The organism is Stenotrophomonas sp. 278, from assembly GCF_003935715.1.
Classification (GTDB): Bacteria; Pseudomonadota; Gammaproteobacteria; order Xanthomonadales; family Xanthomonadaceae; genus Stenotrophomonas; species Stenotrophomonas maltophilia_AH.
The window spans coordinates 1-41523 of record NZ_RHPP01000020.1 but is presented as its reverse complement, the minus strand read 5'-3'; the positions used below and the strand labels follow the sequence as shown (position 1 = coordinate 41523).

General features: G+C 62.7%; 37 protein-coding genes and 1 tRNA gene. 20 read left to right on the top strand and 18 right to left on the bottom strand.

Annotated elements, in window-relative coordinates; all coding sequences use genetic code 11:
- The 3 genes from EGJ34_RS05520 to EGJ34_RS05510 all read left to right on the top strand — a co-directional run.
- Positions 1-178, top strand: a 178-nt coding sequence (locus tag EGJ34_RS05520) for a TrmH family RNA methyltransferase (protein WP_312023018.1), incomplete at its 5' end; no start/stop codon positions are given.
- A 410-nt stretch (positions 179-588) separates the two neighbouring features.
- On the top strand, positions 589-1560 hold the full coding sequence (locus EGJ34_RS05515; RefSeq protein WP_125359500.1) for a hypothetical protein: 972 nt from the start codon (positions 589-591) through the stop codon (positions 1558-1560).
- A 16-nt stretch (positions 1561-1576) separates the two neighbouring features.
- Entirely contained in the window at positions 1577-3028 is a 1452-nt protein-coding gene (locus tag EGJ34_RS05510) for an alanine/glycine:cation symporter family protein (RefSeq protein WP_125359499.1), read from the top strand.
- A gap of 4 nt (positions 3029-3032) precedes the next feature.
- Here EGJ34_RS05510 and EGJ34_RS05505 read toward each other — a convergent pair whose 3' ends face one another.
- From EGJ34_RS05505 to EGJ34_RS05490, 4 genes are all read right to left on the bottom strand, one after another.
- Positions 3033-4454, bottom strand: a complete 1422-nt coding sequence (locus EGJ34_RS05505; protein WP_125359498.1) for a M28 family peptidase — start codon at positions 4452-4454, stop codon at positions 3033-3035.
- A gap of 168 nt (positions 4455-4622) precedes the next feature.
- Entirely contained in the window at positions 4623-5027 is a 405-nt protein-coding gene (gene mscL / locus EGJ34_RS05500; RefSeq protein ID WP_125359497.1) for a large-conductance mechanosensitive channel protein MscL, read from the bottom strand.
- A 55-nt stretch (positions 5028-5082) separates the two neighbouring features.
- Complete coding sequence (locus EGJ34_RS05495; protein WP_125359496.1) at positions 5083-5790, bottom strand: fumarylacetoacetate hydrolase family protein; 708 nt, start codon at positions 5788-5790, stop codon at positions 5083-5085.
- An 80-nt stretch (positions 5791-5870) separates the two neighbouring features.
- Positions 5871-6143, bottom strand: a complete 273-nt coding sequence (locus EGJ34_RS05490) for a hypothetical protein (protein ID WP_125359495.1) — start codon at positions 6141-6143, stop codon at positions 5871-5873.
- Positions 6144-6322: 179 nt separating this feature from the next.
- On the opposite strand from EGJ34_RS05490, the gene EGJ34_RS05485 reads away from it, so the two are divergent.
- Positions 6323-6667 carry a Rieske 2Fe-2S domain-containing protein gene (locus EGJ34_RS05485; RefSeq protein WP_125359494.1) on the top strand — a complete coding sequence of 115 codons (345 nt, stop codon included), beginning with the start codon at positions 6323-6325 and terminating at the stop codon, positions 6665-6667.
- Between the two features lie 83 nt (positions 6668-6750).
- Here the strand turns inward: EGJ34_RS05485 and EGJ34_RS05480 are convergent, their stop codons facing one another.
- The 4 genes from EGJ34_RS05480 to thiS form a co-directional block, all read right to left on the bottom strand.
- Positions 6751-8598 (bottom strand): SLC13 family permease, encoded by a 1848-nt coding sequence (locus tag EGJ34_RS05480; RefSeq protein WP_125359493.1) that lies wholly within the window; start codon positions 8596-8598, stop codon positions 6751-6753.
- A gap of 27 nt (positions 8599-8625) precedes the next feature.
- A complete protein-coding gene (gene trmB, locus EGJ34_RS05475; protein WP_125359492.1) occupies positions 8626-9360 on the bottom strand; it encodes a tRNA (guanosine(46)-N7)-methyltransferase TrmB in 735 nt (244 codons plus the stop codon).
- Positions 9360-10154: a thiazole synthase gene (locus tag EGJ34_RS05470; protein ID WP_125359491.1), complete on the bottom strand. Its 795-nt coding sequence runs from the start codon at positions 10152-10154 to the stop codon at positions 9360-9362. Before EGJ34_RS05470 ends, trmB begins: the two co-directional genes overlap by 1 nt.
- 178 nt (positions 10155-10332) lie before the next feature.
- Entirely contained in the window at positions 10333-10533 is a 201-nt protein-coding gene (gene thiS / locus EGJ34_RS05465; protein WP_125359490.1) for a sulfur carrier protein ThiS, read from the bottom strand.
- 203 nt (positions 10534-10736) lie between these two features.
- On the opposite strand from thiS, the gene EGJ34_RS05460 reads away from it, so the two are divergent.
- The 9 genes from EGJ34_RS05460 (at position 10737) to EGJ34_RS05420 (ending at position 19525) form a co-directional block, all read left to right on the top strand.
- Positions 10737-12566 (top strand): autotransporter domain-containing protein, encoded by a 1830-nt coding sequence (locus EGJ34_RS05460; protein ID WP_125359489.1) that lies wholly within the window; start codon positions 10737-10739, stop codon positions 12564-12566.
- 74 nt (positions 12567-12640) lie between these two features.
- Positions 12641-12714: transfer RNA gene (locus EGJ34_RS05455), tRNA-Gly, on the top strand.
- 646 nt (positions 12715-13360) lie between these two features.
- Positions 13361-13723, top strand: coding sequence for a nuclear transport factor 2 family protein (locus EGJ34_RS05450; RefSeq protein ID WP_125359488.1), 363 nt, complete (start codon positions 13361-13363; stop codon positions 13721-13723).
- A 373-nt stretch (positions 13724-14096) separates the two neighbouring features.
- Positions 14097-14984, top strand: coding sequence for a hypothetical protein (locus EGJ34_RS05445; RefSeq protein ID WP_125359487.1), 888 nt, complete (start codon positions 14097-14099; stop codon positions 14982-14984).
- A 69-nt stretch (positions 14985-15053) separates the two neighbouring features.
- On the top strand, positions 15054-15410 hold the full coding sequence (locus EGJ34_RS05440; RefSeq protein WP_125359486.1) for a hypothetical protein: 357 nt from the start codon (positions 15054-15056) through the stop codon (positions 15408-15410).
- A gap of 357 nt (positions 15411-15767) precedes the next feature.
- Positions 15768-16670 carry a 30S ribosomal protein S6--L-glutamate ligase gene (rimK, locus tag EGJ34_RS05435; protein ID WP_125359485.1) on the top strand — a complete coding sequence of 301 codons (903 nt, stop codon included), beginning with the start codon at positions 15768-15770 and terminating at the stop codon, positions 16668-16670.
- 233 nt (positions 16671-16903) lie between these two features.
- Complete coding sequence (locus EGJ34_RS05430; protein WP_125359484.1) at positions 16904-17386, top strand: hypothetical protein; 483 nt, start codon at positions 16904-16906, stop codon at positions 17384-17386.
- Between the two features lie 131 nt (positions 17387-17517).
- The gene (locus EGJ34_RS05425) at positions 17518-18195 is read left to right on the top strand and encodes a response regulator transcription factor (protein ID WP_017356179.1); all 678 of its coding nucleotides are present in this window, start codon (positions 17518-17520) and stop codon (positions 18193-18195) included.
- The gene (locus EGJ34_RS05420) at positions 18158-19525 is read left to right on the top strand and encodes a HAMP domain-containing sensor histidine kinase (protein ID WP_125359483.1); all 1368 of its coding nucleotides are present in this window, start codon (positions 18158-18160) and stop codon (positions 19523-19525) included. Before EGJ34_RS05425 ends, EGJ34_RS05420 begins: the two co-directional genes overlap by 38 nt.
- A 45-nt stretch (positions 19526-19570) precedes the next feature.
- Here EGJ34_RS05420 and coaE read toward each other — a convergent pair whose 3' ends face one another.
- From coaE to EGJ34_RS05405, 3 genes are read right to left on the bottom strand one after another with little or no spacing between them, the layout of a single operon-like run.
- A complete protein-coding gene (gene coaE / locus EGJ34_RS05415; RefSeq protein ID WP_125359482.1) occupies positions 19571-20188 on the bottom strand; it encodes a dephospho-CoA kinase in 618 nt (205 codons plus the stop codon).
- 10 nt (positions 20189-20198) lie between these two features.
- Positions 20199-21062: an A24 family peptidase gene (locus EGJ34_RS05410; protein WP_125359481.1), complete on the bottom strand. Its 864-nt coding sequence runs from the start codon at positions 21060-21062 to the stop codon at positions 20199-20201.
- A 7-nt stretch (positions 21063-21069) separates the two neighbouring features.
- Positions 21070-22329 carry a type II secretion system F family protein gene (locus EGJ34_RS05405; RefSeq protein ID WP_125359480.1) on the bottom strand — a complete coding sequence of 420 codons (1260 nt, stop codon included), beginning with the start codon at positions 22327-22329 and terminating at the stop codon, positions 21070-21072.
- Positions 22330-22689: 360 nt separating this feature from the next.
- On the opposite strand from EGJ34_RS05405, the gene EGJ34_RS05400 reads away from it, so the two are divergent.
- From EGJ34_RS05400 to EGJ34_RS05370, 7 genes are all read left to right on the top strand, one after another.
- Positions 22690-23100, top strand: coding sequence for a pilin (locus tag EGJ34_RS05400; protein WP_125359479.1), 411 nt, complete (start codon positions 22690-22692; stop codon positions 23098-23100).
- A 35-nt stretch (positions 23101-23135) separates the two neighbouring features.
- Positions 23136-23654: a pilin gene (locus EGJ34_RS05395; protein WP_312023017.1), complete on the top strand. Its 519-nt coding sequence runs from the start codon at positions 23136-23138 to the stop codon at positions 23652-23654.
- A gap of 53 nt (positions 23655-23707) precedes the next feature.
- The gene (gene pilB, locus EGJ34_RS05390) at positions 23708-25438 is read left to right on the top strand and encodes a type IV-A pilus assembly ATPase PilB (protein ID WP_125359478.1); all 1731 of its coding nucleotides are present in this window, start codon (positions 23708-23710) and stop codon (positions 25436-25438) included.
- 242 nt (positions 25439-25680) lie between these two features.
- Positions 25681-28725, top strand: coding sequence for a spermidine synthase (locus tag EGJ34_RS05385; protein WP_125359477.1), 3045 nt, complete (start codon positions 25681-25683; stop codon positions 28723-28725).
- Positions 28726-29017: 292 nt separating this feature from the next.
- Positions 29018-33802 (top strand): RHS repeat-associated core domain-containing protein, encoded by a 4785-nt coding sequence (locus tag EGJ34_RS05380; RefSeq protein ID WP_260476915.1) that lies wholly within the window; start codon positions 29018-29020, stop codon positions 33800-33802.
- A gap of 8 nt (positions 33803-33810) precedes the next feature.
- Positions 33811-34041: a hypothetical protein gene (locus EGJ34_RS22120; RefSeq protein WP_125359476.1), complete on the top strand. Its 231-nt coding sequence runs from the start codon at positions 33811-33813 to the stop codon at positions 34039-34041.
- 181 nt (positions 34042-34222) lie between these two features.
- On the top strand, positions 34223-34933 hold the full coding sequence (locus tag EGJ34_RS05370; RefSeq protein ID WP_125359475.1) for a hypothetical protein: 711 nt from the start codon (positions 34223-34225) through the stop codon (positions 34931-34933).
- Positions 34934-35035: 102 nt separating this feature from the next.
- Here the strand turns inward: EGJ34_RS05370 and EGJ34_RS05365 are convergent, their stop codons facing one another.
- From EGJ34_RS05365 to EGJ34_RS05335, 7 genes are all read right to left on the bottom strand, one after another.
- Positions 35036-35332, bottom strand: coding sequence for a helix-turn-helix domain-containing protein (locus EGJ34_RS05365; RefSeq protein ID WP_125359474.1), 297 nt, complete (start codon positions 35330-35332; stop codon positions 35036-35038).
- A gap of 5 nt (positions 35333-35337) precedes the next feature.
- Positions 35338-35652: a type II toxin-antitoxin system RelE/ParE family toxin gene (locus EGJ34_RS05360; RefSeq protein ID WP_125359473.1), complete on the bottom strand. Its 315-nt coding sequence runs from the start codon at positions 35650-35652 to the stop codon at positions 35338-35340.
- Positions 35653-35840: 188 nt separating this feature from the next.
- Complete coding sequence (locus tag EGJ34_RS05355) at positions 35841-36149, bottom strand: hypothetical protein (RefSeq protein WP_125359472.1); 309 nt, start codon at positions 36147-36149, stop codon at positions 35841-35843.
- An 898-nt stretch (positions 36150-37047) separates the two neighbouring features.
- Complete coding sequence (locus EGJ34_RS05350; RefSeq protein WP_125359471.1) at positions 37048-37740, bottom strand: hypothetical protein; 693 nt, start codon at positions 37738-37740, stop codon at positions 37048-37050.
- Positions 37737-37976, bottom strand: coding sequence for a hypothetical protein (locus tag EGJ34_RS05345; protein ID WP_125359470.1), 240 nt, complete (start codon positions 37974-37976; stop codon positions 37737-37739). The genes EGJ34_RS05350 and EGJ34_RS05345 overlap by 4 nt, the downstream gene beginning before the upstream one ends.
- A 258-nt stretch (positions 37977-38234) precedes the next feature.
- Positions 38235-39626 (bottom strand): sigma-54 dependent transcriptional regulator, encoded by a 1392-nt coding sequence (locus EGJ34_RS05340; protein WP_125359469.1) that lies wholly within the window; start codon positions 39624-39626, stop codon positions 38235-38237.
- An 86-nt stretch (positions 39627-39712) separates the two neighbouring features.
- Positions 39713-41326 (bottom strand): HAMP domain-containing sensor histidine kinase, encoded by a 1614-nt coding sequence (locus tag EGJ34_RS05335; RefSeq protein WP_125359468.1) that lies wholly within the window; start codon positions 41324-41326, stop codon positions 39713-39715.
- Between the last annotated feature and the right edge of the window lie 197 nt (positions 41327-41523).

Below are 41523 nucleotides of genomic sequence, written 5' to 3'. Positions count from 1 at the left end.
AGATGTGTATAAGAGACAGTACGTCATGGGCGCTGAAGGCGAGGGCATGGATCGCGCGCTGGCCCAGGACTGCGACCTGCAGGTATCCATTCCCGGCAGTGGCGCGGTCGAAAGCCTCAACGTGGCCTCGGCCACGGCTGTACTGCTGTCGCATTGGTACGGTCGCAACGCGATGTAAGGTTTGATCGGGGCGCGCACCTGCGCTGCCCCGCGCGGCGGATCGCAGTACCGTATTGCGTTGGTGAGGAGAGACACCCACGCAGTGCGGCACCGTGGCCCGGTTCACGGATCGTCCGTGTCATTCACCGCGCGGGGTGTCATAAGTCCCGGTAGCCCGGCCGCACTGCGACCGGGCTTTTTTTATGCAAGGCGACAATTGCGACACCGGTAGCGCCGGCCGTTGGCCGGCCTGCGCAATACCCAACGCAGTCGATCACCGTGAAATCTGGCCAATTGCGACACACCATGTCGCGTCCGGAACCAACTTGGGTGCACCGGGCACGCCGCCGGCAACTTTGAACATTTAACGATTTTTTGCTCGGAGCGCGCTGGGCAGATTGCAGCTTCCAACACCACAGGAAGCTCCCGATGTCGCGTTTGATTCCCCTGGCCCTGGCCACCCTGTTCTTCGTTCCCGGCGTGGCTTCGGCCAGCGGCCGCACCCTGGACGGCGTCAACTTCACCGGTCCGCTGATCACCCCCAATCCTGCCGGCATGCCCAAGGGCAACGCCTATGTCGAGCCGTACCTGATCCGTACCGACAGTGACCGCTTCTACGACGGTGAAGGCCGTCGCCATGACAGTCCGGACAGCAGCGCCTGGCTGATGGTGTTGCCGATCGCCTACGGCCTGGGTGAGCGCGTGACCGCGCAGGTCAATCTGAGTGCCGCCCGGGTGGAAGCGGAAGGAGCCCGCAGCCGCGGCTTCCGTGCAGGTGACACCACCGCCATGGTGCAGTACGCACTGCAGAAGTCGAACGAAGATGGCACCCGCCCGGCCATTTCCGTCTCGGTCACCCAGCGCTATGCCACCGGCAGCTACGACCGCATCGGTGGCAATCCGCTCAACGCCCAGGGCGATGGCGTGCAGCGCACCAGCTTCGGCCTGGGCATGCAGCAGGTCATCTGGATGCCCAACGAGCGCCCGCTGCGCTGGCGCGCGCAGCTCACCGCCAGCCCGTCGCCGGCGCGGGTCGCGCTCAACGACAACAGCGTATACGGCACGCCTGACGGCTTCCGTGGCAACTATGCACCCGGCTCGCTGCTGGGCGTCTCCGCCGCCGCCGAGTACAGCTTCAGCTCGCGCTGGGTGGGCGTGTTCGAAGTCGCCGCCAGCCGCCAGTCCGACCGCCGCCTGAGCGGTTATGCGCCGGGTGCTGACGGCAGCGCGGAGCGGGTGGAGCTGCGCCTGCCCGCCACGCGCGTGGTCAGTCTGGCTCCGGCCGTGGAATACCACTTCTCGCCCAACGTCGGTCTGATCGCCGGCGTGGAGTTCTCCGTGGCCGGCCGCAACACCGGGCACTACATCAGCCCGCAGATCGCGCTGGGCATGTTCTTCTGAACCATCGGGGGTTCCCATGAATATTGAAGCCATCGTCACCTCCGTGGCCGGTGTCGTCTGGAGTCCGTTGCTGGTTGGCCTGTGCCTGCTGGTGGGTCTTTACTTCAGCCTGCGCACGCGCTTCATCCAGTTAAGGGCACTGCCGGACATGCTGCGCCTCATGGTGCAGGGGCGCAGTTCCGGTTCGGGGGTGTCCTCGTTCCAGGCCCTGAGCATGTCGCTGTCCAGCCGTGTGGGCGTGGGTAACATCGCCGGTGTAGCGATGGCCATTGCCTACGGTGGTCCCGGCGCGATCTTCTGGATGTGGCTGGTGGCGTTCCTGGGAGCCTCCAGTGCGTTCATCGAGTCCACCCTGGCGCAGATCTACAAGGAGCGTGACAGCAGCGGCATGTTCCGCGGCGGGCCGGCGTATTACATCGAGCGTGGCCTGGGCAAACGCTGGTATGCGGTGCTGTTTGCACTCAGCACGGTCGTGGCGTGTGGCCTGTTCCTGCCGGGTACGCAGTCCAACGCCATTGTCAGCGCGGTGGATGAAGCCTGGGCGATTCCCGGCTGGGTCACGGCCGCGGTTATCGGAACCGGTGTGGCCCTGGTGGTGTTCGGGGGCGTGCGTCGCATCGCCCAGGTCGCGCAGGTGGTGGTGCCGGTCATGGCCGTGGGCTATCTGCTGGTGGCGGGCATCGTGATGGTGCTCAACGTGGACGCGGTCCCGGAAATGTTCATGTTGATCCTCCGCAGCGCCTTCGGTACCGACGCGGCGTTTGGCGCGATGATCGGCACGGCCATCCAGTGGGGCGTGCGCCGTGGCGTGCTGTCCAACGAGGCCGGCATGGGCAGCGGTGCCCATCCCGCCGCTGCGGCCGATGTCTCACACCCGGTCAAGCAGGGGCTGGTGCAGGCGTTCTCGGTCTACATCGACACCATGGTGGTATGCAGCGCCACCGCGTTCCTGATCCTCTCCACCGGCGCGTACAACGTCTACGATCCACTGTCGCAGACGGGGCAGTTCATCGTTTCGCATGTGGGAGCGCTGGAGGCCGGGCCGCGGTATGTGCAGCAGGCGGTCGAATCGGCCATGCCAGGGTTTGGTCGTTCGTTCATTGCCCTGGCGATCCTGCCGTTCGCATTCACCACCATTCTGGCGCTGTACTACACCGCGGAAACGAACCTGGTGTACCTCAGCCGCAACCGTCCTTCACCCCTGGCGGTGGTGGCCTTCAGGGTCGCGTTTGTAGCGGCGATGCTGTATTCGGCGCTCAACACCGCCACGGTTGCCTGGACGCTGGGCGACATCGGCGTGGGCATGATGTGCTGGCTCAACATCATTGCGTTGCTGCTGCTGCAGAAGCCGGCACTGGCGGCCCTGCGTGATTACGATGCCAGCCGCGGCAAGGGTGCCGACCCGGTATATCACCCGAAGGCGGTGACCCGGGCGGCCCCGGATGTATGGGGAACCGCCCGGTCGTGACCGGTCATTCGTTCGGCGGCGTGGTCGGCTTGGCCTCGCTGCCGAACGAACCCTCGGCTTCGGCCGCCAGATAGGCGAACACCGTGTAAGCAGCCACGTTCTGCGCCAGCGCAGCCGGGTCGATCTTGTCGAGCGTGTCGTCCGCGGTGTGGTGCAGATGGAAGTAGTCGCTGCCGTCCTGCGCCAGCCAGGCCCAGGCACCGCCCTTCGCCGCCAACGGACCGATATCCGGACCCGGGCCGCCCTTGTCGGCCATGTACTCGATGCCCAGCGGCTTCATCACTTCAGCGATCTGCCTGGTCGCTTCACGCGAGCCTTCCGGATTCGGCGAACCGGTATTGAAGGCATAGATGCGGCCCGCGCCGAAGTCGCTCTCGGCAGCCAGCTGGTGCAGGGCGATGTCCTTGGCGTGGGCTTCAGCGTAGGCCTTGCCACCGTACAGCCCCTGTTCCTCATTGGCGAACGCGACCACGCGGATGGTGCGCTTGGGGGCCTGCTTGAGCGTGCCGATCAGGTGTCCGGCGGCCATGGTGATGGCCACGCCAGCACCGTCATCCACTGCGCCGGTACCCAGGTCCCACGAATCCAGGTGGCCGCCGATCACCACCACTTCCTTGGGCAGGCTGCGGCCGGTGATCTCACCAATGACATTGTAGGAGGTGGCCTTGCCATCCCAGCCGCAATCCAGGCTGAGCCGGATGCGGGTGTCGCCCAGCGCGACCAGGCGTGCCAGCTGGTTGGCATCGGGCACAGAGAGTGCCGCCGACGGCACCGGCGTCAGGCCTTCGTCAAAGCGGGTGATGCCGGTGTGTGGCACGCGGTGCGAGTCGGTGCCCGCCGAGCGCATCACAAAGCCGATCGCGCCCTTGCGGATCGCTTCAGAAGGCCCCTTGCTGCGCACCGCGCCGCTCTTGCCGTAGTCGCGTCCATCACGGTACGCGGTCATCTGGTAGTCGACGAAGGCGATCTTGCCCTTCAACGAGCCTTCCGGCGCGGCCTGCAGTGCGGCCAGGTCGGCAAAGCGCACCACCTCGGCCTCCACTGTGCCGCCCGGGCTGCCACCCAGTGCGGTGATCGCCAGCGGCTGTGCGTGCTTGCCGATGACCTGTGCGCTTTCACTGCGACGTTCCCACTTCGGGAACTCCACCGGTTCGGTCCAGACCTTGTCAAAACCCAGCGACTTGAACTTGGCCACCGCCCACGCCACCGCACGGGCGTCCGCCTCGCTGCCGGCAATACGCGGACCGATTTCGGTGGTCAGCGATTCCACCACTTTCCAGCCGGTGTCGTCCTTCAGCGCCTGCTCGCGCAGCTGTGCGGCGGTTCCCAGTGAAGCCGGGGGCAGGGTGGTGGTGGACGGCGCGGCGAAGGCCGGCGAGGCCAGCAGCGCGAGAGTGGATGCGATGGCAAGGACGCGGCGACGCATGGACGAACTCCGGAAAACGGGGCGGAAGCGTCCGAGAGTAGCAGTATCGTCCCGCCGCACATGGGCGGGAGGTCATGGTTCTGGAAAATGCTGTTTTCCATTTCCGGGGTGGCGACCCTCTGGTCGCCACCCACCGGTAGGTACGCACCGTTGGTGCGTACACTCCCGTTATTTCTGAAGGCTGTCGCGGATCTCGCGCAGGAGGACCACCTCTTCCTTCGGTCCGGCCGGCGCGGCTTCCTTCTTCTTGGCAATGCGGTTGATGACCTTCACCACCATGAAGATCGCGAACGCCACGATGATGAACTGCACCAGCGTGTTGAGGAAATCGCCGTAGCCGATCACCACGGCGGGAATCTCGGTGCCGTCAGCCGCCACCCGGGCCGGTGACAACGTCCATGCCAGTTCCGAGAAATCCACACGGCCGATCAGGTAACCCAGCGGCGGCATGATGATCTTGTCGACCAGCGCGGTGACGATCTTGCCGAATGCCGCACCGATGACAACGCCGACCGCCAGGTCGATGACGTTGCCACGCATGGCAAATTCCTTGAACTCAGTCAGCATTCCCATCGGGTTCTCCTGTGCGGTGCATTTCAAAAGGCAAGGCAGGGTATCGCAGCCGATGTCATCCGCCGATGATGCCGTGGCGTTCGGCCACATTTTCCAGCCGTGCACTGAAGCGGTCGCCCGGCTTGAGCGCTGCCACGCCACTGGGCGTGCCCATGAACACCAGATCGCCGGCGCGCAGGGCCCACAGCTTGGACAGTTCGTGCAGGATTTCAGGCACGTTCCAGATCATCTGGTCCAGCAGCGACTGCTGGCGCACTTCGCCGTTGATCTCCAGCGAAAGGTTCAGCGCGGCAAGGTCGCCTACTTCCCCGGCCGGCACCAGCTCGCTGACCGGTGCCGAATAGTCAAAACCCTTCGCCGTATCCCAGGGATGGCCCTTGGCCTTGGCGGCCGCCTGCAGGTCGCGGCGGGTCAGGTCCAGACCAACGCCGTAGCCGAATACCAGCGCTTCGGCCTGGTCGACCGGCAGTTCCCCCGCAGGGGCGTCGCGGCCGATCGCCACCACCAGTTCCACTTCGTGGTGCAGGTCGGAGGTCGCCGGCGGGTAGGGAATCACATCGTCGTGGCCGACCACGATCGCATCAGCGGGCTTGCTGAAGAACATCGGCCGGCCGCGGTCATCTGCCGCAGGCACTGCCGCCCCCATTTCACGCGCGTGATCGGCAAAGTTGCGACCCACACAATAGATCCGGCGCACCGGGAAAGTGCCGCCGCCCGCGACCGGGATGCGGGGCGTTTCAGGAGTGGGAATTACATCGGTCATGCGCGCGTGTCCTGTTGCAGGGGTTCACGCGATGGTAGGGCCGACCGCTGGTCGGCAACAACCTCAAACCGCGAATGACCTCAACGCGACAACGGCAATGCCTGCTTGCGCACCACGCGGTACTCGCCTTCGACAACCTTGGGGTCACCCTGGCGCGCGGCCTGCTTGCGGTTGGCCAGCAGCTTCCACGCCACGCCGGCAATGATCATTGCCGCGCCCACGAACACGCCCACGAACACCAGGGCGGCCAGCACGGCCAAGCCCAGCAGGCCGACCGCAACGCGCACCAGCGGGTGGCGCGGCTTGCGCGGCGCGAACAGGGTGCGGAACTGGTTGAACTGGAATCGAAGCATGGCGGTCATTCGGCTGAAGTCAGCAGGTTGTCAGTATCCGAGGTCACTTGACCCCATGAGTGAAAAATACATTAACTGCGACATTCTGTCATTTCAAATCAATGGCTTGCGTTCATTTTCCAGCCAGCCGGCGGTCAGGCGTGCGACAATCCGGGCTCCGCTTGCCGTCGTGGAATGCCATGTCCGTTGCCGAATCGCCGTCGTCCCTGATCGCCGTGGAAGCCATTGCTGACGGTGCGTTCGCCGAGGTCGAGGTGTGCCTGGACGGCGACTTCGAGTCGGCCGTGCTGTTCCGCGACGGCGGCAGCGTGCGCGGCTGGCTCAACATCTGCCCGCATGCGGGGCGTCGGCTGGACTGGGCACCGGGGCAGTTCCTCAAGAGCCGCGAGGGGCATCTGGTGTGCGCCGCCCACGGCGCGTCGTTCTCGCTGGAAAACGGTGAATGTGTGGCGGGCCCGTGCAAAGGAGATGCGCTGCGTGCGGTGGCGCTGCAGATGCGCGACGGCAACGTCTACCTGGCCTGACGCAATGCCGCCCAACGGTCGGCATCTACCGGCAACCGACAGGTCATGACGTCCGGTAGGTACCGACCGTTGGTCGGTACGCTTCAAAACATCAAATTGATCATCAACACGATCACGATCGTGTAAATCAACGACAACGGCGCGCCCACCCGCCACAGCTCGCGCGGGGTGTAATTGGCCGGGCCGGTGATCATCGAGATCACCGGATTGGACGCGGTCATCAGGTTGTTCGAGGCCGACAGCGCAACGATCAGCGCAAACGCGGTCGGGTTGCCGCCTGCCGCCAACGCCAGATTGACCGCAATGGGCACCATCACGATGGTCGCCCCCACATGGCTGATCACCAGGGAAAACACCGTGGTCAGCAGCGCCAGCGCGATCTCCAGTGTCCATACCGGTATGCCGGTGGGCAGACGGTCGATGGTGTGGCCGGCCACCCAGGCCGCCGCGCCACTGCTGTCCATCGCCCAACCCAGCGGAATCAGCCCGGCCATCATGAAGATGGTCTTCCAGTTGATCGAGGCATAGGCCTCGTCCATGCGCAGCACGCCGGTCAGCAGCATGCCGGCCACCCCGGTCATCAGCGTCAGCGCGACCGGCAGCTTGGAGGTCAGGGCGATCAGGATGGTGATGGCGAAGATCGTCATCGCGATCTTGAACTTGTGCGGCCGCTGCTCGCCCTTGGGGTAGTCGGTCACCACCACGAAGTCGCGGCTCTTGGCGGCCTGTGCCAGATCGGTCCAGATGCTGTGGAACACCAGCATGTCGCCGGCGCGCAGCGGCACGTTGCGCACGTCTTCGCGGATGACCTGCTTGTCGCGGTTGATCGCCAGCAGGCTGATGCCACGCTGCTTGCGCAGGCGCAGGTCCGATGCGCTTTTGCCGATCACCTCGGACGTGGGCGGCACCACCGCTTCGGAAATGCCGGCGCGGCTGGGATTGAACAGGTCGCCCAGGTGCTTCAGGCGCGAGGACATGCGCAGGAACTGGTTCTGCGCGAAATCGCTGACCTGCTGGCGACTGCCCATCACGCCGAGCACGCTGCCGACCCAGATGCGCATTTCCGCCGGTGGAGCCAGGCGGGTGTCGTTGCCGGTTTTCAGCGCCAGCATCAACGGTGCGTCATGCACGGTTTCCGCTTCGCCCAGGGTCATGCCTACCAGCGGACTTTCGGCACTGACCACCAGCTCGAACACGTCGCCTTCGATGCCGTAGGTCTTGGCGAAGTAGCTTTCCGTGCGGGCGGGCGTGACCCCGTCATTGGCCAGCGTTTCTTCTTCCACCAGCTTGCGGTCGCCAAAGAAGCGGAAGTACAGCAGCGAGGCCACCAGCAGCGCCAGGCCGATCGGCAGCGGCGCGAACATGCGCAGCGGCTCGATGGTGGCCAGGCCGGAGGGCAGGTTGTTGTTGGCCGAGGCCAGCAGGTCGTTCAGCAGGATCAGCGGCGAATTGCCGACCATGGTCAGCGCGCCGCCCATCACGATGGCAGCGGCAATCGGCAGCAGCAGACGCTGCAGGGTCAGCCCGGTGCGTGCCGCCAGCCGCGACGCCACCGGCAGGTACAGCGCCATCACCGACGGATTCTGCATGAAGGACGAGTTCAGGCCGGCGATGGCGGTGGTCATCATCAGCAGCCGCTGTTCGACGCCGTGGCCGCGTCGCAGCAGCCACGCCGCCAGCCGGTTCAGCGCCCCGGTGCGGTCCAGGCCCGCGCCGAGAATGGTGGTGGCGATGATGCTCATCACCGCGTTACCAGAGAAGCCGCCGAAGATCTCTTCAGGCGCGATCAGCCCGGTGACGCCCAGCACCACCAGCACCACCAGTGCCACCACGTCGGCGCGGATGCGCTCGAACAGGAACATCGCCATCGTGAAACCAACCAGCCCGAGGACGAGCTTCATGTCGTTGGTCAGCGTCAGCGCGGTTTCCATGGGGTGGCGCGGGTCCTTGGCCTTGGGTCAGGTGCGGTCGTACAGCAGGTCCCACACGCCGTGGCCGAGTTTCTGGCCGCGGGTCTCGAAGTGGGTCTGCGGTCGCCATTCCGGCCGCTCCACCTGGCCACGCGGTCCGGCCCGGTTGACCAGCCCTTCGGTGGCTTCCAGCACGTCCCACATCTGCTCGGCGTAGTCTTCCCAGTCGGTGGCGCAGTGCAGGCGGCCACCCGGGCGAAGCTTGCGCACCAGCAGCGCGGCAAACGCCGGCTGCAGCAGGCGACGCTTGTTGTGGCGCTTCTTGTGCCACGGGTCGGGGAAGTAGATGCGCACTTCGTCCAGTGCGCCGTCGGCGATTTCGTTTTCCAGCACTTCCACTGCGTCGTGGTGGTACAGGCGCACGTGGTCGGCGCTGTCGTCGGCCAGCGCGTTCAGCAGCCGGCCCACGCCGGGCGCGTGCACCTCGATGCCAATGTAGTCGCGGCTGGGGTCCTGCTGGGCGGCGAAGCGCAGCGCGGCACCATTCCCAAAGCCGATTTCCAGCACCTTGTGCGCGTCGCGGCCAAAGGTCGCGTTGAGGTCGCGCGGTTCGCCGGTGTAGTCCAAGCCGAAGCGCGGCCAGCGCTCGTCGAACGCGCGCTGCTGGGCCGGGGTGAAGCGCCCCTGGCGCAGCACGAAGCTGCGCACTTCGCGGCGGCCTTCGGTGACGGTGAACGGCTTGGGCGGGGCCTTGGCACCGCTGCTCGAGAACGGGTCGGTCATCAGCCGATCACTCCTTCCACCGGAGAAGACGCACTGGCATAGCGCTTGCGCGCGATGCGCCCGGCCAGGAAGGCTTCGCGACCGGCTTCCACCGCCTTGCGCATGGCGCTGGCCATCAGCACCGGGTTGCGCGCACCGGCAATGGCGGTGTTCATCAGCACGCCGTCGCAACCCAGTTCCATCGCAATGGCTGCATCGGAGGCGGTGCCCACGCCGGCGTCGACAATGATCGGCACCTTGGCGTTTTCGATGATTTCCAGCAGGTTGTACTTGTTCTGGATGCCCAGGCCCGAGCCGATCGGCGCAGCCAGCGGCATCACCGCCACGCAGCCGATCTCTTCCAGGCGCTTGGCCAGGATAGGGTCGTCGGAGGTGTAGACCATCACCTCGAAACCGTCCTTGACCAGCTGTTCAGCGGCTTTGAGGGTCTGCACCACGTCCGGGTACAGGGTCTTCTGGTCGCCCAGCACTTCCAGTTTGGTCAGGTTGTGGCCGTCGAGCAGCTCACGGGCCAGCCGGCAGGTGCGCACCGCGTCTTCGGCGGTGTAGCAGCCGGCGGTGTTGGGCAGGATGGTGTAGCGGTCAGGCGGCAGCACATCCAGCAGATTCGGTTCGCCCGGATTCTGGCCGATGTTGGTACGGCGGATGGCCACGGTGACGATCTGGGCCGCAGCGGCCTCGGTGGCGATGCGCGTTTCTTCCAGGTCCTTGAACTTGCCGGTTCCGGTCAGCAGCCGGGACGTGTAGGTCTTGCCGGCGATCACCAGCGAATCGGGGGAGGCATGAGCAGTCATGTGCGCAATTATCGCCCAAGCCGATGCATTCTGCCCGTCTGCATCGCCGGGCTATCCGTCCGGCAATGCATCCTGCTTCGCCGGGCTACCCGTCCACGCGATGCCGCTCGTAGAGCCGGGCTTGCCCGGCTGCTCTACGCGTGACGCCAACCGCAGCCGGGCAAGCCCGGCTCTACGATCAGCCCCCACCTAATGCGTGCACGATCTCCACCACATCCCCATCAGCCAGCGCATGACTCCCATGCAGGCTACGGGTCACAATTTCGCCATTGACCTCCACCGCCACCCGGCGCTGGGTGAGCTGTTCCAGATCCAGCAACTGCTGGACGGTGATGCTGTGCGGAAACTGGCGGGGTGCGCCATTGAGCTGGATGTTCATGACGTCATTGTCCCCTAAAGCATGCACTTCCGCGTACCCTTGCCGGCCCCGTCGGTGGCCGTCCGCGCCTGTGCGGGCGTGGTTTCGCGCCCGATCCGCGCGCGCGCCATGCCGCAATGCAGCGTGAAACAGCCGGGGTGCAGTAGGACCATGGCACCGTGCGCCGGCGTACGTCGGCCGCTTTTACCCTCAAGGAGTTTTTCATGCTGCTCAGCAAGCGTCCCCTGCGTTCCCTGATGGCCGTGGCCATTGCCCTGGCCGCAGTGCCGGCCATGGCGCAGTCCCCGTATTCCCGGACCGTGTTCATCGGCGACAGCCTCACCGACCAGGGCTACTTCCGCCCGCTGCTGCCGGCTGAAGTGCGGCCGGTGACCGGTCAGTTCACCACCAACCCGGGTTGGGTGTGGGCGCAGCACGTCGCCAACTATTACGGTACCAACGCCACCGCCAACGGCAACGGCCAGGGCGGCGACAACTACGCCATCGGCGGTGCCCGCGTCGGCGTGCACACCGAGCAGATCCTGGCCCCGAACGCTCCGGCCGTGCCGGTCTACTCGCTCAAGGAGCAGACCCAGCAGTACCTGGCGGCCAACGGCGGCAAGGCCGATGCCAATGCCCTGTACACCGTGTGGGGCGGTGCCAACGACCTGTTCGCCATCCAGGCCGGCGCGCCGCTGCAGGCCACCCTCGGCGCTGCGGTCACCGACCAGGTCGGCATCGTCGCCACCCTCAAGGGTGCCGGCGCGCAGTACGTCGTGGTTCCGACCCTGCCTGACATCGGCCTGACCCCGGCCGCCCGCGCCGGTGGCGCGGTGGCGATGGGGCAGGGCACCGCCCTGGCCAAGGCCTACAACGACGCCCTGTTCGCCGGCCTGAAGAGCGCCGGCCTGCAGGTGATTCCGGTGGACACCTTCCACATCCTTCAGGAAATCGTCGCCAGCCCGGGCACCTACGGCTTCGTCAACGTGACCAGCCCGGCCTGCAGCACCGCTTCGTCGCTGACCTGCAACCCGACCGCCTACGCCAACCCGAACGCGGCCAACAACTATGTGTTCGCCGACGGCGTGCACCCGACCACGGCCACGCATGAAATGCTGGGCCAGTACACCCTGTCCATCCTGGAAGCACCGCGCAACCAGCAGATCCTGACCCATTCGGCGCAGACCGTCGGCCGCTCGCGCGCCGACCAGGTGAGCCTGCACGTGGGCGGTCGCCCGGCGGACGGCATGAGCTGGTGGGGTGGCGTGCGTGGCGACATGCAGCGCTACGACCACGCTGACCTGTACGACGGTCTGGCCCCGGCCGGCCTGTTCGGCATGGACTGGGCGAAGGACGGCATGGTGCTCGGCGGTTTCGCCGGCTACGGCCGCATGGACGCCGACTTCGGCCACAACAAGGGTGACTTCACCCAGTCTGACACCACCCTGGGCCTGTTCGCTGGCTGGTATGGCGACAAGGTGTGGGTGAACGGCCAGGTCAGCTACAGCTGGCTCGATTACGACGTCACCCGCAAGGTTCAGCTGGGTCCGGCCACCCGCACCCACACGGGCAAGCCGGAAGGCAGCAACCTGACCGCTGCGCTGAATGCCGGTTACGAGTTCGGCACCGAGGGAAGTCTGCGCCACGGTCCGATCGCCTCGGTGATCTGGCAGAAGGTCAAGCTGGACGCCTACAACGAGTCCAACCTGAGCGCGACCGCGCTGGGCTACGGCAACCAGGACGTGGACTCCACCGTGGGTCGCCTGGGCTGGCAGGTGCGCTTCGACGGCGGCAGCATCAAGCCGTACGCCCAGGTCACCTGGGACCACGAGTTCGAAGACGGCCAGCAGGCCAGCGCATGGCTGCAGACCATGCCGGAAGTCGGCATGTACAAGGTGCCGGGCCTGGAGTTCGATGAGGACTACGTGACCGCCATCATGGGCGTGCGCATGGAAATGTTCGGCCTGAACAGCAACATCGGTATCAGCACCACGGCCGCGCAGAACAGCGCCCGCGACGCGACCATCTTCGCGCAGGTCAGCGGCAGCTTCTGATGCAACGGCACGGGCGGCGCAACGCCGCCCGTTGCCTTTTGGCAGCCCGGGCGCATAGAATTCCCCGGCACCAAGCGGGTGTAGCTCAATGGTAGAGCTGTAGCTTCCCAAGCTACTGACGAGGGTTCGATTCCCTTCACCCGCTCCACGGTTTGCGCAGCAAACCATGGAGCGTGGCGGCATGCCACCAGAACCCCGCGCCTCTACCTCCGCCGTCCTGGCGGGTGCCTTCCGCGCCGTTGCTTCGTTCCCGCCACTTCACTCGCCTGAATAATCAGGCGACGATGTCGCGTTTCCCTCTGGCTTACCGTAGCGACTGCCACGATTCTTCGCGTTGACGGCATGATCGATGATGACCGATCGCCAACTACGGGTTTGACCAGGGAGGATGGAGAACGTGTACAGCATGATTGGACTGCTACGTGCTGCAGTTGCCGGTTTTGGAGGCGCATTCGGGTGGTCTGGAACCGGACGCATACAGCCGTTCATTAGGCGTCACACGGTAGATAGTCGCATTCACGAGAATTTCGCCCGAGTCGGGGCGCGCATGGAGGCGGCAATGGCAAGGGTCAGGGATGAAAAGCAGAAAGAAGCAGCGGCGAAGTAAGTCGCCTCGCTCCGTCTCCCGTTCCAAGCGCATTGCAGCGTCGGCGGTTGGCCGGGTGGGAACTCGTGCGACCTTGCCCACCTCGCGGATCTAGTGGTTCGCCTCGCGTTGACCTTGTGAGCATTCCGCACTCACGGCATCGTGTGCACGATTCAAGCGCCGATCTCACAGTTACTTGGAGCGCGTGATGACTGCAACTGCGACTGCAACGATCCACAAGAAGGTCCTCGAACAAGCCAACGAAGCTGTTCGCGCTGGCGACAACGAAGGTTTCCTTGCCCATTGCACGGATGATATTCGCTGGACGACCGTGGGGGAGGGCACCTTGCAGGGCAAGCAGGCGGTGCGCGAGTGGATGAAAGAGGGATACGCCGTGCCGCCGCAGTTCGAGGTGCGGCACATGGTCGCGGAGGGTGACCACGTGATTGCGATCGGCAGGATCATGGGGGATGGCTCCGAAGGCAAGCGCGCAGAATTTGCCTATAGCGACGTCTGGCGTTTCCGGGATGGAAAAATGTGTGAGCTTGATGCGTTCGTGATCGAAGCCTGAGGATCGGTTGGAAGACGCTATCTGACGCACATGTCTCATGAGAAATGGTCGGAATCGACGTCGGAACTGAACGGTGGCTCGGTTCTGGTAGGAGTAAGAGACCCTGGTCGACGACCCGCAATTTGATCTTCACCATCGTTCATTTATTCGATTGAGGACGAGCGATGCCCCGTGAAGCGTTGCTGGAAGACGGATATGCCCACTATGCCATTCGACCCTGGAGGGCCAGCTTGTATAAGGAGATCTGACTGCTCAGGAGCAAGTTCGCAGACGTCAGGTATGCTGGCCTTGGTGACGCTGAGCTGAATCTGTGCTATCCATGTTCAGTAAGGCACATCCGCGTAAGTGCGGTCCACAAGAAGGAACTTGGGTGATGGCGAAGAAATTGATTGCTGCTGCAGTGCTTCTCGGCGCAGCGGCCACCGCGGGCTACTTTAGCTGGAATAACACTCGGGTGATCGAATCGCTGCCCTCTGGTAGCCAAGAATCCTCTCCCTCTTCCCTCGGTAACGCTCGTCCAGTGGAGAGGTTGCTGACAAGCAAAGCGGATGATCGCTTCTCCGGCGCTAGTACCACATTCGCCTTCGAGGACCTCAAATCTCGTGCCAAAGCTGGTGACCCAGTTGCGCAGCGACAGCTTGCGCAGACCTATGACGCCTGTTTTATGGTCAACATGGCCCCGGAAAACTATCTGCCCGAGTACGAACAGCGGGCAAAGTACATGAGCAGTGTTGAAGATGCCTCGGAAATGCTTCGCGTTGCCCGCACACGCGCCGACGAATGCAGGAACGTAGACGGTGGTGCACCTATCCCAATTGAACTTATCAAGGGTTGGTATGCTCAGGCTTCTAAGAATGGCGACGTGGCTTCGGAAGCCACTTCACTTTCACTTGCAGCGAACAGGCCCGATATGGCCACTTCAAAAAGTCTGTGGGAGGGAGTGGCACATTCTGAGGATCCTGCGGCGGCGTTCTCTATGGGCGAATTGGTGGCAGGTCTGGGATTGGTCGCATCAGGCGACCATCCGGAGGAACTCATGTCAGGTCTGACCTCCGGATATGCATGGATGATTGCTGCGTGCCGCAATGGATACGACTGCGCGCCAAACAGCCGCCTCATGCAGAACATGTGCCTTTCTACTGGCCGGTGTGCTGGCGAGACGTTTGAAGAATATGTGCGATCTAGCGCTGTTACGGCTGCTGATTCGCAGGTGTTGGACAGGAAGATTGAACGGATCTCTGCTTTTCTCAAAGCCCCTTAAGCAGGGCGCATGTCAAGGAAGTCAAGGTTTCGTCTGAGGTACCTCGCTGCATTGCTAGGAACTCTTGCATTGATCGCCGTAGCTGGAACGATCGCCATTGATGCTGGAAAGTTACCCTATTCCGAGGTGGCACCTGCACAAGGCGTCGGCGTTTTCGATATAGATGCGGTTAGACAGGCGGCGCTGACGGGGCTCACCGGTATGTACAAGGCCGTTCATGGTTCCAACTCTATCCCGCTTGGTACTGTGGTCGAGGTTACATACGCTGATGGCACCAAGGAAAAGGCGGTTGTTTCATGCCTTGGTAGCGCTTGCGTTGTTCCTATTCCAGGGACGCAGAAAACGTCCTCTGGCGGAAGCGTGAGTGGTGGTGGCGGCGGCGGTGGAAACATCAATTGTCCGCGCTGCACGGTAACAGTCGGTTGATGGACGGCGGGCAGCTGGAGCCTGTTTCAGCTGCCCGGCCGATGAGGTCCTGATGGTCTGTTGCATCCGCCCCAATAGCTGATTTCGAGACATCCGTTCGCCGCTACGTTTCAATCATATTGCTTTGACACATGTGGGTGCTATTTCGGGTCTTTTTCTGCGCCTTCGCGCCCTTCCGGTCAGCATCCGGACACACCACTCCCTGCACCGGCATCAACCGCCGGCGTACCATCCGCAGATTCGGCGGCGCAAACAGAGTCAGCACATGCTCGGTGTTCTTGCTCGCATACTGATCTTTTCATCAGCGCGCACAGGTCTGCGCGCTATGCTTCGCGCTTTCCCCACCCACACATCCCGATGAAGCTCGCCATCCTTTCCCGCAACAGCAAGCTGTACTCCACGCGGCGATTGGTGGAGGCGGCGCGCAGCCGGGGTCATACCGTCCGGGTGCTGGACCCGTTGCGCTGCTACATGCGCATAGCCGCCGACGGATTTTCCATGCACTACAAGGGGCGGCCGATCACCGGCGTGGATGCCGTCATTCCGCGCATTGGTGCCTCGGTCACCCGGTACGGCACCGCCGTGCTGCGGCAGTTCGAGATGATGGGGGCGCTCACGCCCAATCCTTCAGACGCCATCCTGCGTGCGCGCGACAAGCTGCGTGCCCATCAGATCCTGGCATCCAAGGGCATCGACATGCCGGTGACGGTATTCGGTGACAACCCGGATGACACCGTGGACCTGCTGTCCATGCTGGGCCCGCCGCCGCACGTGGTGAAGCTCAACGAAGGCACCCAGGGCAGGGGCGTGATCCTGACCGAGAAAGCCAGCGCTTCACGCGGGATCGTCGAGGCCCTGCGCGGGCTGTATGCCAACTTCCTGATGCAGGAGTTCATCGGCGAGGCCCAAGGGGCCGACCTGCGCTGCCTGGTGGTGGGCGACCAGGTGGTCGGGGCCATGCGCCGCCAGGCCCCGGAAGGCGACTTCCGCTCCAACCTGCACGCCGGCGGCAGTGCCCTGGCCATCAAGGCCACCCGCGCCGAACAGCAGGTGGCGATCCGCTCGGCCCGCGCGCTGGGGCTGGGGATAGCCGGGGTGGACCTGATCCGCTCCGACCGGGGGCCGCTGGTACTTGAGGTCAACTCCACCCCGGGGCTGGAGGGCATCGAGGGTATCTGCCAGGGGGATCTGGCAGGGCGCATGATCGAGCATGTGGCCGCCCAGGTTCAGGCAAAGAAGGCTGCAAAATCAAAGAGTTGAGAATTATTTGAGCTGAGGTGGCCGGTTTTAACACGGGTTTAATCGACCCCCGAGTAGGCTTCGACGAACCGCAGCTCTGCCCTCCTCAGCAGAAAACGGTAATCGGGAATGACTTCAGGCCCGGGTGGGCAGCCACCCGGGTCTTTTTCTTTTCATGTCTACCGGCACATTGCCGAGCGCCATTCCCGCTCGTACAGTTAGGGCTTCGTTCATGGATGGAATGGGAGAGACCAATGATCCGCATGTTGTCGATTGCAGTGCTGTTGTGTGTGGCCGGCGCTACGCAGGCCAAGGAGAAGGGCAGCAAGGAAGCTGTGCAGATGAATTCGACCGCCCCGGTGGCCGAACAGATCCAGGAAGTTGAAAAGGCGATTGGCAGCGAGCGCTACAGCGAGATCAGCATGGAGGAGAAAAGCGCCGTGCGGCAGGCGTTGAGCCGCATTTCGACGCTCATGGGCGAGCACACCCACATCAGTGAGGTCTCGCCGCAGACGAAGACGGAGATCTTCAACCAGCAGGAAAAGGTCAACGTGATTCTGACCGAGGCCCATGCTGACAGCCGCCTGGTGTGCCGTCGCGAACGCAGCACCGGCAGCAACTTCCCGCAGAACGTCTGCATGACGGTGGCGCAGCGTCGCAAGGCCGAGGAGGCCGCCCGCAACGTCATGAACAACAACCAGCGCTTCAATAACTACGCCCCGACTGGCGGACGGTGAGCCGCCTTCACGCCCGGCCGTCGGTACGAAATGTTAAGACTGGACGCTGTATCGTTCGCTAGCTGAACGTGACCCCTCGCGCGCTGTGCTGGCGCGAGGGGCAGTGACCTATTTACGAACCAGAGGTTCCAGTGCGCATTCTAGTTATTGAAGACAACAGCGATATCGCCGCCAATCTGGGGGATTACCTGGAAGATCGCGGCCATACCGTGGATTTTGCCGCCGATGGCGTCACCGGACTGCATCTGGCGGTTGTGCATGAATTCGATGCCATCGTTCTGGACCTCAACCTGCCCGGCATGGACGGCATCGAGGTCTGCCGCAAGCTCCGCAACGAAGCGCGCAAGCAGACGCCGGTGTTGATGCTCACCGCCCGTGATTCGCTGGACAACAAGCTGGCCGGCTTCGATTCCGGCGCAGACGACTACCTGATCAAGCCATTCGCGCTGCAGGAAGTGGAAGTTCGCCTCAATGCCCTCTCGCGCCGCGGTAAAGGGGTGCAGACCCGGGTGCTGGAGACCGGCGACCTGGAATACAACCTCGACACCCTGGAAGTGCGCCGCCAGGGCAAGCTGCTGCAGCTCAACCCGACCGCACTGAAGATCCTGCAGGCCCTGATGGAGGCCGCGCCGGCCGTGGTGACCCGCCAGGAGCTGGAAACCCGCGTGTGGGGTGAGGAACTGCCGGATTCGGACTCGCTCCGGGTCCATATCCACGGCCTGCGTGCCGTGGTGGACAAGCCGTTTGAAGTACCGCTGATCCAGACCCGCCATGGCATCGGATACCGCATCGCCGCGCCGGAAGCCTGATCCAGTGCCGACCACAGGGGGGCGCCGCCGTGCGCCGTATCGGCGCCGGCTGCGCAGCCGCATCATCGTCTCGTTCGTGCTGTTGGGCTTCTGCCTGACCACGCTGTTTGCGTTCGCCACCAACTGGGCCCGCGCCCGTGTGGAGAACCAGCTGGTCGAAGACGTGATGAATCGCAACATCGACGAATACGCCCGGCGCTTCCAGATCGATCCTTCGCGCAGCCCGGATCTTCCGGTGCAGCAGATCCGGGCGTTCGTGTACACGCCGGACAAGTTTGATCGGGTGCGCGAAGAGCGCCCGGAGTGGGCTGAACTGCCCAACGGCAACCACAACGTCACCGGGCTTGAGGACAACGGGAAAGCTTTCTCCTACAAACTTGCCGTACGCAAGACGCCAGATGCCTGGTTCTTCCTTGCGTACGACATGACCGAGAGCATCCGTGTCGAGCAGCAGCTCAAGCGCGCGCTGTTCTTCTCGGTGCTGGTATTCAGCCTGCTGTCGTGGGTGCTGGGCTGGTGGTCGGCCTCCAAGGTGATGAAGCCGGTCTCCGACCTGGCCGCGCGCTTGCGCGCCTACCGTGGCGGCACCAGCGAGCCCGAGCCGCTGGCCCCGCGATTCCCGGATGACGAGGTCGGCCAGCTGGCGCAGGCCCTGGACGACTATTCCGCGCGCCTGACCGAAGTGGTCCAGCGCGACCGCGAGTTCAATGCCGACGTCAGCCACGAACTACGCACCCCGCTGGCGGTGATCCGCGGCGCAACCGAACTGCTGCTCACCCGGCCCGATCTCGACCCCAAGGTGCTGCAGCGCCTGCAGCGCATCCAGCGTGCCGAACAGCAATGCACCGACCTGATCGGTTCGCTGCTGTTGCTTTCGCGCAACGAGCGCGGGCAGGGCAGCAGCAACGTCTCGCGCGTCGCCGAGCAGCTGCTGGAAGCCCACCGCGCCCAGCTTGGCGGCAAGCCGCTGGAGCTGGTGGTGGAGGGTGACCGCGAGCTGGTCGTCGATGCCCCGGAATCGGCGCTTTCGGTCGCACTGGGCAACCTCATCGGCAATGCCGTGAAGTATTCGCAGGAAGGCTCGGTGCGGGTCAGGGTCACCGGCGACCAGGTCGATGTCATCGACAGCGGCCCCGGACTGAGCGCCGAGGATGCCGCCAAGCTGTTCCAGCGCGGTTACCGCGGGACCCACGCCGGCCACTCGCAGGGCGGCGGCATCGGCCTTTCGATCGTCAGCCGGCTGTGCGACCTGTACGGCTGGCAGGTCAGCGTACGACCCGGCGAAACCCGCGGCGTAATCGCCACCCTGAAGTTCAGCCCCGCCGCCTGACGAGCATGACGCGCATGGCTGCCCCGTGGTGACGCGCCATGCGCGTCAACGCGCGATGCCGGCCAACTCCCGATACACCCCATCCAACCGCAACACCTCGGCCTCCAACGCATCCGGGTGCCCATCATTCACCACCACATCATCGGCCAGCGCCAACCGCGCCTCGCGGCTCGCCTGCGCCGCAATCATGCGGTCCGCCAGTTCAGGGGTGCTGCCATCGCGCAGCATCAGCCGCGCATGCTGCACGGCCACCGGTGCATCCACCACCAGAATGCGGTCCAGCCAGGGGTACTGCGCACGCCCACCGGCTTCGGTCAGCAGCGGAATCGCAGCGATCGCATAAGGCCCAGGAGCCGCTTCGCACGTCTCCCGCAGCATCTGCCGGATGGCCGGATGGGTGATCGCCTCCAGCGCCTGCCGCTCCTCCGCCGAGGCGAAGATCCGCTCGCGCAGGGCAGGGCGGTCCAGCTGGCCATCGGCCAGCAGAATGCCCGCGCCAAAATGCCCGACGATGCGCTCAAGCCCTTCGCTTCCCGGGGCCACCACCGCGCGCGCGGCCAGGTCGGCATCGGCCACGGTCACCCCCAGCGCCTCGAAGCGCCGGCTGACTTCGCTTTTGCCGGCGGCCACGCCGCCGGTCAATCCAATGACGAACCGGCTCATCGGCAGGCCCTCAGCGCAGGCCGGAAATTCTCATATAGCCGTCGATCAACGGCTCGCCCCACATGAACACGATCCAGCCTGCAATGGCCAGATAGGGACCGAACGGAATCGGCGTGGCCTTGTCGCGGCCGCGCGAGTACAGCCAGATCGTGCCGATGATGGCTCCGATGACCGACGAAAGCAGGATGATCGGCAGGATGCCCTTCAGCCCGCACCAGGCCCCCAGCGCCGCCAGCAGCTTGAAGTCGCCGTGGCCCATGCCTTCCTTGCCGGTGATCTGCTTGAACAGCCACCACACCGACCACAGCGACAGGTAGCCCACCAGGGCACCCAGCAGGGCAGGCTTGGCCGGCATGTACAGGTTGTCTACGCTGGCGATCAGCCCCAGCCACATCAATGGCAAGGTGAGCTGATCGGGCAGCAGCTGGGTGCGCAGGTCGATCCCGGAAAGGGCGACCAGGAAGCAGCTCAGCACAATGGCCCCGAAGCCCTGCCAGCCAAAGCCGAACTGCCACACGCTGGCCACGACCAGCAGGCAGGTGACCAGCTCCACCAGCGGGTACTGGATGGAGATGGGGGCGTGGCAATGGCGGCACTTGCCGCGCTGGATCAGCCAGCTGAACAGCGGGATGTTCTCGTACCAGCTCAGCTTGTGCTTGCAGTGCGGGCAGTGTGACGGCTCCACCACAATGCCTGGCGGTGGTGGCTCGTAGATGTCTTCCAGTTCCAGCACTTCACGGGCATCGCGCCGCCACTGCCACTCCAGCCGCTTGGGCAGGCGCAGGATGACGACGTTGAGGAAGCTGCCGATAAGCAGTCCCAGTCCGGCCGCGGCGGGAAAGCCGAGGCCGGGGTGCTGATCCAGAAAAGCCATGTAGTTGTTATCCGACGACCGAGGCGAGCTTGAAGATCGGCAGGTACATACCGATGACCATGCCGCCGACGATGGTACCAATAACCACCATCACAATCGGCTCCAGCAGGCTGCTCAGCGCGTCGACCGCGTTGTTCACTTCCTGCTCGAAGTAGTCCGCCACCTTGAACAGCATGGCGTCCAGGGCACCGGCCTCTTCACCGATGGCGGTCATCTGGATGACCATGTGCGGGAACAGGTTGGTCTGCTTCATGGCCATGTTGACCGGGAAACCGACCGATACGTCGTCGCGCATGCGCAGCACGGCTTCTTCGTACACTTTGTTCCCGGTAGCGCCGGCCACGATGCCCAGTGCCTCCACCAGCGGCACACCGGCCTTGAAGGTCACGGCGGTGGTGCGGGAGAAGCGGGCGATGGCGCTGTTGTGCATCAGTGCACCAATGACCGGTACCTTGAGAATCAGGCGATCCATGGTGTGCTGCATCTTGGGTGAGCGCTTGTAGGCCGCGATGAAGCCGACCACTGAACCGACGATAATAATGAGCAGCAACCACCACCACGAAACCATGAACCTGGACATGTTCACGATCATCTGGGTGAAGGCCGGCAACTCGGCACCGAAGCCCTTGAAGACGTCTTCGAACTGCGGAACCACCCACACCAGCAGAACGCCGCTGACGATGAGTGCAACGGCAAAGACCATGATCGGATAGAACAGGGCCTTCTTGATCTTGCCCTTGAGTGCTTCCAGATTTTCCTTATAGGTCGCCACCGTATCCAGCACGGTTTCCAGTACACCGGCACCTTCACCGGCCTTGACCAGATTGCGGTACAGCTCATCGAACTGGACCGGGTGCTTACTGATGGCCTCGTACAACGAGGAGCCACCCTCGATGTCCATACGGATCGAGTCCACCATCTTCTTCATGCGCGGGTTCTTGTGCCCGCTGCCGATGATGTCCAGCGCGCCCACGATCGGGACGCCGGATTTCATCATCGTCGCCATTTGGCGGCTGAAGAATGCAATGTCCTTCGCCCCAACAGCCTTGCCGGCCGCGCCAAACAGCGGCTTCGGCTTGGGCTTGACGACATTGGGGGTGATGCCCTGGCGGCGCAGCTCGGCCCGCAACAGGTTGGCGTTCTTAGCGGGCGACTCGCCCTTCATCTTCACGCCCCGCTTGTCGGTCCCCTCCCAGACAAACGGAACCAGCTCCATGGTGTTACGCGCCACGGGCTCTTTCTTGACGGCACTACGGCTCACAGACATACAGGCTCCCCAGCCGCGCCATCCCCAGGCGGGCTTCTCCCCGGAATGGTAGCCGGTTCCGAGCCTGTGTGGCATCCCTTTGGCGGGGGCAATCCGTGACCGGGGTTCCGGACCGTCATCGTCAGAAGGTGACGCGGGGGGTCACAATGCCGGTTGGGTCGCATTTTGGTGTGAGGGGGGTTCCAATCCTGAAGATTGCTGCCATCATTGCGCCCGGGGAACGCTGGGGAGCGTCGCCAAAGACTTGGCACGCAACCTGCTTTGATCCACCCGCACAGGCCAACCGCCTTGCTCAGCCGGCTTCCGGCCAGGCGCAGGCCCGGTGTTCAAAAACTTTACCTACCTCTAGGGGATGTACTCATGAAGAAGCAGCAGGGCTTTACCCTCATCGAACTGATGATCGTTGTCGCGATCATCGCCATCCTGGCCGCCATCGCTCTGCCGATGTACCAGGACTACGTTGCCAAGTCGCAGGCCACTGCTGGTCTGGCTGAAATCACCCCCGGGAAGACCCAGGCCGAAGTGCTGCTGAATGAAGGCACCACTCCGACCACCGCCAACGTTGGTCTGCAGGAAACCACCCAGCGCTGCGCCATCACCGCTACCGGTGACGCCGCTGCCGGCACCGCCAGCCTGGCTTGCGTGCTGAAGGGCAATGCCAAGGTTGCTGGCAAGACCATCACCCTGACCCGCGCTGCTGCCGGTACCTGGGCTTGCTCCACCACCGGCCTGGACGACAAGTACATCCCGGCTGGCTGCAAGGCCCCGTAATTCGGAGTCTCTCGCAGACTGAGGAAGGCCCCGCTATGCGGGGCCTTCTTTTTTGGACCGAATATCCGTTGGTTGGCACGAAAAATGCTTCGGTGTGGTTGGCTGGGTTCTTCGGCTTTCACGTATCGGACATTGGGGGAATCATGTACAAACACCAGCGGGGTTTCACGCTGATCGAGCTGATGATCGTTGTCGCGATCATTGCAATCCTTGCTGCGATCGCATTGCCTCTGTATCAAGACTATATGGCAAAGGCCCAGCTGGGAGCTGCGCTGTCGGAAATAAGGCCTGGCAAGACCACCATGGAGTCGGTGGCGCAGGACAGCACAGATGCGAGCTTGGTGACGCCTGACTACATCGGAGTACGCGTCAGTGAGCGCTGCACGTCGGTGGCGGCCAGTCTGGACGCTTCAGGCGTCGGCACCATCAGTTGCACGGTCAAAGGGGGGGCGGCCGTCAATGGCAAGTCGCTGACGCTTCGTCGTGCTGCCAACGGCGTCTGGACCTGCGATGGAAGTGAGTTCGCTGCCCGCTACCGTCCTTCGGGGTGCTAGCCGGCTGGCCATAAGCTGGCCATAATGCAACAACGCTCTCAAGGAATTGCCTCATGAACGCCGTGGCCACTGCCAATCTTGTCGGCATCACCGGCATTGCCCGCCGCCTGGTCCAGGATGGGGCCCTTGAAGAAGCGGCTGCTCGTGATGCCATGACCAAAGCTGCCGCGGCGAAGCAACCGCTCCCGCAGTACTTTGCTGAGAAAAAGCTGGTTACGCCGGCGCAATTGGCGGCGGCCAATGCGCTGGAGTTTGGTATGCCGCTGCTGGATGTTGGCATGTTCGATGCCAATCAGAGCGCTATCAGTCTGGTCAGCGAGGAGCTGCTGCGCAAACACCATGTTCTGCCGCTGTTCAAGCGCGGTGGCAAGCTTTTCATTGGTACCAGTGACCCAACCCATTCGCTGGACGAGATCAAGTTCCACACCAATCTGGTCGTGGAGCCAATTCTCGTGGACGAAGACCAGATTCGCCGCACTCTCGAGCAGTGGCAGTCCAAGCACGACACCCTCGGGGGCGGCTTGGGGGGTGATGATGATGGCATGGGGGATCTGGATGTCTCCGCAGGCGGCGATGAGGATGCCGCTGGTGGCGACACGGGCGTAGATGCGAAGGGAGATGACACCCCGGTCGTGAAGTTCGTCAACAAGGTGTTGGTGGATGCAATCCGCAAGGGTGCATCGGATATTCACTTTGAGCCGTACGAAGACGACTACCGCGTACGCTTCCGTATTGACGGACTGCTAAAGAACGTAGCCAAGGCGCCGGTCAAGCTCAATCAGCGTATTGCGGCTCGCCTGAAGGTTATGTCGCAATTGGATATCGCCGAAAAGCGCGTGCCGCAAGACGGACGCATCAAGCTTAATCTTTCCAAGACCAAGCAGATCGACTTCCGCGTGAGCACGCTACCCACGCTGTTCGGCGAGAAGATCGTGCTGCGTATTCTGGACGGCAGTGCTGCCAAGCTTGGCATCGACAAGCTCGGCTATGAGGACGTGCAGCAGAAGTTGTTCCTGGATGCCATCCACAAGCCTTATGGAATGGTGCTGGTGACAGGTCCGACTGGCTCGGGTAAGACGGTGTCGCTGTACACGGCGCTGGGCATCTTGAACGATGAAACCCGCAACATCTCAACCGCAGAAGATCCGGTGGAAATCCGCCTGCCCGGCGTGAATCAGGTTCAGCAGAACAACAAGCGCGGCATGACCTTCGCCGCCGCACTGCGTTCGTTCCTGCGCCAGGATCCGGACATCATCATGGTCGGCGAAATCCGAGATCTGGAAACCGCCGAGATCGCGATCAAGGCGGCTCAGACCGGCCACATGGTGCTTTCTACTCTGCACACCAATGATGCACCGCAGACCATTGCGCGACTGATGAACATGGGTATCGCCCCGTTCAACATCACCAGTTCGGTGACGCTGGTCATTGCTCAGCGACTTGCGCGCCGGTTGTGCAACAACTGCAAGCGCCCGGTCGAGCTGCCCGCCAATGCATTGCTCGCGGAAGGATTCACCCAGGCCCAGATCGATGCCGGCATTACTTTGTTCGAGCCCGTGGGTTGCGAGGAGTGCACCGAAGGCTACAAGGGACGCACCGGCATCTATCAGGTCATGCCGATGACGGAAGATATCGCCGTCATTGTGTTGGCTGGCGGCAACGCCATTCAGATTGCCGAGGCGGCGCAGAGGGCCGGTATCAACGATTTGCGTCAGTCCGCGCTGGTGAAGGCCGCAGCCGGCGTCACCGGATTGGCCGAGATCAATCGCGTCACCAAGGATTGACGTAGAGCCGGGCTCTGCCCGGCTGCCTTCTGCGGTGTGTACTGGCGTCCCTGCGCCAGTGTGCGGATTGCTACGCGGTCCATGACCCTGCCGCCACCACCTGTTACCATCAGGTGGCAACACGCCGGCGGGGAGCCGGTGTCCACTTTCGTATTCCAATCGGTGCCGCCCAGCGGCGCTGCGTTTGACTGCGATCATGATTACGGGCTCATGGTCCGGAAAATTGCATTGGGGAAGCACGCATGATGTTGGCAAAGAGCAGGGCGGGAACGTGGCTGTTGTGGATATTTGTACTGTCCGGATTCTCCGGGCTGATCTACCAGTCAATTTGGACGCAGTATCTGGGCCTGTTCCTCGGCCATTCTTCCTACGCGCAATCGCTGGTGCTGATCCTGTTCATGGGGGGCATGGCAGTAGGTGCCTGGCTGGTGAGTCGATGGAGTGGCAAGGTGCGCAGGCCTCTGTTGGCCTACGCGATCATCGAAGTTGTGATCGGACTTCTCGGTCTGTTCTTCGACGGTATCTATCAAGGTCTGACCGGTTGGGCCTATAACCAACTGCTGCCGATGTTGCCGCCGGGCCAGTTGCAGAACGTGCGCTGGGTGCTGGCGGCGGCCATGGTGTTGCCGCAGTGCATTCTGTTGGGCGCGACGTTCCCTCTGATGAGTGCGGGCTACATCCGCCTTCAGGAACACGCCGAAGGTCGCGTCCTGGCGGGGTTGTACTTCTCCAACAGCCTGGGTGCGGCCATCGGCGCGCTCGCTTCTACCTACGTAATGCTGCCGGCCATTGGCATGCCGGGCACAGTGTTCTCGGCAGGTCTGATCAATATTCTGGTTGCGATCCTGGTCTATCCACTGAGTAAGCGGGAAGGGCCTGAGGCGGCGACACCCCCTGGAGCCGTAGAACCCGTGGCCGTGGCCTTGGGGCAGAAGCCACAGCTTTCACCACCCATCTTCATTCTGTTGGCGGCGGGGCTTACCGGCGCGGCATCGTTCGTCTATGAGATCACATGGATCCGAATGCTGTCCTTGGCATTGGGGACCACAATTCATTCCTTCGAGCTGATGCTCGCTTCGTTCATTCTGGGCATTGCTCTCGGTGGGCTCTGGCTTAAGAATCGCGCTGACCGTCTGGTGTCCCCGCTGGCAACCGCAGGTTGGATCCAAGTCTGGATGGGTGTCGCCGCGCTTGCTTCAATGTTCGTGTATGCCAACGCCTTCGAGTGGGTGGGCTGGCTGATGAAGGTGATTGTGCGCAGCGCCGATGGTTATGGGCTGTTCAATGTGGCCAGCGCGGGCATTGCACTGCTGGTAATGTTCCCCGCTGCATTCTTCGCGGGCATGACCCTGCCGCTACTGACTCTGGCGCTGCTTCGCCAAGGGCATGGTGAAAAGGCCATCGGTCAGGCATATGCTTTCAATACCGTGGGTGCCATCGTCGGTGTTCTTGCCGCGGTGCATCTGCTCATGCCGCTGTTTGGGCTGAAGTACGCATTGCTGCTTGCCGCGGTGGTGGATATGGCTCTGGGCTTGGTGCTTCTTGCTCGCTACGCGCCCGCCATCACTCAGCGGAAATGGTCGCCACTAATGCCTGCTGCTGCCATTTCGGGGCTGGCGGTGGCCGCTTCTGCCAATCTGGTCAGCTTCGACCCTGCCGTTCTGAACTCTTCGGTCTATCGAACGGGTGCTTCGACCTTGGGTGAGGGTGCTCGTTCTGTCTTTTACAAGGATGGCAAGACGGCGACAGTGGCCGTGTTCGAGATCGGCGACCAGGGGCAGGAAACCCGCATGATCGCCACCAATGGCAAGGTTGATGCCGGGCTTGCCTACAATACCGCCAATCTGGCCACGCCAGACGAGGCGACCATGCTGCTTTTGGCGGCAATCCCACTCTCGCTCCGTGAAGCGTACGATCGAGTGGGTGTGATCGGTTTTGGATCTGGCATGACCACGCATGCCCTGCTGGGGCATTCCAAGGTGGGACAGGTAGATACCGTGGAGATCGAGCCGGCCATGGTGGAAGGAGCGAGGCATCTGGGAACTCGTGTTGAACGGGCTTTCAGTGATCCTCGCTCGCACGTAGTGATCGACGATGCAAAGGCCTACTTTGCTTCCGTGCCCAAGAAATATGACCTCATCATCTCCGAGCCATCAAATCCTTGGATGGGGGGCACTGCCTCGCTCTTCAGTACAGAGTTCTATCAGTACATTCCTCGTCAGTTGAACGAAGATGGTCTGTTCGTTCAGTGGCTTCAGTTGTACGAGATCACTCCCGAGTTGGTGAATTCGGTGCTTTCGGCGATGCTGGCGAACTTTAGCGATGTACGGGCATACATGGCTAATGAGACCGACATGATTCTAGTGGCATCCCCCGGTGGGACTGTGCCATCGATGAGTGGAGAACTTTTCAAGCAGTCTTCGCTGGCAAAAGATCTTGCTCGTATTGGTGTGCTGGATCTTCGCGATCTTCAGGACACGATGGTTGTGGACCGTCGCGGACTCGAAGGTCATGTTGCGCTTTACCCGCATCGGACCAATTCAGATATGTTCCCGGTCCTTAAGCTGCAGGCTCCGCAGGCCAGATTCCAAAATGCGCTGGCTGGCGATTTCGATGAACTAGGGAACGCTCCGTGGCCGATCATTCGCCATCTTGGTGGCCCTGATGCACGCCCGGGTGCGGCTCCGGCGGCTCCGCGTCGCTTGCCGCTTTCGTCGTTCCGGCAGAGCGAGGAAGCGACGAACATCTATGCCGCGTTGACGGGGCAGGCTGTACAGACGGCAGGTTCGCCGTCGCGTTTCAACGCTCTCCAGGTCGATGCCCTTCGAGGGTTGGCCGCAAGTTGCCAATTAGGTGCACGTCCGGAGCGGGATGCGACGATGCTGTTCGCGATGGCAACAGAGACGCTCGCCTACTTGGATTCCGAGCGCCTCCAGCATATGTGGGTCAAGCCGGGCTGGCTGCGGTGTACCGCGGGGGATGAAACCGTGGATGGTGCGCTGGCGCTCATATCGGCTGTTGCAGAAGATGGTCATGGCGACGTGCTGCAACTGGGCCTCGCGCTGCTTGAGGGCGAACATGGTCACGCCCTGCTGAACGATGGCGTGTCCGGTCTGTACATTGTTGGTGCCATGCAGTACGCCGCGCTCTCGGCGGGTAATCCCACGTTCTCGCAGCAGCTCACTGAGCGCTACTGGAAACAGCTGGATCGGAGATCGCAGGGCAATTCGTCCCTGCGGCTGCTGTCGTGGTTGGCTTCTGGGTCAGAGTCCAAGCGCGTGCAGTAGTCTGTCACTTGAAGGCCCCGCCTCGCGGGGCTTTCGGACTCTTGAGTCAGTTTGGCGCTGGATCAGTGTCAGATTTGCCAAGACATATAGTGCCGATGCTGCCATCTTAACGTCGCGCATGGTGCCCTTATTGGCTACTGGTGATCTGCGCGGCTTTATAGTGACAGCGCCTAGTTGCAAGACTGGGACGGTCGACTCATTTTTGTGGCAGGGAACCAGCGAAACTCCGGAGGCATGACCACATGGAAGTGACCTCTTGTGGTTGAGACCATCAATCCACAAGGAGTTGGACATGGCTGCTCGCTATCTGACTGCGATCCTGGTGTTTCTGTGTGCACTGGTGGTTCATTCGCCAGCCATCGCCCAGCAGTCGCCGATTCCACCGGAATACTGCTTCGACGGTCGGTGCTACCGAACATTGGCGCAGGCAGAGGCCGACCTGAGAGCCAGTACTGGAATCTATGGGTCTAGATGGCATCTGGATGCCGTAAACCAGACCGGTTCTGGACCACTCGGTGTTGTGCTTCAGTACGTCTATTGGATCGATGATGAACCTCCGGCGGTGACCGGACCGTTGGAGTACGCCATCGGCGGCGGGGAAGCCTATCCGAGTGAAGAGGGTGGCATCGCTGCCTACTTGGCCAAGGCAAATGCGAATTCGGAATGCGAGTTCAAGCGTGTAGGCATGGTGGGTGAGCACGGGGAGCCGTATGTCCACATCCTATGGGGTGGGCGACGCGGAACCGTGTTGAACCACTCAATGGTGGGCAATGATCCCCAGCCCAACAAGTATGTTGAAATCTCGACGTGGTGCCCGGCATGGTCGCCTCCAAGCCCGCCGCGGATCGACAAGGTTTGGGTGCCGAAGCGCTACAGCGTGGAGTGTGCTGAGGGCTTCCTGATCAAGGACGGAAGCAATCCGAAGTACGTTCCCGGTTCCACCGACCTTGGCTGGCCCAACATCTGCCGCCCCGCTACAGTGCCCCGGGAGATCTCCGGGCGCTACATCAAGCAGACAAATAGTTGTGCTGTCAATGGAAATCCCTGCCACCCGGCGACGGGAGATAAGTCGCGTGCCGAGCCGGACTTTATATTCGCGGGTCGAGAATTTGTCCGGTACTACCATTCTTTGAATGAGCTGCAAGCAGCAAGGGAGCTTGGAGTTGGTTGGACGCACAGCTATGCCGACTACATCTTGCGCGGTTCGTCGAACCGAAGCAGAGTTGACCAGAAGGGCTACCTTCAGACCTATTGGGACGGACGCGGTACACAGTCCTCCGGCGAAACCCTGCGCGATGGCGCGAATGGCACTCAGGTGCTGACAGGCTCAGGCGGAGTTCAACGAACATATGGCGCGAACGGACGTCTTGAGGGTGTGGACACGGGCGATGCAGCAACGAGCATTGCCGTAACTTACGATCAGAATCTCCGTATAGGCACTATTACAGACGGGCTCGGCCGCTCGCTGGTATTCAGCTACGCGGAGAAGCGCCTGGCTTCAATAACCCTTCCGGATGGATCGCAGGCGCGGTATGCATACGACGGGAAGGGCAACCTGACCGAAGTGACTCGGCCCGATGGCACGATTCGAAAGTATATCTATGCAGAAGTCGCTCACGCCCCAGCCTCGGTGCCGAATCTTCTGACTGGCATCGAGGAGGCAGGGCAGCGTTACGCGACGTTCTCCTATGACGCCAATGGGATGGTCACTGGCAGCAAGCTTCATGCTGAAGGTCAGGCAGTGGACGTTACAGCCATCACCTACAACGCTGCTGGAGCGGCGACGTCGATCAACAGTCTTGGCGATGTAAAGCAACACACCATTGGTGGCGGGCAGTTCAGCGCAATTACTTCGACGACGGACTCTCAAGGTACGAGAGCATACAACTACGATTCCTCGGGACGGCTGACCTCACGAGTCGACGCGAGGGGAAATCGGGTCATGACGACGTACGTAGACTCGTCGTCTGGCTCGGTATCCCAGATCGTAACCCGCACCGAAGAATCCATAGGCCGCATAACCCGCACCACCCGCGACGCGAACAACCGGGTCGTAGAAGAACGCGTCACCCAGAAGGTAGCTGGCGTAGAACAACTCGCCTCCCTCCAGCGCACCGTCCCGGATGCTCAGGGCCGCCCCCTCTATACCTGCCAGTACGACGCCACCCAGCCCACCGACTACGCCTGCGGCTCCCTGGCGCTTGCCCCCAGCAACGTCCGCCAGACCCAGCACCTCTACTGCACGGAGGCCGACGTTGCCTCCAACCCCGGCCTGTGCCCGATAGTCGGCCTGCATCGCTCCACCCGCGATCCAGCCGGCAACCTTACCCGGTTGGAGTACTACGCCGCCAATGATCCCGGTTGCGATGCCGGCACCAGCTGCACCCACCGCAAGGGCGACCTGCGCGCGCAGATCAATGCCTTGGGCCAGCGCACCGAGATCCTCGAGTACGACGCCGCCGGCAATGCCATCCGCATCCAGGCCATCGACGGCACCGAGACCGAGCGGCTGTACGACTCGATGGGTCGCATGGTCACCGAAACACTCAAGGGCGACGTGCCGGCCAACGACCGCATCAGCCTGTTCGAGTACAGCTCCACCGGCAAGATGACCAAGAGCACCGGTCCGGATGGCGTCTGGACCCGGATGCACTACGACACCGCCGACCGTCTCACCTCGGTGGAGGATGCCCTCGGCAACCGCATCGTCTACACGCTGGACGGTGCCGGCAACCGGGTGAAGGAGGAGATTCGGGACACGGCGGGCACCTTGCGCAAGGTGTTGAACCGCAGCTTCGATACCGCCAGCCGCAACACGCGCATTGCCGGGGCGGATGGCTACGCCACACTGCTGCGCTACGACGGCAACGGCAACGTGCTGGAATCGGAGAATGCGCACGGCACCATCACCAGGCAGACTTACGACGGTGCGGACCGCGTCCTCACCGAGGTGCAGGATCTGGGCGGTATCAATGCCCAGGTAGGCTACGAGTACGCCAGCAATGGTCAGGTGGCGGCGGTGACCGACCCGAAGGGGCTGCGTACCGCGTATGGCTACAACGGCTTCGGTGACCAGATCAGCCTGGTCAGCCCGGATACCGGCACCACCACCTTTACGGTGGATATCAACGGCAACCGCAAGACGAAGACCGATGCGCGGGGCATCACGGCAACTTACCACTACGATGCCCTTAACCGGCTGATCGGCATCGGCTACCCCGATCCTAATCTGGATGTCGGTTACGCGTACGACACCGCGCCGGATGTCTGTGCCGCCAACGAGCGCTTTGCAGCCGGGCGGGTGGGGTACGTGCGGCACGAAGGTGGCAGCACGGCCTACTGCTACGACCGCTTCGGCCAGCTCACCCGCAAGGTGCAGACGGTCAATGGCGTGGCCATGACGGTGCGCTATGGCTACACCCCGGGCGGCCGGTTGGCGCGGCTGCACTATCCGGATGGCAGCGTGGCGGACTATCAGCGCGATACGTTGGGGCGCATTAGCGAGGTGGGGGTGACCCGCCCGGGGCAGGCGCGGCAGGTGGTGGTGACCAATGTGACTTATGCGCCATTTGGGCCGGCTACCGGATGGACTTACGGCAACGGCCGTACGCTGCAGCGGCCAGTGGATCAGGATTACCGGACTGTTGCGGTGAATGACCCAATGCCGGGTGGACTGTCCATCAGACTCGGCTATGACGAAGTTGGAGATATTACCGAACTGAAGAATGGCGACGGAACCGAGGTCTTGGCGCAGTACGGCTACGATGCGCTGGGGCGCCTGACTCAGACCAAGGACGGCGTCACGGGTACGCCTATCGAGACATACGAGTACGACGCCACCGGCAACAGGACCACCCTGATCACATCCGCAGGTACAGAGGCCTACACTTATCCCGACAATAGTCAGCTTCTGACGGCAGTCGGGACGGCGTCGCGTGAGTATGACGCTGCAGGCAACACTCTGAGTATCGGCGATCGCGAGTTTGTATACGGCGACTCCAACCGAATGTTCCAAGTGAAGCGAGGCAGCTTGGTTGCAGAAACGTTCGGATACAACCATCGCGGTGAAAGAATAGGGCGTCAATCATCGGCGAGCGGCTCCGAATACGCCTTGTACGACGAGCGTGGCCAATGGCTGGGCAACTACGGCAGCTCTGGAGCTCCGCTACAGCAAGCGATCTGGCTGGATAGCCTGCCGGTGGCAGTTGTGTCTGAGCAACAAATCGGAGGCTCTCAGTTGGCGTTTCTCCAGCCGGACCATATGGGTACGCCGCGCATGGTCATTGATGCCATTCGGGACGTCACGATCTGGGAGTGGGACAGTAAGACTGAGGTTTTCGGTAATCAGATTCCGAATTCTGATGCGGATGGGGACGGAGTCAGCTACGAGCTGGCGATGCGCTTTCCTGGACAGTTGGCGACCGATGCTAGTGCGCTCTTCTACAACTATCAGCGCGAGTACGATCCGAGTGCCGGCCGCTACTCGCAAAGTGATCCGATAGGGCTGAACGGAGGACTGGATACGTACTCGTACGTGGGGGGCAATCCCCTTATTTTCTCTGACCCTTATGGTCTGGAAAGGAGAGAGGAATGTATCGCTGCCGCAACGCTCGTTGGAGCAATGTGCGGATCGGCTGGCGGGGCGTACCTTGGCGGTACTTGGGGAGCGGCAGGCGGTGGCCTGGCTTGCAGCGCAAGTGGTCCTGGAGCGCTCGCCTGTGCAGGAGCTGGTGGAATGTCCGGAGCCGCTGCAGGTGGATACGCCGGCGGCATCCTGGGGCAGAAGGCTGGGCAGTTGGCTGGGGAGGCGTTTTGCCCCGGAGAAGATGAAGGGTGCCCGCCCTGCAAAACTGTGGATGGGCGAACTGTGTTCCCAGGCACCATCGGCTATCGTCATGATAGGGTGCCGCCAAGTAAGCCCCACCACCCATACGCGGGTGACCACTACAACCTGTATAGGGCCAATCAGAACCCGAACAACTGTCAATGCTTTTGGCAGAATATTGGCGCGGCGGACGCGGCAGGTGGGATGCCCCCGCCTCCTGGTTCTGTTCCGATTTCTGATTTCGTAAGGTAGACGACCTCGTGAACTACTTGGATGGAAAGAGGGTGCTGCTCGGTGACATCGTTGATTTGGGTGGCGGGCTGACCGGGACAATAGTTGCAGTGATCGATGACGCGGCCTACGCGGACGGTTTTCCCAAAGAGGAATGGGAGTACTTGGGAATTGGTGCGTTGCTTGAGGCATCTGGTTTCGGCCTAGTCCATTACCCAGCCACGGATCACGATTTCACGTTGGTTAGGCGGGCTACTTAGAGGTGGGATGCAAAAGCACGGTAGAGAATATGCGTTGAAGAACGGTTTCGCCGGTGCGCCATCTCCGCGGCCTGTTCCACCTTCCCCGAGGTTTGAGGGCTTCGAACAGACGCCTGGCTCCAAGGCTGCCGTGAACGGGGGTGTCCTCATTGGAATTGGTGCATTCTTCTTTGGCTGGTAGGTGGCTGATGTGTCCGGAACTGCGTTGAGATATCCAACTGACATGATTGATTTTCATGACGCTTCCGTTTCTAGAGTTGCAATTTCCATCGTCAGGCAGGAGGTCGAGGTCGACCTTGGCTTGAGGACGAGCAGTGGGCGCGATCGCGACTTGCGCCGTCTAGCATTTTCGGGCGTAACCCTGTTCGGGGGTAGTTTCGACTTCGCTGAACTTAGCGACCATGCGCGGCCGGGCAACGTACAGGCCGGGGATCTTGATTCGTCAAGCGGGAAGCTTCATCTCTCGACTGTGGGAGGGTTCGTCAATGCAAACTTCGGTGGCGTCGAACTTCGTGCACGGGCGGATGTTGAGAGTACTTCCTACTGTGCGCCAGATCTGATTAGTGCTGATGGTATTCAGGGGTTTGAGAACTCGAGCTTGGACTTTTCGTACATTGAGTCCATTGAGTTCTCGCCGAAGTTCAGTTCATGTTGCGTTGAGATGCAAGCACGCACCGGGATATCCACTTCCGATCGCGCCCCGGCCAGCCTAGTCTTTCAGGGTGTCACGGCATCTTTTTGTAGGCTGAATGTTGTCGCTATGAGCGGAGTGCATAAGTACGGCAACGTAGGAGGCTGCACGATCTACCCCGAGCGAAACATGTTGCGAATGTATTTGGCAGACGGCTTTCTAGAGATATCGGCCCACGCCGCTTCGTTGGTCAGGAGGTGAGCAGGGCGACGTTGATGTGAAGGGAACGGCCATCGCAGGGTGGTGCTGCGAGAACCTAAGGCGTTGGCGCTCACGGCAGCAGCGGAGAGAGGTGCGCTGAAATCAGCGCGCATCAGCAAGTGCGCGCAACGTTTCCTTTGGATTGCTTCTAATCACATGAAGTAGAGCGCGCGCAGGGCCAGTGGGGTCGCGGCGCCCTTGCTCCCAGTTGCGGAGTGTGCCCACATCGACATGAATGATGCGGGCAAACTTCTCTTGCGATAGTCCGGTGGATTTCCGGATCTCGCGCACTTCAATGGCGCTGATGTGGATCTCGCGGGAGGCGCTTCGCTTCCCCGCTAGAATCTGGTCAGCTTCCGCCACACTGCCCATCAACTCGGCAAATAGACTGTTATCCATGACGTTCACTTCCAGTTTTCAATAATGGCCCTGAGCGCATTCTTCTGCGATTGGGTCAGATTGCCCTGAACATTCTTCGAATACACGAGCAGTAGAACGATCTTCGAGTCTGACGAGAAGTAGTAGTAGATCACCCGCGCGCCGCCACGCTTGCCTCGTCCAGGTAGCGCGACACGGACTTTTCGCAATCCTCCAGTTCCCTCAATTACATCGCCGGACGTTGGTGCGCGGGCCAGTTCGACTTGGAAACGGCTGTACTCCTCATCGCTCATCAGTCCCGCGAGCAAGCGGGTGAACATCGAGGTCTCGATGAACAGCATTGCGCTTAAATGTACGCCATTGGCGTACATGCGTCAATGGCGTAGTGTTGGGTGCGGAAGTTGAACATTCGCGGTTTCTTTGCTGGTATCGCGTGACATGGAGCGGGTGATCGGAAGATGTCAGGGCGGCACTTCGTGCCGCCCTGGTTCCGGTTCAGCCGCTGCCTGAGGGTTGGCCGGGGAGCTCGCTATCTACCTCGCGCCACCTTCCTATACACCCTCACTGCCTCCTGACCCTTCGGCGGTGGGTCCGCATGCCAGCGGAAGCCTCGCCACTCCGGGTACAGGTACAGCCGCGTGCCCGGATCAATGCCAAGCTCCCTGATCCACAGGCCCCGTGTTTTGAAACAGGGAACGCTGGGGCAGCCCGGGTAGGTCTTGACGCCGTCGTGGTGTAGCGCGTTGACGACGATGCTCTTGGGTGGCCGCCAGAAGCGGCGTCGAAATTCCTTCTGCTCTTCGGTCAGCTCATCCCAGTCTTCGGGTTCTTCGTTCAAGGTATGCCTCCTGGTTGAATCTCCCCCGCCGGGATGGCGGGGGAGTCGGGAGGGTAAGAACCGTCAGAAGAACCGGCGCGACGTATTTCCGTGAGGGTTTTTTATTTCGTCGCCCTCCCGACACTTGCCGTACAACATGATTTCTTCTGACAGAGTTCTTACGCTCCAGGACACACCATGCGACAGATGAAAGCGTAGCGGAGACCGCCTGCATTTTGTGCGGCGCGTTGGTGCATCGCTTCGCAACGTGCCGCGTGTCGTATGTAAGCCGAATGCATGGAAAAGCGTGACGGATGCCGCGTTTGCGGTTCGGAGTTATGACGTTTTTGGTGTGGGAATTTTTGTTTGCTGCGCGCGTGTGGATGCGTGGTTGAGTTGTCGGTTTTGGCGCTGATGGCGCGGGGATGTGGGGTTTGGTTGGGTTGGGTTGCCGGGCAAGCCCGGCACTACGCGGATCTGCGTTGTAAGGCGCGTGGTGGGTTGATTGCGAATGTGCGTGCTTGTGCCCGCGTGCTTGTTTGGGCTTGGAATCGTTGGCGTGGATCGGGTGGTGGCTGTCGGGCTGCGCGTTCTCTGGATTCACTCGGCTACTTTTGATGCCTGCTGTGCCGTGCTGTCCTGCACGGTGGCTTGCAAAGGAGATGAGCTGTGCCGATTTACCTGGCTTACGAGAATGGCCTTGAGGTGCTGTGGGGGACTGTAGGGCGCGAGCCGGCGCGGGCGCGGGGCGCGCGCGTGGTGGTGGAGGCGGGGTGCGGAGCGGAAGGCAGGAAGCTCGAGGTGGGCTTCGTTGTTGCGTGCGTGCCGGAGATGGGGGAGGGTGGTGCGGAGGATGCGTCTTGACGCGCCATGCGCGTCAGCTGGGTGTGCGCGGTGAGCCGACGCGCATGGCGCGTCGCTACGGGGATCGGCGGCGTGGCTTGGGGTGGGCTGCGTGTAGTTTGGTGTATCGCTCGGTGGCCTCGGCGAGTTCGCGCTCATTCAACTGGCGGTCTCCTGGTAGAAGGAACCAGCCTTTTATGCAGCTGAAGTCGCGGAGAGCGATCTGCACGTGGCTGTCGCGGTGGAAGCCTGAGCTGGGTGCGATTTCTACGCCTTGGCGGAATGCGCCGCGGACGGCTTGAACGGGGCCTTTGGCAGTGACTGCCTCTCGCCTTGCATGCATGAGGCAGAAAACTGCGCGATCCAGCCCGCGGAGGAGGACTTCCTGGTCCTCCCGTTGGGCCGGTACGTTGATGGGTAGCGTTCGGCCGGTCTGCAGGAAGCCGCTTTGAAGGTGGATGTAAGCATCTTCGAACTCAAGCCGGCCTGCTTTCGTGGTCATGTCCAAGCAGCTTCGCAGGCTGAACAGGCAGCCCACCACTGCAGGCGTGGCGATGGGGCGCGCAGTGAGTCGTCGATCCGGCTGTTGTGCCGCGCTCTCGGCGAACGATCGAGCGCGCTCTTCGTCGCCCTCAAACATGTAGAAGCCCGGCCCGAGCCAGTCGTACTGATCGTTGCTTTGTTCCGGTTGCAGGTTTCCGGATACCAGCCCGTCGCGTACGGTGATGTCGCATCCGTGGTAGCCCACAAGAAGATGGCCGTCGATCATTTGAACTTGGAGCTCAAACGGCCTGAAGGGGTGAGAATTCCTGCCTTGTAAAGAATTTCGACATCATCCTCCGGCGTCATGCTGCCATAGACATAAGCCAGCTCCTCCTCGAAGGTGGCGAAATGCGCGTAGAAATTCGGCTCGGACTTCGATGGACGGTGCGACGTGGATTGCACTTGCTTGACGGCGTTCGTCTTGCCAGCGGTATTTTTGAGGGGGATCTTTTGGGTAGCCATGTCCGGATCGTACTTCCGGGGTGTGGGCTGTCTATGGAAGCGCGTGCGAACCGTTGAGGGCGACTCGATTGAGTCTGCTGCAGCCGTTGGTGTGCTTGGGGTGCGGCACCGCCGGGGCCGGCCAACGGCCGGCGCTACCGGGTGTCGGTTTCGGCGGGGTGTCGGTGGAGGCGGGTTGCGGGGGCGCGTGGTGACGCGCCATGCGCGTCATCGCGGTGTGCGCGGAAAGCCGACACGCATGGCGTGTCGCTACGGTGGTTAATCCATGCCCAGCTTTTTCAGCTTGTAGCGCAGCGCGCGGAACGTGATGCCCAGCTGTGCGGCGGTGCGGGTCTTGTTCCAGCGGTTTTCTTCCAGCGCCTTCTGGATCGCGGTGCGTTCCATCTGCTCGATGTAGGAGGGCAGGGCACCGTTGCCGGCGGGGAGGTCCACCACGGCTTCCTCGTGCGCGGCGGGAACAGCGGTGGTGCCGGTCTGGCGGGGGGCACCGGGCTGCGGCAGGCGCAGGTCGCTGGCGCTGATGGTGTCGCCCTCGGCCAGGGCCAGGGCACGTTCCAGGATGTTCTCCAGTTCGCGCACGTTGCCGGGGAAGTGGTACAGGCCCAGCGCGTCCAGGGCCGAAGGAGCCAGCAGCGGGGTCGGACGGCCGTGGGTGCGGGCGAGGCGGGCGAGGATCGAGGCGGCGAGCTGCGGCAGGTCGCTGCGGCGTTCGCGCAGCGGCGGCACGCGCAGCTCGATCACGTTGATGCGGTAATACAGGTCGTGGCGGAAGCGTCCGTCATCCACCAGCTGGCCCAGGTCCTTGTGGGTGGCCGAAAGAATGCGCACGTCCACCGGCACTTCGGTGGCGGCACCCACCGGGCGGATCGACTTCTCCTGGATCGCGCGCAGCAGCTTCACCTGCATCTGCAGCGGCAGCTCGGCCACTTCGTCCAGGAACAGGGTGCCGCCGTGTGCGGCCTGGAACAGGCCCGGCTTGTCGGCGTGCGCGCCGCTGAAGCTGCCCTTCTTGTGCCCGAAGAACTCGCTTTCCATCAGCTCGGACGGAATGGCACCGCAGTTCACCGGCACGAAGGTGCCGGCGGCGCGCGCGCTCTGCGCGTGGATGGTGCGGGCAACCAGTTCCTTGCCCACGCCGGACTCGCCCAGGATGTACACCGGAGCCTGGCTGCGCGCGACCTTTTCAATGGTGGTGCGCAGTGCATCCATCGCAGCGGATTCGCCCAGCAGGCGCGTGGTCTGCTCGCTGGTCATCGGCGGGGGGGCGGGGCGCTCGCTGTTGTTCAACTCCAGCGCGTGCTTGACCAGGCCGCGCAGCACCGCGATGTCCACCGGCTTGCTGACGAAGTCAAAGGCACCGGCCTTCAGGGCTTCCACGGCCAGGTCCATGCTGCCGAAGGCGGTGATCATCGCCACCGGCGTGCGTGGATAGTGCTGGGCGATCTCGGTCACCAGTTCAATGCCATTGCCGTCGGGCAGGCGCATGTCGGTGATGCACAGGTCGTACGGGTTGCTGGCCAGCAGCTCGCGGGCTTCGGCGAGGTTGGCGGCCGTGCTGATCCGCAGGCCCATGCGGCCCAACGTCAGTACCAGCAGTTCGCGGATGTCGCGTTCGTCATCGACAACGAGGGCGCTGCGGTTTTCGTTCATGGGAGTGAAGATAGCCGAGGAAGGTTGCTAACGACAAATCTTTGACAGTTGTTGCTCGTTTTTAACGATTGGAACAGGCGTGCGTGTCATTCCGGCAACATGGTGTGCGGTCCCGGCAGGATCAGCCGGAAGCAGGCACCGCCGGCCGGAACGGACACGTACTCCAGCCGCGCCTGGTTGGCCCGGCACAGCTCGCGGGCGATATACAGGCCCAGCCCGGTGCCGTGCTCGGAGGTGGTGAAGAACGGCCGGAACAGCTGGCTGGCGACCTTTTCCGGAATGCCGGGGCCGCGGTCCATCACGTCGATCACCGCCGAACGCTCCATCCGCGCCACGCGCAGGCGGACCCGCGCCGGCTCCTGGCCGGTGCGGCCGTATTTGAGGGCGTTGTGGACCAGGGCGGTCAGGATCTGGTGCAGATGGCGCGGGTCGACCAGGCCGTGCACCGAGGACTCGGTGATGATCGGCTCGACGCTGTCTGTTTCCAGGGTCAGGCTCTGCTTGTAGTCCAGCACGAAGCGGCGCACGAAGGCGGCCAGGTCGAGGTTCTCGGGATTGGCGCGCTCGCGGCGGGCCAGGCCCAGCACGCTTTCGACGATGCCGTTGGTGCGCTGGCACTGCTGGTGGATGATCTGCAGCAGGCGGCGGTCGGTGTCGGTGATGACGGTGGACTCTTCCAGCAGCTGGGCCGCGTAGTTGATCGCCGCCAGCGGATTGCGGATCTCGTGGGCAAGGCTGGCCGAGAACCGGCCCATGGCGGAAAGGGTGAGCGACTCGGCACGGCGCGACACCACGCTGGAGTCGTCCAGGAACACCAGGGTCAGGTCGCTGCCGGCCAGCAGCCGGGCGAAGCGCGGCTGCACTTCGGGCTGGTCGGGGGAGAGCTGCAGCGGGGTCTCCTCGTTGTTCCAGCCGTTGCGCCAGCGCTGCAGGCGGCGCAGCAGGTCGGGCGCGGCGCTGGCCAGTTCCAGCTTGCCGGTGCCACTGTTGCCATCGCTGTCTCCGATCAGGGTGCTGGCGGCCTCGTTGGCCAGGGTGATGCGGTTGCTGCCGTCGACCACCAGCACGCCGGTGCGCATGCGGCGGATGATCAGTTCGTTGATCTCGAACAGGTTGGCCACTTCCTCGCCGCGCTGGTTGGCCAGCTGCTGGTTGCGGCGGGCGCGGCTGCCGACCTGGTAGCTGACGAAGGCCAGCGCGAGATAGCTGGTGATGAACATGGCCAGCTCGGCCAGGGTGCGGGTGGGGTCGCCGTTCTCCAGCACGTTCCAGACGTATTCGCCGGCGGTCGCGGCGGCCGCGGTCAGGGCCAGGGCCAGGCCGAGCGACAGCGGCAGCAGGGTGGCGGCAGCGGCGATGTTGAACAGCAGGGCCATCGAAAGCCCGGCACTGGCACCGGGCAGGGCGTGGGCGAGCAGGGCGGTGGCGATGATGTCGACCACCACGCTGCCGACCACGATGGGGCGCAGCCAGCGCTCGCTGCGCCCGGCGATCAGGAACAGCAGGGACAGCCCAAGGTAGGTGCCGCTGACCACCGCCGCCAGCCGGGGGTGGGTGGACTCGCCCACCAGGTTCGCCAGCGGGCTGAACAGCAGTGCGGCAATGACCGCGGCGATCAGCACGCGGTACAGGGCGAAGAAATACAGTTCCCGCCGGGGCAGGGACTCGATGCGGTCGATCAGTGAAGCGCTGGGTGACACGCCGGAACTCCCCTTCTGGCTGGGGACCAGTGTATCGGCGTTCGGAACGATTGCATGGGCCGGCCAACGGCCGGCGCTACCGGTGAGCCGAACGGTAGCGCCCGCCCGTGGGCCGCCCCCGGGGGGGCCCGCTAGCGCGCCCAAACGCCACGGGAGGGCCCCCTGGGGGTTTTGCAGGAAAAGCCAACAGTGTAGTT

What these genes read in the sequence shown, in the direction of transcription:
- EGJ34_RS05505 (WP_125359498.1), bottom strand. Translation starts at nt 4,454, where the DNA reads ATGCGTCGCCGCGTCCTTGCCATCGCATCCACTCTCGCGCTGCTGGCC.
- EGJ34_RS05490 (WP_125359495.1), bottom strand. Translation starts at nt 6,143, where the DNA reads ATGCTTCGATTCCAGTTCAACCAGTTCCGCACCCTGTTCGCGCCGCGC.
- EGJ34_RS05385 (WP_125359477.1), top strand. Translation starts at nt 25,681, where the DNA reads ATGATGTTGGCAAAGAGCAGGGCGGGAACGTGGCTGTTGTGGATATTT.
- coaE (WP_125359482.1), bottom strand. Translation starts at nt 20,188, where the DNA reads ATGAGCCGGTTCGTCATTGGATTGACCGGCGGCGTGGCCGCCGGCAAA.
- trmB (WP_125359492.1), bottom strand. Translation starts at nt 9,360, where the DNA reads ATGACCGACCCGTTCTCGAGCAGCGGTGCCAAGGCCCCGCCCAAGCCG.
- EGJ34_RS05400 (WP_125359479.1), top strand. Translation starts at nt 22,690, where the DNA reads ATGAAGAAGCAGCAGGGCTTTACCCTCATCGAACTGATGATCGTTGTC.
- EGJ34_RS05360 (WP_125359473.1), bottom strand. Translation starts at nt 35,652, where the DNA reads ATGCTGTTCATCGAGACCTCGATGTTCACCCGCTTGCTCGCGGGACTG.
- EGJ34_RS05365 (WP_125359474.1), bottom strand. Translation starts at nt 35,332, where the DNA reads ATGGATAACAGTCTATTTGCCGAGTTGATGGGCAGTGTGGCGGAAGCT.
- EGJ34_RS05460 (WP_125359489.1), top strand. Translation starts at nt 10,737, where the DNA reads ATGCTGCTCAGCAAGCGTCCCCTGCGTTCCCTGATGGCCGTGGCCATT.
- EGJ34_RS05480 (WP_125359493.1), bottom strand. Translation starts at nt 8,598, where the DNA reads ATGGAAACCGCGCTGACGCTGACCAACGACATGAAGCTCGTCCTCGGG.
- thiS (WP_125359490.1), bottom strand. Translation starts at nt 10,533, where the DNA reads ATGAACATCCAGCTCAATGGCGCACCCCGCCAGTTTCCGCACAGCATC.
- EGJ34_RS05495 (WP_125359496.1), bottom strand. Translation starts at nt 5,790, where the DNA reads ATGACCGATGTAATTCCCACTCCTGAAACGCCCCGCATCCCGGTCGCG.
- EGJ34_RS05515 (WP_125359500.1), top strand. Translation starts at nt 589, where the DNA reads ATGTCGCGTTTGATTCCCCTGGCCCTGGCCACCCTGTTCTTCGTTCCC.
- EGJ34_RS05380 (WP_260476915.1), top strand. Translation starts at nt 29,018, where the DNA reads ATGGCTGCTCGCTATCTGACTGCGATCCTGGTGTTTCTGTGTGCACTG.
- mscL (WP_125359497.1), bottom strand. Translation starts at nt 5,027, where the DNA reads ATGGGAATGCTGACTGAGTTCAAGGAATTTGCCATGCGTGGCAACGTC.
- EGJ34_RS05445 (WP_125359487.1), top strand. Translation starts at nt 14,097, where the DNA reads ATGGCGAAGAAATTGATTGCTGCTGCAGTGCTTCTCGGCGCAGCGGCC.
- EGJ34_RS05410 (WP_125359481.1), bottom strand. Translation starts at nt 21,062, where the DNA reads ATGGCTTTTCTGGATCAGCACCCCGGCCTCGGCTTTCCCGCCGCGGCC.
- EGJ34_RS05340 (WP_125359469.1), bottom strand. Translation starts at nt 39,626, where the DNA reads ATGAACGAAAACCGCAGCGCCCTCGTTGTCGATGACGAACGCGACATC.
- EGJ34_RS05420 (WP_125359483.1), top strand. Translation starts at nt 18,158, where the DNA reads ATGGCATCGGATACCGCATCGCCGCGCCGGAAGCCTGATCCAGTGCCG.
- EGJ34_RS05395 (WP_312023017.1), top strand. Translation starts at nt 23,136, where the DNA reads ATGCGGGGCCTTCTTTTTTGGACCGAATATCCGTTGGTTGGCACGAAA.
- EGJ34_RS05450 (WP_125359488.1), top strand. Translation starts at nt 13,361, where the DNA reads ATGACTGCAACTGCGACTGCAACGATCCACAAGAAGGTCCTCGAACAA.
- rimK (WP_125359485.1), top strand. Translation starts at nt 15,768, where the DNA reads ATGAAGCTCGCCATCCTTTCCCGCAACAGCAAGCTGTACTCCACGCGG.
- EGJ34_RS05470 (WP_125359491.1), bottom strand. Translation starts at nt 10,154, where the DNA reads ATGACTGCTCATGCCTCCCCCGATTCGCTGGTGATCGCCGGCAAGACC.
- EGJ34_RS05345 (WP_125359470.1), bottom strand. Translation starts at nt 37,976, where the DNA reads ATGGCTACCCAAAAGATCCCCCTCAAAAATACCGCTGGCAAGACGAAC.
- EGJ34_RS05350 (WP_125359471.1), bottom strand. Translation starts at nt 37,740, where the DNA reads ATGATCGACGGCCATCTTCTTGTGGGCTACCACGGATGCGACATCACC.
- EGJ34_RS05510 (WP_125359499.1), top strand. Translation starts at nt 1,577, where the DNA reads ATGAATATTGAAGCCATCGTCACCTCCGTGGCCGGTGTCGTCTGGAGT.
- EGJ34_RS05430 (WP_125359484.1), top strand. Translation starts at nt 16,904, where the DNA reads ATGATCCGCATGTTGTCGATTGCAGTGCTGTTGTGTGTGGCCGGCGCT.
- pilB (WP_125359478.1), top strand. Translation starts at nt 23,708, where the DNA reads ATGAACGCCGTGGCCACTGCCAATCTTGTCGGCATCACCGGCATTGCC.
- EGJ34_RS05485 (WP_125359494.1), top strand. Translation starts at nt 6,323, where the DNA reads ATGTCCGTTGCCGAATCGCCGTCGTCCCTGATCGCCGTGGAAGCCATT.
- EGJ34_RS05405 (WP_125359480.1), bottom strand. Translation starts at nt 22,329, where the DNA reads ATGTCTGTGAGCCGTAGTGCCGTCAAGAAAGAGCCCGTGGCGCGTAAC.